Genomic DNA, 57,671 nt, shown 5'->3' with positions numbered 1-57,671 from the left:
TATCGCCGATGCACGCGAGATCTGTCTTGACGTTCTTGCCGATTTCCGCCGGATCAATATCGATATGGGCGATTCGTTTGGCCTGAGGCGCAAATCCGTCCAGTTTCATCGTAACCCGGTCATCGAAACGCGAGCCGATCGAAATAATGAGATCCGCATTCTGCACTGCCATATTCGCCGCATATACGCCATGATGTCCGAGCATGCCCAGCCACATCTCGTCATCGCTCGGAAACCCGCCGAGCCCGAGCAGGGTCGTCGCGACCGGAATCCGGGTAGTGTGGACGAATTTGATCAGCTCCTGGGAGGAGTTCGAATAGACAACGCCGCCGCCTGCGATAATAACCGGCTTGCGCGCTTCTGCAATCGCCTGAAGCAGCGCATCTATTTCTGCCGGATTCGGCTCGGGGGCTCCATGGTATCCGCGCAACTGAACCGTGTCCGCTGGACAATATGCCATCCGCTGGTTGGTCACGTCTTTTGGAATATCGATCAAGACAGGACCTTTGCGGCCCGTATTTGCAATGTAGAACGCTTCATGAATGATACGAGGAAGGTCGTATACATCGCGAACCATGTAGCTGTGCTTCGTAATCGGCATCGTGATACTAATAATGTCCGCTTCCTGAAAAGCATCCGTGCCCATGACAGTTGTAGATACGTTCCCCGTTATGACCACCAGCGGCACCGAATCCATATAGGCGGTTGCGATGCCGGTCACCAGATTTGTTGCTCCTGGACCGGATGTCGCGATGCATACCCCAACCTTCCCCGTCGACCTAGCGTAGCCGTCCGCTGCGTGGATTGCGCCTTGCTCGTGCCGGGTCAAGATATGCTTGAAGTCAGGCTGATGTACCATCGCGTCGTAAATATAGAGCACATTTCCTCCCGGATAGCCGAATACGCACTCTACGCCTTCCTGCAGCAAGCCTCGCAAAAGCACCTCCGAACCGGTGATATATTCCTCTGATGGCGTCGTTGTTTCATTCGTCATTCCTAATTGCTGTTCCATTGGGCAGCCTCCTTAGTTAAAATAAAATCCCCTCTCCTCCTAAGCAAGCTGACAGCAGTCAGCTCATACAGGGACGAAAGGGGATTTTTTCGCGGTACCACCCAAGTTTGCTGCCACCCTCACGAATGCAGCCTCATGAGGTAAGGCCGATGCCTTACCTGCGGCGCGTTAACGAGCACCATTTCGGTTAAGTCTACTTGCGGGCATGGAATGAGACCAGCCGCTTTCGGTTAACAGCTCCGAGACGACACCATACAAAGGGTTAAGGCAAAGGTTTCAGCGTTTCCTCTGCTCTCTGGGCATAAGCGCCCTTGTCGGCTTTCTCTTCATCGCCTGCTGGTATGAAATAAATAACCCCTTCCATCCCAAGGCTCGAAGCAGCTGCTTGAAGCCTTGGGACGAAAGGGGAATGTTCGCGGTACCACCCAGGTTTACTGCAATCTCGCAATTGCAGTCTCATGAGGTAAAGCCGATGCTTTACCTGCAGCATGTTAACGGATGCCAGGCCGGTTGATCCTACTTGCGGGCGTGAAATCACGCCTTCTACGTTCAGTCAACAGCTCCGAGACGACACTATACATGCATTACGACGGAGGTTTCAGCAATCCCTCTGCTCTCTGGACATAAACGCTATTGCATAGCCTTCTCTTCTTCGCTATATTTGGATTTTTCTGATAATAGCACAGACTCGACTTTTTTTCAAACCGAATTGATACTAAGCTGCTTTATGATTATGAGCTCTTGTACCCGTTAAGTTTAACCCATTCATGATTGCCCTCCTATACTAAACTCTTGGAGAAGATTCAAGCTGCTCTGAATGCTGGCTCTGATAATCAATTAACAGTTGCTGCATCTTATCCACCGTGCCATCTGGATGAGGAACATGAATGGAAACGGTCAAATTAGAATCGTTCAAGTAATGAAACGAAACAAGATCAAAATTCAAGATCCCGAGATTCGGACAATGCAGCGTCTTAGGAGCATCAATAGCATCGAGAACCTCGTGAGAATCCCAAAATTCTCGAAACTCCCTGCTAGCCTGTGAAAGCGCCTCGAACTGCTCGGACCACCAAGGATCGTCGACGTGACGTGCATACCCGGCATGGAAATTAGCAACGATTCGCCGAGCATGCAGTTCCCATTGATCTCCCTTTACATAGCGGAAACGGGGAGAAGTAAACGTCATCCAGACCAAATTCCGCTCCCTATCCGACATAACCGTTAGATTCCCATTTAATGCGCAGTAGGCTTCATTCCAGGCAATTATGTTCATGCGCGCATCCATGACATTCGCAGGGGAAAGGTTCTGGCTATCCAAAAAACGTTGAAGTTCCGGTGTTACCCTAGAGGGTTGCTCCGTACCGGCCAAGGGAAATTGCTTACGGGCAAGATGGTAGAGATGCCTGCGTTCCGATTCATCTAACCGAAGCACTTTCGCTATTCGATCAAGGACCTCAGCGGATACGTTGATATGACGCCCTTGTTCCAAATAGGTGTACCAATCCAATCCCACGTCTGCCAGCAGAGCTACCTCGCTGCGGCGAAGTCCGGGTGTTCGTCTGCGTCCGGAATCCGGCAAACCTGCTTGCTCTGGGGTTATTCGTTCACGGCGTGAACGCAAAAAACGGGACAATTCCTCATAACGGTCCAATCTGTTTGCCATGATCTCCATGCCTCCTACCCATTCATGAACGTAGGATTCCCAATCCTACGATAACTAGATCTCTTCCTAGCCGCTTCGGGTCCATTTAGACTAGTTTATGTCCTCCTTAGGAGGAATAGCAAGAATGGATAGACAGTGATGATCGGCCCCACCTGTTCAACTCCATTCAGACCCTATCATTGAGGTGATGAAAATGAAAGTAGCCGCCATAGTCGGAAGCATTCGCAAAGATTCATACAATCTGAAGTTAGCCCGTTATATTCAATGAAATGGATGAAGGAGCTCTCCCAATTGAAGCAGCTCCAAAGTCAAAAATAAACAGAAACCTTGGAGGGAATAAGATGTTTGAGCATATCGTGCTATTGAAATTCAAGCCCGATGTTTCTATTGAAGCAAAAGAAAGTGCAATAAAACGCGCGCATGACTTTAAAAGGAACATTCCGGGGATCGTGGAACTTAGCACCGGGATTAATGTTACGGAGGAAATAGAGCATATGCAGGGGTTTACGCTGGGGATCCGTGTCACTTTTGAGGATCAACAGGCTTGCCGGGATTATATTCAGCATCCCCTGCATCAAAGGTTATTGCAATCCATCGGCCCGTTTGTTGAAGGAATCGTCGTTATGGATTACCCGTTTGCTTAATGTCCCCCTTTAAAACACATTAGAAAGGAGAGATTGCTGAAATGGATAAGAAGCTTGCCGGCAAAGTTGCCTTGGACACTGGAGCATCCAGAGGAATCGGCAGAACCATTGCCGAGTATTTAGCGAATCATGGCGCTAAGGTGGTTATCAATTTTGCGAATCGTGCAGCGATGTTACGGAAGCGGATTACGACCAGCTATTTGCGATTAATGTCAAAGGGACCTATTTTTCATGCCAGCTTGCCGCTAAGCATTTAAACGTTAATGGCCGCATTATCAACTTTTCCACTTCTGTGGCGGGTCAGATGTTCCCTTCATACAGTCTTTATGCGGGCTCCAAAGGAGCCGTTGAACAATTCACGCGGCAATTGGGCAAGGAGCTTGGAAATAGAAAAATAGCGATTAATGCTGTAGCACCTGGCCCTATAAATACCGAGCTTTTCACGTTCGGGCTTCATATTGCTCTTTTTGCTCAAGAAACTGAACGAAAAATCCATGAATGGCGGTTTTGTTCTTACTGGCAGTATCCATGATTATGCTGACTCCCTCGACTTATTTGTTTATTATATCATAGATTGTTTCCTAAGAAACAAACAGGCATGCTCATATTAAGATTGGGGTTGACAGGATAAAGAGTGACTAAGTACAATAATATTGTTTCATATGAAACAATATTATATATAATTTTTATCATACCCTTTTTAACAAGCAATAAAAAAGATTCTAACGAAACAATAATAAATGAAGGAGGTGCATACCTGCCAATGGAAATCGTGAATCCGAAGACATTGACGGATAAGGTTACATCTGTAATTTCTCATGTCGTGGTAACTACTGCCTCCAAACTGGCCTTCATCTCAGGTCAGGTTTCTGTAGATGAAACAGGAGCATTGGTCGGTTCAGGGGACTATTACGCGCAAGCGATTCAAGTGTTCACCAATCTTAAGTATGCATTGGAAGCCGTGCAAGCAGATCCATTGTACATTGCAAAAATGAATATTTTTGTGGTAAACCACAACCCGGAATTGATTTCGATTATTTTTGACGGAGGATTTTATGTGTTTGGCCCTAACTGGCCGAAGACAGCAAGTACCTATATAGGCGTTCAAGCACTAGCCGATCCTGAATGGCTTATCGAAATAGACGCTATCGTGATCTTCCCATAATGTTTAAGAAAAGAGGTTAGTTATATGAATTATGAAGTCATCCTTATCGGTGGCGGACCTGTCGGCATGATGTTGGCTGGGGAATTGGCATTAGCCGGTGTAAAGGTCTGCGTCATTGAACGATTAAAAGAGACAACTCCATATTCACGTGCGCTTACCGTCCATCCACGAACCCTTGAAATATTAGATATGCGTGGAGTGAAATCACAATTAATCAGTCAAGGCCGCTTACTTTCGAGAGGACATTTTGCCGGATTAGAAACCCCCTTGGATTTCTCGGTGTTGGATTCTTCTTCCAATCACACCCTCTTTTTACCGCAAAGTGAGACGGAGAAGGTGCTGGAGGAATGGGCGCTTAGCCTTGGCGCAGAGGTCTGGAGAGAGGTTGAGGCTCTATCTGTGCACCAGGATGAGGATGGGGTTGACGTTAAGATCGCGGGACCTCATGGAGAAACAACGTTAAGATCAGCTTATGTGGTAGGTACGGATGGAGCTAGAAGTTTGGTTCGCAAACATGCAAATATATCATTTGAAGGTACAGATGCGACCTTCACGGCTATTCTGGGGGATGCCGTTCTATCTGAGTTGGCTCCTATGAGTGTCATATCCCGGATTACAGAAAAAGGATTGGTCAGCATCATGCCAATCAATGATCATATCTATCGAGTCTTGATGATCGATATGGAGAGACGTAACATCTCTAAGGATGAGAAGGTTACATTGGAAGAGTTTCGTTCATCGCTCATCCGTACGACCGGCAGCGACTTGGGATTGAACGATGTGATATGGATGTCCCGTTTCGGAAATGCGACGCGGCAAGCGGGACGCTATCGGAATGGTCGATTGTTTTTGGCCGGAGATTCGGCGCACATTCATTTTCCGGCTGGTGGACAGGGAATGAACGTCGGCTTACAAGAAGCGATGAACTTAGGCTGGAAGCTTGCAGGAGCAATCAAAGGCTGGGCTCCAGACTGGCTATTGGACAGTTATCATACCGAACGTTTCCCATGGAATACGGCCTTGCTCCGGAATACCGAGGTCCAAACCCTGCTTCTGGACGTGACTCCTCCCATCACGGAACTGCGAAGCATGTTGGCTGATCTGATTCAAATACCGGAGGCTAATTATCAAATCGCCGCACAAGTTTCCGCAATGGATGTACATTATGCACCCGACGCCGAAGCGCCTTCCCATCCTTTAAATGGGAAACGGTTCAAGGATCTCAGCTTAAAGCTGAAAGATGGGCAATTGATTAACGCCTATCCGCTCCTGCACAAAGGTACTTTTCTTCTGTTGCATTTCCATTCTAATGAACAGAATAGCGGCCAATGGGAAACGTATAGCCATCTTCAAGTTGTACATGCCTCTTTGGCTGAGGCTGACGCGGATTGGAACGACGTCCACACGGCGCTTATTCGGCCGGATGGACATATTGCCTGGGCGATTTCTCTATCCGATCCGAATCCAATGCAAAAAATAAATGAAGGAATCACTCGCTGGTGCGGAGACATTACAGATTAGTAATTCGTTTGAGGTGTGTATGATTGAACAAGCACCGTCCTTTATGTCAATGGAATCAAGTTCTTATCCTCAGGTTGGGATAAAACTTGATTCCTTAAATCCCTCTCCCAATTCTGCAGAACGCATCATCACAGCCTTGATCCAGGCGCTTTACCACTATTTGTGGTACGGTTTAACTTAACGCACCCGGTCCAGAAGCTATAATCAAGCAAACATGCACAGCAGGCCACCGAAGAAATCGGTGACCTGATCTGATATTATTTGTTCAACTTATATAGAAGCCTGGTTTTCAAACTTCCGCATTGCCGGTTACGCTCCATTTCGTTCCGCAACTGCAGATCGGCGACGCATGGATAATGAAATTATAGCCGGGATGAGTCCAATGGCAACGAAAGCTCCGCCAAGCAAACCAACGGATGCTAGCGAGATGCTTTCTACAACAATGCCTCCGATTACAGCCCCTACAGCCATGCCCAACTGCACAATAGAATTATTCAAACTCAGGATGATCCCCGAAGCCTGAGGGGCCATGCCGATTAAATAAACTTGTTGAACTGGCCCCGTCGACCAAGCGAAAAAGGACCATAACATTAGCAAAGGCAACACGATCATGGGCGAGTGGGAGAACGCCGTCAGTAATAATAATATTCCCGAGTGAAAGAGCAAGCCTCCAATCATCGTACGGGGGATACCCCATTTATCTGCACCGTAACCGCCAACTTGGGACCCTATGAGACTGGCCAGCCCAAACGCAAACAACCCGATGTTTACCATCCCTTCACTCATCCCCGTAATGTCCAGGAGAAACGGCGTTATATAGGTGTACAGCATCGTATAGCCTAGTATCCAGAAAAAACTGATGGAAAGCGCGACAGTGATTCGGGGGCTTTTTAATAAGGCAAGCTGTTCCCGAATAGGAACGGGAGCCTCTCCTTCCGATCTCGGAATCGCCAGCAAAAGGACCAGCATCGCGATCAAGCTCAGGGTTCCGACTCCTGTGAAGATGATTTTCCAATCATGTGAGCCCGCAATGATTCTCCCAAGCGGTACCCCTAAAATAAGTGCGAGATTAAAGCCCACTAGAACCGTGGCGATTGCGCTGCCCTGTTTTCCTGGATGAGATATTTTAGCGGCAACCGTCAGGGCGACGACCATAAATACCCCCGTGCTGATCGCCAAGATAATTCTTGCTCCAAGCAGCATGCCGTAGCCTGTAGTTGTGACCGTGATCAAGTTCCCTACGAAAAATAATCCCAAAGCCGACAGCATAAGCTTTCTTCGATCCATTTTTGCCGTGAGCGCAATTAGGATCGGGGTGCCGATGGCATAAGCAAGCGAGTAGACCGTAATCAACTGTCCGGCCGCCGCTACCGACACTCCAATATCACTTGCAAGCATATCCAAGATGCCGGCAATCACGAACTCTGAAGTTCCAACTAAAAAGCTGACAATGGCTAAAATATAAATTTTCCATGAATTTCTCATCTATTTCTCCTCTTTTCATTTCAACAGATCTAAATCTATAGAATTCATATTTAAAAAAAATGCTCAATTCGCCGACTTCACTTCTCGGCCCAATCAAGCCTCCTCGTTCCAAGCGTTCGTGGTCTGCTTTAAGCGTTATGGCCAGATGTCTGACGTGCCAGCTCCTTACGGACAATCGGCGCTACTTTGGTCCCTAGAAGCTCAATCGTCTGCAGTAAATCGCGATGCGGCAACGAACTGAAATCGTTGTACATCATGAAGCGAGTCAAGCCAAGATTCTTATGCAGCAGCACGATTTTTTCTGCGATGTATTCGGGATCACCGACGTATAGAGCGCCATGAAGGTTGCGGGCTGAATCGTACGAGTCACGTGTATAGGTAGACCAGCCTCGTTGCCGTCCAATGTGGTTCATTTGGCCAGCCATGACAGGGTAATACCGCTTAGCAGCCTCTTGTGCCGTATTCGAAATAAAGCCATGCGAATGTGTAGCAATTTGCAGCTTATTCGGATCGTGACCAGCTTTCACGGCGGCTTCTTTATAAAGCTCCACTAAGGGTGCGAATCTTTGCGGCTCCCCTCCCAGGATTGAGAAGGCAATAGGAAGTCCCAGCAAGCCGGCCCGAACAGCTGATTCCGGATTGCCGCCCGTACCGATCCAGACAGGCAAAGGCTCCTGCTGTGCACGAGGATAGACGCCCATGTTGTCAATCGCCGGGCGATGACCGCCACGCCAGGTCACTTTTTCGGAAGCGCGAATCTTCAACAGCAGTTCCAGTTTCTCTTCATACAATTCCTCGTAATGCTTCAGGTCATAGCCGAATAGCGGGAACGACTCGATGAACGAACCCCGTCCTGCCATGATTTCCGCTCGCCCGTTCGACAGACCGTCCAACGTAGCAAAGTCCTGATATACCCGCACAGGATCGTCCGAAGATAGCACCGTCACTGCGCTCGAGAGCCGGATCCGCTTCGTTGTAGCTGCAGCTGCGGCCAGAATGACAGCTGGCGACGAGCTTGTATATTCGATGCGATGATGCTCGCCGATGGCATAGACGTCAAGGCCGACCTGATCTGCCAATTGGATTTCTTCGATCGCCTGGCGCAGCCTCTGGGCATGCGAGACACCGCCATTTCCGGGATTTGCATGAAGGAAGGTGCTCATTCCAATCTCCATCGTATTCGTTTGACCGCTCATAGTTATTCTCTCCTTCTTAATATGGAATAGGGGGATTAGTAAAAAACTGTTGAATAATCATTCCAAATCGACTCGTTCGCTAAAATCCATTTAAGTATAAGCCTCAATCAATTCTATAGTTCTAAACTTATAGAATTGATTTCCGAAAAAATTACGCCAACAAAAAGGGCGCAAATTTTTCCGCTATTTCTCGATTGACGTTATAGTGAATAAACGATCCATTCTTGCGAGAATCAATCAAGCCAGAGTCCGTCAATTGCTTTAAATGATGCGATAGCGTCGAGCCTGCAACCGATTCAAGCCTTTCACCGACGGCGGTGAAGCATAAATCGCTCTCTTTCGCGAGCAGTAAAGCGATTTTCAACCGGGTTGGTTCCCCCAAAGCTTTATACACTTTAACCGCTTGCCCGATATCTTCTTGATTTTCTCCCACTGTATCCACCTCCCCGCATATCTTCTGCAGTTCTATAACTATCGAAATCAAGTTTAGCACCATGTCATTCAAATGTAAAGGGCAGATCTGAACCCTGCTCCTTCTACTTCGCTAATTTTATTCCTCGCCGGCGATGCCGGCAGCTCTTAAATGCCCGTAGGCAACGATTCTACTAAACTGAGATGAAACTTCATCTGCAGGAAGGGGTTTATCGTTTTTAATCCACCAAATTACAATCCCCATGAAAGACGAACCAAGGTATTCGATCAGCAATTCCTTGGATATCGCTAATGGGGAGTTTCCCTGAGCAGGTTTCCACCCCTCAATTAATTTATCTTTAATGATATTTTCCATTTTCGCTTGAAACTGATAGATTCTATTCTCATCTATTAACATGGAATGATAAAAGGTCAAATTTAGAGAAATATGCTCCAGTACAGTTTGCATGACTGTCTCGAGTAGAGAAATACTGAAAGGATTCATGCTGATGGGACAAAGAACGACCGCATCCTTTAGTTCGCTCAACAATTCATTCATACATGTATCTAATAAATCAGGCTTGTTTTGGTAGTGGAGATAAAATGTGTTTCGATTGATCATAGCCCGATCGGCAATATCCTGGATCGTTATGGATTCATATCCCTTTTCCTGAATAAGCTCATAAAACGCCTTTCGAATCGATTGTTTCGTGCGCAGTATTCTTAGGTCGGTTTTCTTGTTCATTGTTTTCGTTCCCCCTACATTTATTTAGGTCGTTAAGCGACAAAGTTTTATGAGTTGTCTGTTATCCATCATAACTAAAAATATTGAATATTGAGCGTTATATTAGCCTCTATTATAATGAGCAATAGATAAATAAACAACGTCATGTTCATTATTTATCTATTACCCAAAAAAATTCCAAGGAGGATATTCCAATGACATCCAATCATCAACATGAGCTTGTTCGCAAGGCAGTCGCCGTACTGGAAAGTTTTGAGAGCGGCAATCCCGAAGCGATTACGGCTTACGTTCATCCAGATCAATATATTCAGCATAACCAGGCCTTACTCGATGGTCGTGAAACCATGCTTGGTGCTCTAGATCATTTAAAGGAAATTGGTACAAAGGTAAGCATTAAGCGGGCTTTAGTTGACGGAAATTATGTGGCACTTCATTCTGTATATCATTTTCACGGCCCTAAAATCGTATTTGATATCTTCCGTTTTGAGAATGGACTAATCGTTGAGCACTGGGATAATTTGCAAGAGATGGTGGAGAAGACACCAAGCAATCATACAATGATTGACGGACCGGTTACGATTAAGGATATCGACAAGACGGATGCCAACAAGGCATTTGTCAGAAGCTATGTTGAGAACATCTTGCTCGGGAAGAACCCTGACCTGCTTGCCTCTTACTTTGATGGAGATCACTACATTCAGCATAGTCCGCATATTGCAGATGGCCTTTCAGGTCTTCACACTGCTTTGCAGGCTCTGAAGGAGAAAAATGTTGAGTTTCAATATACTCATGTCCATCAAGTTATCGGTCAAGGCGATTTTGTTCTTACAATGAGTGAAGGTCTGTTTGATGGTCAGCATACCGCTTTCTACGATTTGTTCCGCGTAGAGGATGAAAAGATCGCTGAGCATTGGGACGTAATCGAGGCCATCTTGCCGGCAGAAAAACGAAAAAATTCGAACAGTAGATTTTGAAGTTTGTGTAGCTGAATCTCAAGAAAGACATCGCCGAAATTTAAGTGCGGTGATGTCTTTCGATTCACGAATGTACTTGAGTGATCATTTTTGTAATCAAATGGAAACAGAAGCGTTGCTGCAGCAACGCTATTTTTGTTCATTGCCATGAAGTGACCGTGTGATGCAGCCATATTATATGGTGGTCCTTTCACAATGAACATCGCGGTTGATAGTCAACCATATGTTCGTTATAAAGAGACAAGGAGTAGTGGATCGTGAAAATGCTGACACAAAAAATGATGTGGCTGGGAATGGTGCTCGTCCTGATCGTGTTGACCATATTCGGGGTAGCGATGATGGGATCGGTGCTTGGATCGAAGCCAAAGGAGGTCCCGGTGGCCCTCGTTATCCTTGACCAGCCGGCGGAGCTGCCGACTGGAGGAACGTTTGCGGTAGGGGAAGTGATCCGGGAAAAGTTGCTGTCGAGCCCGGCAATGCCGTTCGTCTGGCATGTCGTGGATTCCGAGGAAAAGGCTCGGGAAGGACTGGATAAACGCGAATATTACGGAGCGATGGTGATTCCGGCGGATCTGAGCAGCGGTTTACTCTCGTTAGCAACTCACTCGCCGATTCACCCAAATGTAAAGATCATCTCCAACGAGGGTATGAACACCCAAGCTTCGATGGTCGTAGGACAGGCAATGGGACAAGCGATGAAAATGATCAACGGAGAACTGTTGCAGCAGCTGCTTGGGCAGATCGGACAGCAAACGGAGCAAATTCCGGTTGAAACGGCTAAAGCTTTAATGACACCGGTAAACGTTCAGGAGGAAGTCGTGCATCCACCGGGAGTGAATAATGCGGCGGGGAATGCGCCGGGTTTGTTGACCCAGATTATATGGATCGGCAGCATGGTGACCGGAGTCGTCTTGCTCCTGGCTGCCCAGAAGGCGGTCGCCGCGGGTTCAAGGAGATGGACAGTCAGCGCGCTGCAAGCTATCGGGGGGCTTGCGATCGTCGGCATAGCCTCGTGCTTCACTATATGGATGGCTTCGTCGTGGTACGGCATGGAACTGGCGAACGCGGGGGAGACGTGGTTGTTCTTATGGTTGGCTGGATCGGCGTTCTTCTTGTTGCAATCTTCCTTGCTGAATTGGATCGGATTCCGTGCAATGCCGCTGCTCGTACTGCTGATGTTCTTCTCCGTGCCGCTCCTGAACATGGCTCCGGAGTTCTTGTCGCAGACGACGCGAGATTGGATCTATTCGTGGACGCCACTGCGGTTCGCGGCAGGAGGGCTACGCGAAGTAATGTACTTCGGCGGACTGGACGCAGCTCACTCAAACGCCTTGATTTTGTGGGGCGTCGCCGTTGGATTTTTGGTCTTGCTGCTCTCTTCCGGATTTAGGTTCGGTCGAGCGACAGATGCCGCTCCTACTTCTGTTACAAGCGATTAAAATAAAGTAAGAACAATCAACGATGCGTTGTACTTCCTTTTTTACGCTCATGTAATAATTAATTGCGTTAAATGTGCGTTAAATGTAATCCCTTTTTATCTCTATGTTAAGAAATTGAATTTTAAACACCGTTAATCTTGATTCCAACGAGTTTTATTTTGTATATATCAGAATTAAAAAGGCGAGGCAGGCATTTCAGGGGATATTATACGGATGATGAGCGTTAGTTTCCTTGAAGTCATGCCACCCAATCCAATGGATTCGGCACTGGGTAGGGGGTAAAAGAAAGACCTTGAGGATTGCCGCCCCAAGGCCAAGTTTAACATCACTATTCAATTATAAACATTATATTTTTTAGCACTTACCCATCCATTAAGACCATATGAAGCTGAAATTACATAATAGTTATACTTTTCATTTTGTAAATGTTCAAGCAAATCTTCAATCTTTTCATAATGCATCGGCCATCCGTAATTCTTCTGTTTCTTTAACAATTCTTTATTATGTTTGAGAAATCGGCTTACTTCGTATTTGCTAATATCAAGAATAATACTTCCCTGTAGCTGTGTTTCAAACATATGCGCCAGGACATCAATGAACTCGATAGTAGTGGTAACTGAATCTCCATTACCACCTAAAGTGTGCAATGTAATTCTAGATTTTTGAAAATCAACTTCATAGGAAACAATTTCATTGTCATGAATATTTAGCATTTCCACTCAAATCCCCTATCATAAAAAGAGATGTATTATTTGCTTCTTTTTTGAGAACCACTTTATGGCTGTTGTCTCCATTTGAGTGTTCATAATCAATGTCTTCTATAGCTCGCCCGTTTTTGTCATAATATCTTCTCTGCATCAGAGTACCCTTCCCATCCTTCCACAGACACAATCAAAAGTATTGCATTGCATACAGGCATATTAAGGGAATACCATACGGGGGATGAGGGGTAGGTCTTTCACGATGTACCGCCGATTCATTCGGCACTGGTTGGTGGAAAAGGAAGACCTTGAGGATTACCGGCCCCCAAGGTCTTTGAATCATTCGTCAAATTTGTTGAGCCAATACATCGTACTTTCTGTACTAGACAAAGATTTAAGTAGATCTAATGTTTCTTTCTTTTTCAGATTAAGTGCATCTTGTAACTTTTCGGGAGCTATGTCTCGTATGTCTTCCAACATACAGCATTCTTCAAACAATTCAATTATTTCCTTGTTGGCATTATTTTGTTTTAGAAGTTGTGCTACATAAGGACGGTATAGATACGCATATGCATCTTCAAATGTTAATGCCCCTTCAAGCAAGGAATCAAGCATGCCAAGATTTAATATACATAAAAACTTTTGAATTTCGTCTGAATGCTTCAATTCAATTTGTAAATTCAATATACTACTCCTTTACTTGGGCATTTGACTTGATGAGTTGCTCCACCCATTTTTCACCTTGACATTAAACACTTGACCGGATTGGCTTTGGAAGTAGTGGATTGAGATTTTTTTACCGTTTGCGTTCACTCCATCCTTGGTAAATTTTGTTCCAAGTGCCAGATTCAATAGCTCGTTTTTCCTCAAGTAATTCTGTATTGTTAATCTTGTTTTTCACAGTTCCGTTTTTAGCCGCTAAAATCCTTGTGGGTAAAGCGGAGCAGCTTTAATTGATTTATAAACATTTTGCAATCCCTTGTTACCGGCACTGCCAGTAGGTAAGAATCACATGGCGAGCAACGCAGTATATTCTGCTTCTTTTTAAACCTGATACTCATTTAATAACTGCGCTCTTGCCCAAGACGAAATGCCTGCATTATTAGTGTAAGGGCTTGTTCCCGTTAACAAGTTGAATAAGTAATTATAACGGTTTTCTCCCATGATGGATACAAAGTCGTACCGATCCCGTATGAAATCCTTGATGAGGGTTAAGTTCTCTCGAGATGCAGCGACCGATTCATTCGGCACTGGGTGGTGAGGTAAAGAAAGACCTTGAAGGAATTGTTCCCCTAAGGTCAATAATAATGCTTTATTATTACACTTTTTCGACAAACACTCCCATTCTTTCAATATCGAGAACTATTGATTCGATGGGTTGGGCTGTATGAATTCCCATTAGATAATCGTATCCAATAAAAACTCTCATCACATTCTCACAATACACATCAGCTCCGATATCTTCCCTCAGCAACAGTCTCACCACAGGTCCAATTTCTTGAGCAGATAGTTTCGTGTTGTCAACAAGATTGTAATATGCATCTCTTATCTCGTTATTGTTATATAGCGGTTGATATTTCGTAACAACTTTTTCGAATTCTTCTTCATTCGAACCTTTTCTAATATTACTTACTGTAAGATGAGATACATTCAAATAATTCATAATTGTTCCTACGGTATTTACATAGTTATCTTCAACTGACTTGTAAAGTTCAACCGTAAGTAACTGGCCATCAAAGGTTTTTCCTATATCGCTTATCGCCGTCCAATCTTCTTTCGAATATCTGCCAGTACTTCCCCTAAAAATTGGGTTGTACTTTGAAATACGATACTTATTCATTTTAATCACCTATTCTTTTCAAGTTTCCATCATACGTGCCCATCCGTGTATCCTTCTTATTCAATGCCTCAGGTGATTTTGCCATTTTCCATACCCCCCCATTATGAGGACCACTACCATCACCACTGCCAATATCCTGACTGATATAGGTTTTAGTTTTCTTATTATAGTATATCCTTTCACCATTTTTAGCAGTGTAGTTCGTCGGTTCATAACCTAATTTCTTAGCCGCATCAGTAGATTGTTTTGTAGTCATCCGAACCCAAGCCTTAGTACTCTTGTTACCGGCACCGTTAGCAGGTAAAAATCCCATAGCAAGCAACGCAATATATTCCGCCTCTTTTGAAACCTGGTACTCATCTAATAACTATGACTGTTCTGCTCCCGTTGCATCATAGATGATGTAATCAAAGGTACGACCACCCGCCAAGGAAGCTGTGCTATCCAAATACTCGCTTTCCGTGCTGACATTGGTGAACGAGAAGCTTTCTCCCTTGGACAAGGTTACGCGCAGATAAGCAGGCTCTGTACTTGGCTCCACCGTAAAATCGTCCGTATAATCAAACACGATGGGCTGGGTACCGGCAACAGTGACGTTCGCATGGCCTTGTTTCGGTACCTGCGGACTGGAGCTTCGGTTAAAGGCGTCCGAAGATCGACTACCATCCGCTTTATACATGACGTAATCAAATATCCCGTTTACTTTACTGGCATTATTCATAATAGGATTAGACAGTGTCCCATGGTTACGGAATATATAGGACTCCCCGGGATTAAGGGTAACTTGACTGATAGCTTCATTAGGCCTTCCACCGCCTTGGAACACGGTATATATGGCACCAAAAGTCACCGGGTTATCCGACACTGCAGTTACAACTGCCTTGTTATTCGGATACACTTTGGGTTCAACGCTTGTCGCTAGTCCTCGCGAACGTTCAGTCCCATCTTCGTAATAAGTAACATAATCAAATAACCGACCAGACGAAGAGGAAGCGTCGCTGTCCAAATATTCGAGACTGCTACTAATATTCGTGAACTCGTAACTTTCCCCTCGGTATAAAGTCACCCTTTCAAATGCAGGCTCCGCACTGCCTTCCACCGCAAAATCGTCGGTATAGTCAAACACGATGGGTGTATTTCCGATGTTCGAGACAATCGCGTACCCCAATGAAGGAATGCTCGGGCTCCCTTTTTGATTAAATCCGCTTCTGTATATGGTATCGTCGGGTCTATAAATAACGTAATCAAATAAGCCGCCAACGTTACTTGCATCATTCCGAATGGGATTTGTAAGCGATCCATTATTATAAAAAACATACGTATCTCCCGGATAAACGGTTATCCGGCTAATAGCACTGCCTCCAGTGGGCCGTACATCAAACGTGCGGTACGGGACCCCGAATGTAACAGGGGTGGCCGTAACCATCGTAAGTACTGCGGTACGTCCTGCTGCAACACTAGGTTTATTTGAAGTATTCGTTCCTCTTGAGTACTCCGTTCCGTCCGGTAAATAAACAACATAATCGAAACGGTCACTGGACTTGCCGTCACTTTCCAGCGTGTCCGTCTTCGTGCTCACATTCGTAAACTGATAGCTTTGTCCTTGATTCATTATGATCCTCGTATACGCCGGTTCCGCACTATACTCCCCGTTAAACATATCGTATGGAAACCCTACGGTTACCGGGTTGGTCGTAGCCCCGGTAATAATGATTTCATTTCCTTGGCCTACCGCCGGCTTTGAGACACTGTTAAAGTCTGAATTGTCTAATGTGCCGTCGGGGGCGTATTCAGCATAATCGTAACGCTTCTCCTGGCTGCTGGAAGCATCGCTTTGCAGATTTAGGGACTGATTCCCTTCATTCGTAAAAATATAGCTTTCTCCCTGATGAAGCGTTATACGATGGAGTGGATAACAGTATAAAAAATCAATTGAACCAAGCAAGAGCAGGCTCTTTCCGTTTCAGTATCTGCCCGGCTCTTTCTCCACTAAAAGAAATTCAAACAAAATCGCGATACCGTGTATCACATGTTGAACGAACTCAATATATGCGCCATCATGAACAACAAATGCATCGCGAACCTTCTAGTCAATGTAGTCGAAAGGACCGTGAAACACACTTCATTCCCCCACACTGCCACTTCGAAATTTTTGTACTTCAAAGCAAATATGAGGATTCAGCCGAGAGCCCCCTTATCGATCATATACGGATAGATATGCCTCCTCCATATCCATTTTTATATTGCAACATGTATAAGTTTAGCTTTTAGCTTTTGGCTTATGGTCCGACCAGTGATCGCCATCCTATAAAACAAAGCCCGAACTACTCACTAATCGGAGTAACTCGGGAGAAAAAAATTTGATATTCGATTTATGATGGAATGGCTGCTGGTTCATCATTGAATACTGATAGTTCCCATAGGGAATATCCGTAGATATTAGCCCTTTTCAAACAATTTATTTTTACATACCGAGCTTTTTCCGTCAGTTGCTTCAACTCAAATATCCCCGGCTGACCATCATTCACTTTTTCAATCAACTTCCAATTCTCCAAATCTTTCGATAGCATAATTTCGTATTCCTTGGCATAGGCTCCTTCCCAATGAAGCCGAATTCGTGTAATATCCTTCGTACTGCCCAAATCAACATACGCCCACTGCTGATCGCTGTATTCACTGCTCCAACGGGTATCCGAATTGTTATCGACTATCCGCCGTCCAATCAAATCCTCATTTTCTGCGGATGAAACAAAAACCGGTTTGAAATTGGATAATATGCCATAACGGCTTAAACTCTCAGTTACCATATTCAGCTTTGCCTCTTGGCTATAATTCCCGAACCGATTTTTAGCCCGAACACCAATCGTGTATGCAGTGGACTCTTGCAGATTACCTACAATATAATCTTTGGAGATGCAGCAATCCAACAGAACGTCATTTAACCTGATTTCATATTCAATGGCTTCCCGCTCAGATTGAGAATCCTCCCAGGAGATCCATGCGCTCGAATCGGTTGTTTGCAAAATCTTCAATTTCTCGGGCATGGCTAGCGATTTCACTTCAATATTTTTTCGTTCGCCCGTTTTAATCTCATGCTGAATAAGTTGCAAGAAGCTTCTGTCAATTTGCTTGATTTGCTCGAATTTCTCAGATATTTCGTCGGCCTTTAATCTTGACGGCTTCATATTTAATTTCAAAAAATTATTTTTCATGCTTTCCGCTGCTTTTGCCGCTTGTTGCGCCGCATACACAGCTCCTTCGGAATAACCATTAGCCTCCATAAAGATAGAGGTAAGCAACCGGGATAGTGAAATCACACCGAATACATGCATCGATTGCTGGATGAACTTGTTGACCCCCTTTAGCTCCAACTCATGAATCAGGCGATCATACATAGAAAAATCATCATTACTGTTTAGGATACGCTGCTGAAACTCCCTATTGATTTCATGTTTCGTTTCTTTTGAAATATCAAATGTGGTCATCTGATAAGTAGTGACTATCCTTTTATCTTCCGGTACATCGTTGAACGCTTGCTCCAGAACTTCAGTCTCATATTCCCGTTGGAATGGATAATCCATAATGGTGAACTTGTTGTCTGAGTATTCCATCAAGGTTAAAGAATGAATTCCTTGAGGATCGGCTTGATTCACTTCCATATGCGAGATATAACGATTTCTTGTCCAAATATAAACTTCTCTACCGTCATTCATTATTTCTAGAATATCCGATTTAGCCGACAGAAAGTCTGAATACGAACGAACCTCTTCCTTAATGCCAAGCAAAGGATGATTGATATGGATATCCCAGGGGTATCCCCAACCATTTTTTCCGTTCACCATAATTTGTTCGTATACATTAGCCGATTCTTCATAAACCTGGCTAAACAATAGATACAGCGGAAATCTGCGATCCAACCCTCTTAAAATTTGCGACTTCCTGCAACTCATATAATTATAAAACAGTACATTCGAAAAAATATCCATATGACTCTTGCCCTCCTCAGTGACGATCATTTATATCCATCCTGCATTTACTTAAATGAAAGGTTTAAGAATTTACTGCAAACATTTCTACTGGATCAAGCCCCGTTTTATCCTGAGCGGTATACAATTCATAGTAAACATTGCATTTCTCTAGCAACTCTTCATGTGTCCCGAAACTGGCGATTCGACCTTTATCCAATACATAAATAAGGTCTGCATTCTGAATTGTGGACAACCGGTGGGCAATTACAATCGTCGTTTTACCATTACGATATTCGTCGATTCCTTGCTGGACCACTCTTTCAGTCTCCATATCCAGAGAGGATGTGGCCTCATCAAAAATAAGAATTTCCGGATTATCCAACAGTGCGCGGGCAATCGCAAGCCGTTGACGTTGACCTCCCGACAGGGTTACGCCACGTTCGCCGATTATCGTCTCATAACCGTCTGACAATTGTTCGATTACCGTGTCTATCCTTGCCATTTCACACATCTTCCTGACTTGTTCTTCACTGACATGCTCTCGTCCCAAGGTTATATTATTGCGAATGGTATCAGGCAGTAAATAAGGATCTTGGAATACAATAGAAACACGCGAGGACCATTCCTCCCTCTTAACGGCATCGAGTAGTTGATGATTTACATAGATCGCGCCGTGCGTAGGTTCAAAGAAACGAATCAATAACTGGCTAATCGTAGACTTGCCGCCGCCGCTAGGGCCAACAAAAGCAATTTTCTTGTTCATCGGCAAATCAAGAGTGAGCTGGGATAAGACATTATTTGACGCCTCGCTATAAGCAAACGTTACGTTTTCGAAATGAACGTTGTCGATAGGACCCGATAAACTTTTTGTACCTTCCTTTATTTTCGGTTCATCATGTATGCGCTTGATCCGATCCAGATAAGCCATATTAATCGATGTTGTTGCCAGAAAATTGGAAAACAAATTAATTTCATCAATTAAGAGATCCGAAAATTGATACAGTACAACAAACATTCCGACTGTAATATCGCCTTGCATAAGCAGGTATCCTCCATAGCTAAAGACGGCTAGTTTCACTCCCCACTTCAGAGGACTGGTAAAGCCAACCTTTCGGTTGTACAACCTCTCTTCTTTCATTGCTTTACTAAAAAAGCGCTCGTATAATTGCTGATATTGATTTCGCTCCCAGGATAAGCGATTAAAAGCAATCACTTCTCTCGTGGAGGAAATTCCCTCCTCCATCATGACCGTCAAATTGGTCCTATTTTCTTGAACCTCCCCTGAGGCCACGCGGAGCTTGGGCAGGTAATAACGACCGACTAAAACATAGGCTGCGCTAATGACAAATACAAAAACCAGAAGAAGCGGATTCATGATGCCAATGACAACGCTTAGTATCACAATGGTCGTAAGAAGTTGAAAACCGGTAAACAGCTCGACGCCCAGAAGCGTGGACGCTTTCTTGATATCGGATGTAAAGAGCTGTACATATTGGGCGGTTCGTTCACCTTGAATTTTAGACATCGGGAGTCGCTGAAGGGCCGACATTAACGACTCATTCAGCGATTCAAAAATTTTCGACTCATTTTTTTTGGACATGTATGGAGCTATGGTAAATAATAACGAATATCCAAGCACCGCTGCTCCGAACAGCAGCAATAGAGGCACGAGCTTGTCATATTCGCCTAGAATGAAAATATCGTCAATAATATACTTCTGAAAACCGGTAATGAGAACACCCAAAGCGCTTTGAATGCCTACCAGCCCCAGCGCCAGCAGCAATAACCATTTATGTTTTTTGAGCAGTTCCAATATCCATGCATTGCTTTTCATCTATAAGCCCCCATTCCTATGCAAGCACCTTACCATTAGCCAACTCATACAATGCCCCTCGTTGGTCAATCAGTTCATCATAAGTGCCGGATTCCACAACTTCCCCTGCCTCCAACACAATAATGCGATCTGCGTTGCGGATTGTCGTCAGGCGATGTGCGACCACGATAGTCGTTCGACCTTGCATTAAATGGTCGAGGGCTAGCTGTACTTCCTTCTCACTAATGTTATCCAGAGCCGAAGTCGCCTCATCAAGCAAAATCACCGACGGTTTTTTAATAAACATTCTGGAGATAGATAGCCGTTGACGCTGCCCTCCGGAAAGCTTTACTCCTCTTTCGCCAACAAGCGTATCCAGCCCCTCTGGCAGCTTGAAAATAAAATCATACGCATGCGCTGCCTTAGCCGCGTCAATAATTTCTTCTTCCGTCGCATCCGGATTTCCGAACCTGATGTTTTCCCTAATCGATTTTCCAAACAAATAGGTATCCTGAAACACATATCCCATGCTATCACGAAGCTGGCTGAAGGACAGGCGTGCGATCGGAACCCCATCCAGCTCAATGCTTCCCTGGTTAGGGTCATAAAAGCGGGGTATGAGCTTGAGTAAGGTCGACTTGCCGCTGCCGCTTGCCCCTACAATAGCTATCTTTTCACCAGCACGGATGTGTAAATTTAATCCATTTATAATAAGCTGGTCCTTGTAACTGAAGTGAACATCCTTAAATACAATATCTCCTTTGATCTCAGGTAGCTTAACACCATCTCGATCCTCTACGACCTCGGGCGTTTGATTCAGAAATCGATATAAAATTTCTCCTTGAAACATTAACTGCCTCTGCTCGGTAGCAAGGGAAATAATTTTTGTCATAACGAAAATAGTATAAAAATAGATCAGTAAAAATACGACAAATTCACCCACGGTAAGCTCATTATGACGCGTCAAATAGGCGCCGTATGCAATAATGCCTATGGCCCCTGCGTTGTTGCTGAATCTTCGAACGCTCCCTCTTAAATAAGAAAACATATTCATCTTTAAATAGGACTGCAAATAGCGGGTTATCTTCTCCATATGGCGTGTCAAGTTCCACTTCTGTCGTCCGTAAGCTCTGAATTCAGATAGGGCCGATACACTGTCATAGACTTGTTTATTTAAATCGGTACGATGCTCGGCAGCCTGCTTGCCATGAATGATCGCCTTTTTTGCAAAATAAGGACCTATCAAGTAATAAAGTACAAAGATCGGAATTAAAAGCAAGGTAAGCTTAGCATTCGTAGTTATCATGACTAGTAAAGATATGATGGAAAATATCGAAAACTGAATGATCGTCGGAAGATACGTCTTATAAATCTCCTGTATCGATGCAACCTCATTATTGAGCAGCGAAAGCGTATGGCCTGTTGGTCGACTTTCGAAAAAAGGAATGCCCAGCTCTCTTGTTTTCTGGAAAGCCGTGAATTGCAGATCGCGCGCCGTATGCTCCGAAAGCTTTCTACGAAAAACATTGCTTCCTAGCGTTGCAAAAATAAGAAGCAGTGCCAGTGCCCCTAGACCGATACACCAATTAATAAAAGTTCGGTAATCCCGATTGGGATAAATCACATCGATAAAATGCTGAATGATTTTTGCGAAAGCCAGCTCGCAGGATGCAATAATGATTCCACACGCAACTAGTGAAACGGCAAGCCCAATATAAGGCTTTACAAATGATAAGATCCAAAAGTAGACCTTCAAAGTGGAGGTCCTTTCCGGAGATATCGACCCAGTCTTGTTCTGCATAATGCTCTTTATCCCCCATTGCCATTTTATCTCTACATATTGATTCAAGAACGGAGCAGCATTTCATCCACTTTCAAGCCTATCTGCTGCAAACCCAACTCCGCTTCGTATAATTCCAGAAACTTTTCTTCAAGCTGATCCAGCATATCTGGATTAATTTTCAACCCTCTTTCTTTCTTCAATGTGTAAAACATGATGAGATAGCTCCCCGTTTCCCAAAGATCGGAGTGTTGCTTGAAGATGTGAATGAGTTCAGCTTCATCCGACGGACTAATCAGACCGCTTGAACGCAACAATGCCGGTAACTGTATTCTTGCCGAGTGATAAAAGAAGGGACGTCTTACCGATTTCTTCAATGTTATTAAACCTGCCTGATTAACCTCCGACAACATGTCCTTTAAATGGTTGGCCGTATGTTTTAAGGCCTCTACCCCATAAAGCCGTTCCTCTGTGCCTGTAAGTGCTCTCAATTCATTGGATATAGCATAATTCGGAATATCTGAACCGGCGTACAGACCTGGTATCCGATAATCGGGCGGAATCAGACTTTGATTATCCAGCTTGGCAGTTTGTTTCGGACGGCATCGCCAAATTTGCGCCTTAGCCTGCGAATCCAACACTAATGCATGATCAAAATCGCTGAACGCTAAGCGATATACATCAATCTTGCCGATTTCAATACAGTCCTCCAGCAACATATATGTTTGCTCCGTATCGGAAAAGTCATATATAAATGCAGGATGAATCCGATGAATTTGGTTGGAATCATAACCTGTCGGATAGTAATAACGATCCAAATTAACGAAAAGATAATCTCCTTCTTCCAAACCTTCCCGAATGGCTTCATGTGCTTCTTGTTGATTGGAAACCGTCACAACCGTCGTATCTATAAACGCCTCAAACGGAAACATAAACTCCATATTAAACATATGCTTATCAAACAAACGGACGTCGTGATGCTTGTTATAAAAATAACCTGAGATCAGATATGGAAGTTGACGAAATACGGGGTTTGCCTCTACCAGCATGGCAATAAGATTATTGGTTCTGCAATCCAACCAAACATCTGTGAATGGTTGGATCGGCAAAGATGTGTTATTCATACGTCACCGTCCTTAAATACTTGTACTATTTTGATTCCACTTTTGCTTTTTGCCGATAAATTCGGTTGATCTGGCCATCCATGATCTCCAGCCCATTTAATTGGTACCCGAACGAGCAGCCACCGTCAATGCCAATTTTTCCGGGTCCGTACCAAACCTCAGGCGATCCATGCAAGTCCACCGTCTTCGTATGGCCAAATATGACTGTTTTTCCCCTATCCTTGTCGACCGTATAGAATTCCTCCCGAATATAAAGAAAATCACACGGTGATTGCATCTTCCACTCATCGTATGACGGGTTTAAACCGGCATGCACATAGATGAAATGCTCGTCCTCGTAATACATAGGCAAATCCTTCAAAAAACGAATATGCTCGGAGTAAGTGGTCCGAATACGCGAACTGCAATTCACAAGTTCTTCTTCACTGCCCGCAACAACCTCCCCGCAATAGCTGGCAAATGTCTGGACTCCGCCCTTATCCCAAAACTTCGCAATTTCCTCCGAAGTTGCCAGACCTGCCACAACATTCACAAAACGGTGATCATGATTGCCCTGCAATGCAATGGCATGCTCTTGCTGAACCAAGTGTTGGACCAAGGATACTGCCTCCTTGCTTCGCAACCCCCGATCCACATAATCGCCCAAGAGGATCAACTGATCTTTGGAGGAATCAAATTCAGCTTCTTTCAGCAATGCAATTAACTCCTGATCACAGCCATGAATATCGCTAATGACGAGGGTACGTGACTTTTTCAAGAGAAGCTCTCCCTCACTCTAAAATATGACTTTCTCCCATTACAAACAGGCATGCAACGCTCTATCTCCCGTTTTATTAATGTTCAAATAAGTTAAACTTCCAGCCTCCATACTGACATCGAGTTGTTCAATATGCTCAGACGGCAACATAAGCCACCAACCGATACAAGGAGGTATAAGAAGTGAATCCATAACAACAATTACTGCTTCGGGCTTTCTTTTCTGCAGTTCCTCCATCATCCTTCTGATCTGAGCAAATCGTTCAATTCCGGGAAGCTGTCCGGGTTCGCCTTCGCCGCCCCTCCGAAGCGCCTCGTGATACTCAAGCTTCGTTTGAAAGTTTTCGGCGAAAACAGTGGATGCTTGCACGGATATTGGATCATCGCCACTAAGCAGCAGTGGCGCCAATTGCCCGAGATACGATTGAATGATGGTTGCGCTCTCCGCCAATTTTCTTCGCTTAAGCTCCTGTAGTTCCATTGACTCCTGTTCATTCTCTTGTTCGATATGTACTAAAAAGAGATGCTTCATCCACTTCTTCTCCTAATTGAGTTTTAAGCGTTCATTTGCTCAAGATGTCTGCTGTCATTCAAATATTTTATCGTTCTTTTGCCCGATGCATCATCCGCCAGTACATGCGTGCAGGAGCATGGTTCGACAGTGAAGGATGGCTTAATCATTTTCGTAAGAAGCTTTCTCTGAATATTAAACCACCAATACAGCACCGATACGCAGGAATTGCCATGGGCTACGATAATTGATGTCTCGTTCTTCCGATTGACGTTGTTGTCCATAAACCGATTTACGCGATGCTGCATCATCTGTTGGCTCTCCGCTTCGGGAAATTGAATCCAATCAAATATAGGAAGCGTAAGAGGCTTCTTGATTTTCGCAGCCTCTTCTTTATTCATTTCTCCTGCTACACCTAAGGACAATCCTCTTAAATCCGAGTCTATTCGTGGCTCGACATCCAGATATTGTCCGATAATGAATGCTGTTTCGCGAGCTCTGGCAAGATCGCTTGTATACATGTTTACTTTCTTCCGTGAAAGCAGATCCCTCAGTTTCCTTCCCGTAAGATCGGCCTGACTCAGTCCCTTGCTTGTCAGAGGCGTATCCGCCCAACCTCCACCGGTACCATTGACTAAATGCTCTGCCTCGCCATGACGGATGAGAATTAATTCTCTCATCGTTTCCCTCCTAAACTTTCCATTAATTCCGCCGCAAATTGATCCATGATGTTGGAAACAGAATTGACCATATGGATGTTGCGACACGACTCGCCGCAATAAAGCGCCATGTTGTCTATCTCTCCTTGAGTATGCTCCGTTGGCGCGGCTGCGCTGAATCTCGCAACAGGATAAAGCTTTTCATCCACTACTGTTTTCGCAATAAAATGAGTAGGCTGACTTTTCCCCATCTTGACCGTTTGATTCAGAATGACTCGGTGCTGCCTCCCCGGCCAACCGATCTCATAAAGATTAGTTATTATCGTATCCTCAGGCATGGCCTGACAAATCATATCCTTATAGCGCGGATGCGCGGATGATTCGAGCGCTGAGGCAAACAGAGTTCCGCACAGGCAGCCGCTCGCCCCCATCTGCCGATAAACAGCGTAGTCTCTGCCTGTTGCAATTCCGCCTGCTACAATTAATCCCGCATCGAACCCTCGGGCAGCTACCGCCTCAAATAATTGTTCTGTCCGCTGACTGCCCAGATGATGCCCTCCGGCTTGAATACCCTGAAGAACGAGAAAATCCGCCCCCATTTCCACTGCCGTTTGTGCCTCTGCTTCCGTTCCGATCTGAATAATCACAGGGATGTTTTCCATCTTAAGGAGATTCACAACAGCAAAGGGCGGCAGCCCATAGAATACAACTGCAATTCGACGCTCGTCGCTAGCTACTATTGCTTCAATTTGTTGTTTCAAACGCGCTTCACCGGAAACCTCCGGAATGACGTTAATCCCGAAAAAACCAGAAGTTAACTCTCTGGTTTTTTCGATATTTTTAAGCATATCTTCCGGGAGGCTCTTGTACACTGCAAGAACGCCAAGGCCGCCGTGATTCGAGACGGCAGCAGCCAATTCCGGACCTGCAACGCCACCCATTCCAGCCTGAATCAAAGGCAACTTCATCTGAAAAGCTGTCAACAGCTTTACCTCACTCATAACTTAAGCTTCTCTAAAATTACATCGATATTTTGATCATAAGCTTCCAACAAAGCATGAAGCCATCTTTCGATACCAAAGGCAACGCAGCCAGAAAATACGCTATTCCCTGAGGAGTCTTTAATATTGCAGCGTTCTCCGAAGAAGTTGCGATGATAATTGACGGAAGCAATGGAAACGCTCCCCCCATACACGAACTCTTCTTTCACCGGATCAAGACGTTGAAGCAATGCTTTGCTGCCGTCCTTGTCATAGAACGGATCTGTTGCCACCTGGATTTCAATTTGAAGTCCCAGTTGCTTGGCCAAACTTAAAATTTTGGTTTTGTGCTGCTTCAAATGGGTCTGAACGTCCTTCGTGCTACCAATGCAGACAATCTCCCGCATCTGGAAGCTCCATAGCCGTTTGAGTTCATTATATTCGTTCTCATTCCGGTAGCATCTGGCGATTGTGGTCACGTATTTGGTTTGTGGCAATACCTGGCCCTGCATATTCAAATAAATGTTGTAGCACGCTGCAGAAGGCAGCATATAGTGGCTGTCCAAATGATACTCGGACTGTATGGCATCTACTGAAGTATCGTTAGTAAAACAATCACAGGATTCAGGAGACAATTGCGATACTGTAAGACCGAGATGAGGAAAATTTTTAAAATAATCCAGTCTGGCAAGTTCTTGTACCTTCATCAAAGGAGGATAGACATTATACTCCGCGTTCACTTCTCGCGCCAGCTTTAGAAAGATGCTATCCAGCTGCTCAACTATTTTTATTGCGCCCTCGCCAAACGTAGCCAAGCCTTGATCAATCGAATATAACGCCTTGTCCGCTGTATCAATTCCGTTGTTCAACTGCTGTTCATCTCCTTTAATTTAAATCCAAGTTTCCAAAACAAATTTATTTACAACAAAATAGGTTCATTTCACAAATTCCAAAAACCAATATCAACATCTTCCTGCAACTTCAAGAAAACTATAGTGACGCGCTTTCTACATTTGCATGAAAATAGGTTTCTTCTATCTTCGCCAAGGTCCTCACTCTATCGAGAGTAAAGTCAGATGTATAGATTTCGGTTCCAGTCAGTTGCTCCAAAAAGAGCAAAAACTCGACAAACTGCAATGAGTCTATAATTCTATTGTCAATCAAATCGGTATGCCAACCAATTTCAAGTGCATCTATATCGCTTCCGTTATATTTATCCCAGATCCATGTTTTAACCTGTTCGATTTTCGCTTGAGCTCCCAACTTTATATTACAACTCCTTCTGTAAAAATCCCGTTTCTCAAAAAGAAGGATGACGTACGCTTCAATATTTTCTCGTTCTCTATCGCCCGTTCAGGCATTTCAAGCAAACGGTTACGGAAAGCGTATGGATCGTCAATGCCTGCATCCTTATAAACAATAGGATTATATAAGGAATGAATACTCGCCTTCATATAACGTTTGATGTAATCCTCCAGTTCTTTCAACTTGTCCCCATCGTATTTCTCCCTCAAATTCTCATGAAGCACCTTGACAATTTCTCTGCCGAATGAAATATGCCGTGATTCATCCATATGATGAACCTTATTAATCTTTTGAATAATAGGATCCAGTGTACGATCGTTGCCCATGCAAATATTAAAATAGTCAACGATTTCCTCAAAAATAAGGATCCGGGCAAATACAAGAAAATCCTCAAAATCGGAATGTCCACTATTTTCGATTTTAACTTTCTTATCAATATAGATTTTCCCGCCGTATTTCAGACAGAATTTCGAAAAAAACCACATATGTTCGTTTTCCTCACCGACAAAATGGTGGAAAAATTCTGACGGAAGCTCAAAGCCCTCGGTATGAATCCGTTTAATAACCTCTATTAATAACTCTCGAATACCGTGAACGTTTAAGCTGTAGAAGTTAATACTCTCCCATTTGCTGAGCACCATAATCTGTTCTTTTGACAGTCTTTCCATATAAGGCGTGTTATAAATGGACAACAGCTTTTCGCTCATCCACATTTGATTAGTATCCAACATTTCTGTCCACTCGAACTCTTTGTAAGGATTATAATGTTCCTCTGCGGCTATATCGACTAACTTTTGAAGCACTTGAACGTAATTATCATACAGTTTGCTTGATACCAACATATTCAAAACCCCTTTTTTTATATTATCCAGTCAATTCTGATTTATCTGAGAGGACAGTTTTCCCATAATGCGTTCTGTGATTTTTTGAATAGTAGAAAAATGCTCAAATAACATTTCATTATCTTCATATGAAATATCAAAATGTTCTTCAAACTCGATGATTAATGACACCATTGCCAATGAGCCTAAACCGAGATCAGCCAACGAGGCCGAGGCTTCAATGTCATGCTCTGCCCTAATTTCCCGCTTAACCTTGTCCATTATGATCCGGACCGTTTCATCATATGATATATTCACTTGGGATTATCCTTACCTTCAATTTGATCTATTTGTTAAGCAAAAATACGACAATTCTGTTCCCAATGGAACATTTTCCTACATCCTTATAAAAGGCCTCTATTATCTAGTAAATATGGACCGGTTAAACAAGCCTTTTTATCATTTAATTTTTACATGAAATATCACGAAATGAATGCGCTATCATTCCAGTTTAGTGCTCTGGTGGTGCTCACTAATGTATGTATGTTTATATTGGGTTGACTTCATATCTTGGGCTTGGTGTGGACATGCATATGTAGGAAAGAGCATGCAGTAACTTTATTCCAAACAAGAATAGGTTCCAGTTGTTGTTTATTGCATGTGCTTCATATCAGGGGCAATCCTGAACCTTGGGAGGGAATTTTCCGCTTTGATGTAAGTTAAGCTAATAAAAATGAAAATGCATTTATTTATATCTTATTTTATAAATAAACATCCCCTTTCTCTCTTGGAATTCAATAGGAGTTAGAATTTCATGCCTTCATTATGAATACAACATTTAATAGTTCCAAGATAAGAAAATTTAATCCATATAATTACCATTTATACAATATAATACCTTGGAACTAGATCCTAGTTTAACGTAAAATTAACTATTTTGTATATAATAATATTTTATCCCTACTCTGTAAAAATTTTACCTTGCCAAAATGAATGTAAGCTCACACAACAAATCCCCAACATCTCGAATAAGGAGGAAACTCCTAGCTTTTGTCTTGTCACACCACCATACATGGAGGCCGCACACGGGGGTACCAAATGTTACCGAAGTTCAAAACAATGAGAAAAAAAGCCGGAAGGGCGTTGTTGGTTTTTGAGACATTTCCCAGCTCTTCCCCCCATACCAGCTACAAATACAATCGGAAACTCCAAACCTTTACTCTTGTGGATCGACATGATTCGAACTACATCTTCCTGCTCACCTATGGAGGTTGCAGTCCCAAGATCGTTACCCGCTTCTTTCAACGTTCAATAAAGCGTAAGAACCTAAAGAGTCCCCGGAAAGAAGTTGCTTCATACTGCCGAGCACGATCATACAGTGCTTTTAGATTCGCTTGACGCTGAACACCACCAGGAAGCCCACCAACGAAATCATAGTAATTCGTTTCTCGGTAAATCCGCCAAATGAGATCAGATAATGAGCCCTCCCTTGCATCCGTTCTCCACCTTTCCAGCTGTTCCAGAAAGGAAGATAACTTCAATGCAAGTTCATCTCCGTCAACCGTGATAGCCGTCTTAGAAGGATCTACATCTGCTGCAGCAACTTCCAAAATAGACAATTGTAAATCTTCTGGCACCCGATCGGAAGGTAACTCTTCACCAACATACTTAACTACAGCCTCGAAAAATTCCCCACTGCGGTAGACAGTGCGAACCTTAGCCAAATCATCAGCCGTGGATTGTCGACAACCTTAAGGAGGCAGAGCATCGTCTCAATCTCTGTAGCTGTAAAATAACCTGTGTTCAGCTCTGCGTATGCTGGAATGCCTTGAAGTTTTAATTCCTCAATAAATAAAGGAGCAGATGCTTGGGGCGATCTCATCAAAACCACGTAATCACGATAAGTCACTGGTCGAAGGGATCCAAGTTTCTTATCGAATACTCGGAATTGTTCCCCACCTGTAAGTCCTATTAGTTTTTTGATTTCTTGTGCCACCACTTTAGCTTCCATTCGGGCTGGTTCAAGATCCTCAACTCCATCCTTCAGGAATTCATTGGTATCAAGATCTTCGATTTGATCATAGATAGAAATGTCACTACCTGACGCTCCTTTATCTCGATCAATGAGCAAGAGCTCCGCCTTGTAGTCGTAGTCCGTGTCCAACGTTACCCCAGGATAATTTGCACCATAAACAAGCTCTGCATCTTTATCATAAGAAATCTCACCAACTTGTTCACTCTTAATCTGCCGAAAAATGTAATTGGCAGCATCGATAACATCTCTACGGCTTCTAAAGTTTTGAGCAAGGTCTATCCTTAGACCATCACTACCCCCATCCTTCCGAAACCTGTTGAATTTTTCTAAAAATAGTCCTGGTTCAGCAAGACGGAATCGATAGTGGGGTAAGGACCCCGCGCCTTATCACATTCCTGTGACTGGTTTCGGAGAACTCCCCCCCGAACCGTACGTACTTGTCTCCAAGTATACGGCTCTCCACTTGTCATTTTGACTAAGATACCTATTCACCATGATGGATTTTGTTGTGACATTCCTGACAAACAATGAGTGTCTTCCTGTTCTTACCGATCATCACTTTTTCCCATTTTTCTTTGCCGCGGAAGTTCCTCGCATACGTTTCCACGATCTCAGACATACAGTAGCGAGTTTGATGTTGTCAAAAAATGTGAACCCTAAAGTAGTAAAGGAAATTCTCGGGCACTCTGACATTAGAGTAACCCTTGATACCTATTCCCACGTTTTACCCTCTGTTCATAAAGAGACCGCTACGCAATACGGTGAGATGCTGTTCGGCTAATATTTAAAAAAGTCCTCTTTCCTTAAGATGCCGAATAAAGAGAACGCATCAAAACGTACAGTTGAACTCTGCATTTTTATCTTAATCTTGCTCAAAATCACTAAAATAAATCCTCAGTGTGACCAAACGTGTGACCACGCACCATAATCTTCAACATCAATGCATAGCAAAAAACCGCCAAACACTCGGAAATCCTTGTGTTTGGCGGTTTCTTAAGTTATGGAGCCTAGGGGGATCGAACCCCTGACCTCATCGCTGCCAGCGATGCGCTCTCCCAGCTGAGCTAAGGCCCCGTAAGCGACTTCTATATCATATAAAAAATCAGCAGGCATGTCAACAGGTTTTTCACATTTTTTGATGACGTGCTGTATCCCTTTTACTTCTCTATATAATGTCACTTATCGATGATGAGGATGGGCTCCTTGAGAGCACCGGAAGAGCACCTGGATCACGCAGAACCCTGGCGCTCTTACAGCTCCTGACCGTCCGTATCCTTGGACAGCAGGCTTTTCAGTTCCTTCATAAACATATTGATATCCTTGAACTGCCGATACACGGACGCAAACCGGACGTACGCTACCTCATCGACCGGATACAGCCGTTCCATCAGAAGCTCCCCGATCTGGCGGCTCTCTACCTCTGCTGCTGCAGTATTGCGCAGTGCCTTCTCGACATCTGATACGATCATATCCAGCTGATCCACGGATACCGGACGCTTCTCGCATGCCCGGATCAAACCGCGGAGTACCTTCTCCCGGCTGAATTCTTCTCGGCTTCCATCCTTCTTCACAACAATCAGCGGCGTTTCCTCCACCATCTCAAAGGTTGTGAATCTCTTGCTGCACTGCTCGCATTCCCTGCGTCGGCGGATGGATTTATTCTCGTTGGCAGGCCTGGAATCCAGCACTTTCGTTCCGGCATAACTGCAATATGGACACTTCATAAAGTCATCTTCACTTCCTTTGTTTTCAGCGTAATTTAGCCTTAATGGCCCTAATGAAAAATTTACCAGCAAAACTTTTTTCTTTTATGTTATGAAAATGCGAAACCCGAGACATAATACTTTTACCAACCCAAGGAGGTGAACTTAACATGGCACAAAGCAACAACAACTCCAACAACCTGGTTGTTCCTCGCGCAAACGCTGCTCTTGAGCAATTGAAGTACGAGGTAGCTCAAGAACTTGGTATCTCCATTCCACAAGACGGATACCAAGGTAACATGACTTCCTACGAGAACGGTTCGATCGGGGGATACATCACAAAGCGTCTTGTAACCCTGGCCGAGCAACAATTGGCTGGTCAATTCTCCGGTCAATAATTGATTCTTCCTTAAAAAAGGAGTGTTGGACGGCTCGATGTAAGAGCCTGTCCAGCGCTCTTTTTTCGTTAAAAGCCGTCCTTATACACATCCGTATATTGATTATAATAATAAATCACGCGCTGTACATAGTGGCGGGTTTCCCCGATGGGAATACTCTTCACATTCTCATAGGTTCCATCCCACATGCCCTTGTTGATCCAATTCTTGACGTTCCCGGGGCCTGCATTATAGGCGGCGATGGCGGCAATCGGGTTGCCGTCCATTTCCTTGTGCAGGTTCTGAATATACCAGGTGCCCAGCTGGATATTCGCATCCACTTCATTCTTTACATTCAGCAGGTTTACCGATGGCAGCTTGGCCATTTCCATCGCCCAATTCGCCGTATCCGGCATCAGCTGCATAATGCCCAGGGCGCCTTTCTTGGACTCCTTACCCGGCTTGAAGTTCGTCTCGACACGAATGATGGATGCCACCAGGAACGGATCGACCTCATAGTAAGCGGCATGCTTCCGAATTTCATCCTTATAATGAATCGGATACAGCAAGGTCATCCAGTTCGAGCTCAGATACAGAAGCGCTACAAAAGAGACAAACAGCAGAAGCAGCACTCTTTTTTTACGGAGCCACTTCATAGACTAACCAACCTGCCCCACAGGTTGTCCACCTGCTGCTGTGTTTCGGCCAATGTTCCGCTGTTATCGATGAGGATATCCGCCAGACGCTTCTTCTCCTCGATATCCATCTGACTGTTTAAACGCGCTTCTGCCGCTTCCCTGTTAAGATCATCGCGTACCATCAGACGCTCAAGCTGCAGCTCTCGCGGTACATAAACAACAGCGATCTGGTCAAGATAAGAATAATGCTCCTTGGCCTCAAGCAGCAGCGGAATATCCGCTACGACCAGCCGGTCGGGATACTGCCGCTCATACGCTTCCGTCCGTTCCCGGATTTCCTGCCGTATCGCCGGATGCGTGATCTCATTCAATACCGTTCTCTGCTCGGGATGATGGAAAATCACTTCCCCGAGTTTTTTTCGATTCAACGTACCGTCCTCAAACAGGATCTCTTGTCCAAAATGTTCGGTCACTTTACCCAGCACCGGATGACCCGGGAGCATGACTTCCCGGGCGATGAGATCCGCATCGACGAGAAGTGCTCCCTTCATGGTCAACATGGAGGACACGGTGCTCTTGCCAGTTGCAATTCCTCCGGTTAAACCGATATTCATGACTTCACCTCATAACAGCTTCATTATACCCATGACGATTAACAAAAAAGCAGGCAAATAAGAGATAAAACGCATCCCGCCCTTGGATGCAAAGCGTAATCCAACCCTCATGCCCAGCACCAGAAATATCCCGCTAAACAAAGAAACAACAGCCGCGGTACCTAACGGTGAGAAGCCCAGCATGGCAGCGCCAAGCCCTGCGCCGAACGCATCGAGCGATAACGCGATCCCGAGCCACATCGCCTCCCACGGGGAGATGCTACCGGAGTCGTCCAGATCCGCCTTCGAGGGACTGCGGAGAATTTGAATGACAACCCCGGCCTTCGGAATCTCAAGAGAGAATACCGCCCGCTGAAGATGCACTTGACCTGCCGTGTTAACCTCACGTCTTGATTTCACTTGATGGTCAGATGTCTTCGTTTCCATAAGAGACTTCGAAACATCCTTACTGGAAACCGGCTGCACATCTGACTCGTTTTTGCTGCGAACTTGCTGATATAGAGACCATAAGCCCAGCAGAATCAAAATGGCGGCTCCGATCACGGACGCAAAGGATGGGGATAAGAACCGCTGTAACAGCGCGCCCGCCTGCATGGAGGCGCCAAGCACCAAGCCGGAACATAGCGAGATGATTAATACAGACAGCAGCGGTATCCTTGTTTTGCGCAGACCGTATGTAACCCCCGCACCGAATCCGTCCAGGCTTAATGCCATGGCCAGCAGCGCAGACGAGAAAATATGACTGAGCACCCTTTTCCCTCCTCGTAAGCTCCACATCAAGCGGCTCATTCATGAAGAAGAGCAGCTCCATGCGCTCCACATATGTTCCACATTATATGTGTAGGGATAGGAATGGGTGCACGCCTATTGGATTACTTCTTAACCGGCTGACACTTCGGGCAGAAGTGGGTCCCCCGTCCGCCAACCACGATCTTATGAATCGGTCCACCGCATGTATGACACGGCTTGTCCTTCCGTCCGTAAATCTGATGACTATGCTGGAACATCCCCATTTCACCCTGTCCATTGACATAGGATTTAATGGAGGAACCACCCGCTTCTACGGCTTCGGACAGTGTATCCACAATGGCATGATACAATCGCTTGAGCTCGGCATCCTTCAGGCTGTTGGCGTTACGCTCCGGATGAATCTTGGCTCGAAACAATGCCTCATCGACATATATATTGCCGATGCCGACCACATATGCCTGATTCAGCAGCACCGCTTTAATCTTCGTTTTTTTGCTGCCGATGACTTCCTTGAAGGTTCCGAACGTAAACGTGTCATCCAGCGGCTCATACCCCAGCTTGGCAAGAGGAGCATGCTGAAACTCTTCGCCCGTTGCAAAGAGATGCATCGTTCCGAATTGGCGTACGTCCTTATAACGCAGCTCCGTCCCGTCCGAGAAATGGAATATAACATGGGTGTGCTTCTCCACCGGCTCCTCGGCAGAGTACAGCCCGTAACGCCCTTCCATTCGAAGATGCGAGACGAGCACCAGTCCGTCCAGCAATATCCTTAAAAATTTCCCGCGGCGCTCTACACCTTCCACGGTATGATCCTTCAACATAAACGCAAATGCCTCAATATCATCGGGACGCTGAATAATCCGCGGCAGATGTACGGATACATGATCTATATGCTTACCTTTAATCAATTGGTTAAGTGTTCGTTTCACCGTTTCTACTTCCGGCAATTCCGGCATAATGTCTTCACCTCATCTCCCATTATACCGGAAGTTAGGACAGAGCGGGACCATGGTTTTGTGGAAAGGTATGGTGCATAATGCGCCCCTCTTCACGCCATGATCCCTATAAACGATTCTCTATCGGCTAACATATTGTATAACTTTACTTCGCTTCGTACCAGTTCTCGCCATAGCTGACTTCCGATTTCAGCGGTACCGACAGCTTCAGTGCCTGACTCATCACTTCCGGTACCAATTCCTTCATGATCTCCAGCTCATCCTCCGGTACCTCGAACACCAATTCATCGTGCACCTGAAGCAGCATGCGGCTCTTCAATTGACGATCATGCAGCGCCTTGTCCATATGGACCATGGCCAGCTTGATAATGTCCGCCGCGGTTCCCTGAATCGGCGTATTCATTGCTGTCCGCTCGGCAAAAGACCGCAGGTTGAAGTTGCTAGCGTTAATCTCCGGCAGGTAGCGTCTGCGTTCAAGCAATGTCTTCACATAGCCGTCTTGCTTCGCCTGCTTGACGATCACGTCCATATAACGCCGGACGCCCTGGAACACCTCGAAATACTGGTCAATGAAGGCAGCGGCTTCCTTCCGGGTAATATTCAGGTTCTGGGACAAGCCATAGTCGCTGATTCCATACACAATGCCGAAGTTAACCGCCTTGGCGGATCGGCGCATATTGGAGTCCACCTCATCCACGCCGACTCCGAACACGTCCATCGCGGTCTTCGTGTGGATATCCATATCGTGGACGAAGGCTTCCTTCAGACGTTCATCATCTGAGATATGCGCAAGCACGCGCAGCTCGATCTGGGAGTAGTCCGCCGCCAAAATGCTCCAGCCCGGCTCGGACGGAACGAAGACCTTGCGCAGCTTGCGGCCCTCCTCCAGACGGATCGGAATGTTCTGCAAATTCGGATATTGGCTGCTCAGACGACCCGTCGCGGCAATCGTCTGACGATAGTACGTGTGCACTTTGCCAGTTTGTGACGAAATCTCCTTCAGCAGACCTTCCACATAAGTGGATTGCAGCTTGGCCAAGGTACGATACTTCAGAATCAAGCGGACAATATCGTGATAAGGCGCCAGCTTCTCGAGCACCTCGGCATCGGTGGAATAACCGGTTTTGGTCTTCTTGATGACCGGAAGCTCCAGCTTCACAAACAGAATCTCGCCCAGCTGTTTAGGCGAATTAAGATTGAATTCCGTTCCGGCGATCTCATATATCTCATGAACCAGCTTCTCGATCTGTCCTTCAAACTCGCGACCCAGCTCCTTCAAATCCTCCGCATTCACAGCAATTCCCTGCTTCTCCATATCGGCCAGAATGCGGGACAGCGGCATCTCCAGCTCGTGGAACAGCGGCAGCATTTCATTGGCAGCCAGCTCCTTCTCCTGAACGGGAACCAGTTCGGATACAGCCAGGCATTTTCTGGCCATGTGCTCGCTGAGCTTCTCCATATCGGGAACCTTGTACTTTGCCCCTTTACCGAACACATCCTCATCGGCTTGAAGATACGCAAGCCCGTATTTGGAGGCCAGACCGCTAAGACTTTGATTCGATTCGGTTGGGTCCAGCAGGTAGGCAGCCAGATGAACGTCAAATGCCGCACCGGCAAAAGCGATGCCCTGCCAGTGGAGGGCCAGATCAATGCGGTGCAGATCATATCCGCGTTTAGGGATCCCGCTATCGGCAAGCCAAGCACGAACAGGCCCGGCCTCTTCCGACTTCAGAACCTCAAACGGAATGAAGTACTGCCGTTCCTCCGTAGCGAGTGCGAGCCCGATCACCTCGGCATGATGGGGATTGTCCCCATGCGTCTCTACGTGGAGTAGGGTGACCTGGGCCAGGTTATCCGCAACCTCCTTAAGCCCCTTCGTGTCTACAAGGGTCACTTCAATCTTCGCTTCGGGCTTCGACTCAGCCGCATCCCCGCCCACTCCGCTTGTGCTCAGGTTTAACCGTTCAATGAGCGATTTAAACTCCAGCTTCGCCAGTGCGGGTCCTGCCGTCTCTTCATTCAAGCCTGTAAACGCCATGTCATCCAGCGACTGCTCCAGCGGAACTTCGCGGAAGATCGTAGCCAGCTTCTTGCTGAGTATGGCGGAATCTGCATGCTCTTCGATTTTCTCTTTCATCTTGCCTTTCAGCTCGTCGGTTCGTGACACCACGGCTTCAACGGATCCAAATTCATGAAGCAGCTTCAGAGCCGTCTTCTCACCCACTCCTGGAACGCCGGGGATGTTATCGGAAGCATCGCCCATCAGTCCCTTGAGGTCGATAATCTGATCAGGCGTCAGGTCATATCGCTCCTTAATCTGTTCCGGTCCGTAATACTCGATGTCGGTAACGCCCTTGCGGACCATGGCGATCGTGGTATGCTCCGAAGCCAGCTGCAGCATATCCTTATCCCCGGATACAACCATCACCTTCCGACCAGCTTCGTCAGCCTGACGGGTAATGGTCCCGATAATGTCATCGGCCTCATAACCGCCGATTTCAAATTGGGAGACGCCAAGGCCTTTCAACAGCTCTTTCAGCAGCGGGAATTGTCCGGAGAGCTCGGGAGGCGTTTTCTGGCGGCCACCCTTGTAATCCTGAAAATCCGCATGCCGGAACGTTTCCTTGCCTGCATCGAATGCGACCATCATATGGGTCGGTTTGTGTTCCTCAATCAAGCGAAGCAGCATCGTCGTAAAGCCGTAAACCGCATTCGTCTGCTGTCCGCTGGCATTGGTCAGCGGCGGCATCGCGAAGAATGCCCGGTAAATGATATTATTTCCATCAATTAAAATCAGCTTGTCCATAGAACACCTCGCACCAATATTACTTCCTTTCCACATGATAACATAGGTTACCGCCAATTCCGAACAATCCGTTCGATTAACGGTGAATTCGTGATTTACGCAAAATAACCCCACAAAGTGGAGCCTGTGCTTAGATGCTTATTCCAAATACTTTGCGGGGGCCCCAAAACATATAAATGCGATTAAAGAATAGTCTCGCTTCGCTGGAGTTTTCTAAATGCTCGCAAAAAAAACGCCAGCTTTCGCCAGCGTTTGACTTATCATTATGCTATTGATTGAGGTCGGGACGATGACCCGTTACGAGGTACACCGTGCTCTCGCCAATGTTGGTTGCATGGTCGGCGATCCGTTCGATGTAACGTCCCACCATGATCAGCAGCATCGCCTGATTGGCCGAATCCGGATCGGAGGTCAGATGCGCATACAGGTCCTGCAAAATCACGCTGTACAAATGATCGACCTGATCATCGTCCTGGGCCATTTTATAAGCCAGATCCGTATTTTCCGTCAGATAGGATTCGATGGATTCCGAAACCATCGCGCGCACCAAATCCGACATCCGCGGAAGATCCACCAGTGGCTTGATCAGCTTCTGGCCTTGCAGACGGATCGTCACTTTAGCGACATCCCGCGCCAAGTCACCCATACGCTCCAAATCGCTTGCAATCCGGAAAGCAACTAAAATCCGGCGCAAATCTTTTGCCACAGGCTGCTGGGTCACGATTAGGCGGGAACCGATGTCCATGATTTGCTCTTCCATGTTGTTTAACTGCACATCGTTCTTGATAACCGCCTGCGCTTTATCCGCATCCAAGGTCTGCAGGGACTCCACGCTGTTTGCCAGTGCCTCCTCCATATGCTTGCCCATATCCTGCAGCAAACTTCTCAGCTCATCAAGCTGCTGATCAAACTCAATTCTCCGGATCATGTGTGATGCTCCTCCTATCTACTTTTAAGAAAGATCATTGTCGTGATAATGGCTTAACCGAAACGGCCCGAGATATAATCCTCGGTACGTGCGTCCGACGGCGTCGAGAACAGCGTATCGGTGTTTGCGGATTCAACCACTTCGCCATTCAGGAAAAATACCGTCTGCCCGGATACGCGTGCTGCCTGATGCATGTTGTGCGTAACCATGACGATGGTGTATTTGCTCTTCAGCTCCTGCACCAGCTCTTCGATTTTCAGGGTCGAGATCGGATCCAGCGCGGAAGTTGCTTCGTCCATCAGCAGGATATCCGGTTGTACGGCAAGTGCCCGGGCAATGCATAGACGCTGCTGTTGGCCGCCGGACAAGCTCAGCGCGGACCGCTTGAGATAATCCTTGACTTCATCCCACAGCACGGCTTGTTTCAAGCTCTGTTCCACGATTTGGTCCAGCTCCGCTTTATTGCGGATACCGTGGAGTCGCGGCCCGTAGGCGATGTTGTCATAAATGGATTTAGGAAACGGATTCGGCTGCTGGAATACCATCCCTACCTGCTTGCGCAAGGCTTCAACGTGGACTTCCTCGCTGTAGATTTCGGTTCCTCCGATTTGCACGCTGCCTTCAATCCGAGTGGAAGGAATCATGTCATTCATGCGATTCAGCGTGCGCAACAGCGTAGACTTACCGCAGCCCGACGGTCCGATGAACGCCGTCACCGTTTTCTCCGGAATATCCAGATCCACGTTTTTAAGCGCATGGTACGTGTCGTAGTAAAGGTTTAATTTCTTAATCTGTATGATGGATTCCATATCTTATTCATGTCTCCTTTTTCACGATTAGATCTGCTTTATGCGTCTCTTAGATGTTCTTCGAATACTTGTTCCGGATCCACACGGCTGCAATGTTCATGATGAACAGCATGATGAGCAACAGAATAATACCCGAAGCCGCCAGCTCATGGAAAGCCTCACTTGGTCTTGATACCCAGTTAAAGATCTGGATCGGCATGACAGTAAACGAATCGAGCAGATTTTCCGGCAAGAAGGCCACGTACGTTAAAGCACCAATCATGATCAGCGGTGCGGTTTCGCCGATCGCACGAGACAAGGCCAGGATAACCCCGGTCATAATTCCAGGAATCGCTGATGGCAGCACGGCGCTGGATACCGTTTGCCATTTCGTTGCGCCCAGCGCATAAGAAGCATCGCGCCGGTTCTTAGGCACGGCGCGAAGCGCCTCCTGAGCGGCAACGATAATAATTGGCAGCACCAGCAGCGTCATCGTTAATACCCCGGACAACAGGCTGCGGCCAAGATTCATGCCGCGCACGAAAATCGCCAGTCCCAGGATACCATATATAATAGAAGGAACCCCTGCAAGCGTACTGATATTCAGCTGGATCAGCCGAACCCAGCGGCTGCGGCCCGCATACTCTTCAAGAAAGATTGCCGCGCCCACGCCTAATACAAAAGACAGCGGGGCCATGAGCAGGAGCAAATAAATCGTGCCGACAATCGGCGATTTCAGGCCTGCTTTATCCGCGATACGTGACGGAAAGTTCGTGAACAGATCGGGTGAAAGTCTGTGAACGCCATCCATCACGATCGTAACAATCAAAGCCATCAAGGCTAGAATACCGATACTGGTACAAGCCAGGAATATCATATGCAGCGTTTGGTCACCCAGACGTCTCCGGTTGATTCCTTTGCTATCCCCCAGATTCAATTGTTTCATCTAGTATTCCTCCCTGAAGCGGCGAGCGACCCACTGCGCCAATATATTAAGCAAGAAGGTGATGACAAACAAGGTCAGACCTACCGCAAAAATCGTGCCGTATTCAATCGTTCCTCGCGGAACGTCTCCCATGCTTACCTGAACAATATAAGAAGTCATCGTCTGAATGCTTTCCAGCGGATTCAGTGTCAGCTGCGGCGTAGCACCTGCAGCCACCGTAACGATCATCGTCTCGCCAATCGCGCGAGAGAATGCCAATACGAAGGACGATACAACCCCCGATAAAGCGGCAGGCAGTACAATTTTCAGTGCAACCTCAAATCGGGTAGCACCCAGCGCGTATGCCCCGTGACGAAGGCTCTTAGGCACCGCACGCATCGCGTCTTCACTTAAAGACGAAATCATCGGCAGGACCATGATGCCGACCACGAGACCCGCACTAAGCGCATTGAATATCCCCATGTCGGGAAAAATCTTTTGAAGGAATGGTGTTACCGTTTCAAGCGCAAAATATCCGTAAACAATCGTTGGTACACCAGCCAACACTTCAAGCACTGGCTTTACAACCCCCCGAACCCGGGCAGGAGCGTATTCATTGAGATAAATAGCGCATGCCAAGCCGATAGGCACTGCGAAAATGATCGCAATGCCTGTAATCAGCAATGTGCCGCCCAGCAAGGGCAGCACGCCGAATTCTTTTGGAGGGAGAATTGGACTCCATGTCGTTCCAGTCAAGAAGGACCATACCGGCACTTCTTTGAAGAAGATCACGGATTCCTGTAGAAGCGTATATACAATACCGATGGTGGTAAACACCGAAAGCATGGCACACAAGCCGAGCAGGATTGGAACAATTTTGTCTGAGAGGCGTGTTTTGCTTCGACGGAATGTCATGCTTTTAGTGTTTGCCGCCACGGGTGAAGTTTTGTTCATTCTCCTCTTCCCTTTCTATGGGTTGCCCGAAGGATTCCCTTCGGGCATGAAGTCTTTAATTATTTTGCCAACTTGTCTTTTTCTTCTTGATACTGTTCATCTTGAAGCGGTACGAAACCAACTTCGCCAGCAAGACTAGCGGCATTATCAAGGTAGAAGTTCATGAACGCATTCACTTCCGGGCGCTCAAGCTCCTTATCGTTTACATAGAGCAGCAGCGGACGGGACAATGGAGCATAACTGTTATCCTTGATCGTTTCCATGCTTGGAGCTACTGTAGCCGTGCCGTTATCGATCGGAACCAGCTTCAATTTGTCTTGGTTCTCTTCATAGAAGGAGAATCCGAAGTATCCGATGGAGTTCTTGTCGCCAGCAACCCCTTGTACGACTGCGTTTGTATCGGCACTGAACGTGATTTGGCTATCGTTTCTGCTTGCTTGCGCTTCACCGTTAATCGCTTCTGTGAAGTAGTCGAATGTTCCGTGGTCTGTACCAGGAGAGTAAATTTTGATTTCCTCTGCCGGCCATCCTTCGCGAACGTCAGCCCATGTTTTTACAGTGCTGTTCGGCTCGTAAATTTTCTTCAGCTCATCTACCGTTAATTTATCTACGAATTCATTGCTCGGGTTAACAACAACGGATAGTCCGTCATAAGCTACCAGAACCTCATGATAGGTAATACCCTTGGATTTTGCTTCTTCAGCTTCACTGTCTTTAATTGGACGGGATGCATTGGAAATTGGAATCTCTCCATTATTGAAGCGTTTGAAACCGCCACCTGTTCCGCCTGTTCCAATCGGAATGCGGACATCCGGGTTTGCTGCGCCGAACTCTTCAGCAATGGCTTCAGTTAACGGATGCAATGTACTGGAACCGTCAATTTCAATCGTTCCTGACAAAGCTGTTGTGGTGCTTCCTTCATTTTGCTGTGCTGAACCGTTGTCTGTATTTTCTCCTGAAGCACCGCCGGAAGTTGTTCCTCCGCCGCATGCCGCCAAAAGCGTGCTCAGCATCAATACCAGTACGAGAATACCTGCTGGTTTACGACCCCTTCTTTTAAACAAACGAATCCACTCCTTCAAAATGGTTGTTGTCTCTACTTCCTACTTACAATATTGATAATAATCCCGGAATGTAATAGCAGTTTCTGAGAAATGTAAACGCAGTGTAAAATATTTTAATCATAGTAGAGTTATAGATTCGACCTTTCTTCCACGATCGAAGCTTCACCGGTGTTCATTCCCGCAAGCTCATCCTTGACCTGCTCCACTCGCTTCACGGTTTCCTCGGCCAGTTGATAAACCTGATTACCGGACTTCTGAACCTCTTGAACGGCGTTGTCCATTTCATTAAACATTTGGGCACCTTCCGTTACATACCCCTCGCAGGATTGGATTTCCTTCAGCGACGATACAGCCCCCTTGGCTGTATCTGCTGCCAGCCGCTGGATTTGCTCGAGCAGCTGCGATATATCCCCTGACAGCTTGCGCGTTTGTTTTGCTAGCGATTGTACCTCTGCCGCAACCACTTGAAATCCACGCCCATGCTCTCCGGCATGTGCTGCTTCAATTGAGGCATTCATGGCCAGCAGACTGCTTTGGTTCGCAAGCTCGGTAATCATGCCGGTGATGGAAAATATGCGGCCGGCATCGGCTGCGAGTTCGGAGGCCTGGCCTTCACGCTTCGTCATATCCTCTACAAGACCAAGGTACGAGGTTCGGACAAGATCCAGTTTCTCCTTCCCCGTTTGTGACCACTCCCTCATCCGTATACATTCCGAGTTTGTTCTCGCTGCTGCCGTTCGGACCTCGGTTAAAGAAGATTGAATGTTCCGGGTATGCCGGTAGCTTTCCTGCAGGATCAGTTCACGCTTCTCTTCCGCTTCCGCTTGGAGCATACTGGACAGACTCATCAGATCCCGGACGGTGAGCACGCCTAGCAGTCGTCCTTCATCCGTGATCAGGACACAATCGTAAAATTTGGAATCCGGGCGCTGCAGGGACAATTCCAGCAGCGTTCCGACCTTCTCGAATATATCGACACGCGTCGGTTGATGGTCCGCAAACTGGTAGGCGGGCTTGGAATAATACAGATCCACGGCAAACCTGCCCATCATTCGCTGATAAAACACATCCCGCATAATCAGTCCTGCTGGTGTATCTGCCTCATCGCAATAAATAACACACGGGATACGCTGATCCTTCGCAAACACATTCAGCACATCGAGGCAGGATTCAGATTTTGTTATAACAGGGACCCTTCTTATGTATTGCCGATATAATGCGCCTGCTTCAGGCTCGCTTGCTGCTTGTCCATCAAGTACCGGCTCTACCTCCATCTTCATTCTCTCTGTCTGATTTGGTTTGGTTTGAAGCAGTGTCATGCGCCTTCACCCCTTCTTCATCTGGTCCTTTAGACGCATCTTACCGGACAAGTATTATGGGAATATACTCGAATGATTAAGGGAGTGTAAACTGCGGAAGGATTATTACGCAGAAATGAGACATTAGACATGTCAGGATCTGACCAAAGACCCAAAAAAAAGACTCCTCATCATTTCAAACGGAATGATGGGAGCCTTTTTTCGGATTCACTACAAGTTTATAACCAACCCCGCGAATGGAGTCAATGTGTACAGATTCAGGATCGAGCTCAAGCTTCTTGCGCAGGGAACTCACATGAACGTCCACGGTTCGCTGACCGCCGATATAATCGAAGCCCCAGACCACGTTCATCAGATCATCCCTCGTTAACACAACGCCCGGTTTTTTGGCCAGGTAGAGCAGCACCTCAAATTCTTTCGGCCGGAGATTAATGCTCTGACCGCCAAGCCGGACCTCGTATTTCTCAGGATAGATTTCCAATTCTCCAAGCGAAATGACGTTTCCCTGGTGGTCTGTCGTCTTTGCTTCATCGGCATGACCGGAAACCCGGCGCATGACGGCTGATACACGGGCCAGCAGCTCAGATACGCCAAATGGCTTGGTAATATAGTCATCCGCCCCCATCTTCAAACCTTGAACAACTTCCTCTTCGGCGTTCTTCGCGGTCAGAATAATGATCGGCGTGGTAATTCCGTTACTTCGGAGCTTCTCTAAAATCTGAAAGCCGTTCATGCCAGGCAGCATGACATCCAGCAGGATCAGATCATATTCATGATTCGACGCTTTCTCGTAACCTGCGGTACCGTGTTCCTCTACCTCGACTTGAAAACCTTCCTGCGTCAGATTGTAGGACAACAGCCGCGATAGTGTCGGCTCATCTTCAATAACAAGCATGCGTTGCGTCAATGTTACCCCCGCCCTTATCTTGATAATTGGACTGCTTATGCAAGTATATCAACAGAATGTTAACGGAGTGTTAACTTCCTGTATCGTGCGTTTCCTGCAGGATCGGAAGCTCAATGATGAAGGAGCTGCCGATTCCCAGCTCGCTCTCCACCTTGATGGTACCGTGATGAAGATCCACCAGATGCTTCACGATCGACAGTCCAAGCCCCGTTCCGCCTGATCCGCGTGAACGTGCTTTATCCACCCGATAGAAACGTTCAAATATACGGGGAAGATCTTTCTTCGGAATGCCAATCCCGGAATCCTTAACAACGAACTCCACAATATCCTCGGCGTTCCTGTTACTATGCTTTTCACGAGCGGTTAATTTTACTCGTCCGCCTTCTTGCGTGTAATTGATCGCATTCGAGAGCAGATTCATAAAAATCTGGCGGAGCTTGTCTTCGTCCCCCTCCATAAACAGCTCTTCCGGAATGTCAAGCTCCAGGCTGATCCGCTTCTTCTCCGCCACCGTGCGCATCATTTCGGATATTGTATCAAAGAACGCCGACAAATGAATCGGCGAGTAATCCATCTGAATCCGCTTGGATTCGATCTTGGACAGCTCCAGAATGTCACCGATCAGCCGGTTTAGCCGTTCGGATTCGTCATAGATAATCTGGAGGAAGGAGCGCGATGTCTTCTCATCGGTCACCCCGCCGCCAAGCAGCGTTTCAGCAAACCCTTTCACCGCAGCGAGCGGAGTCTTCAGCTCATGAGATACGTTGGCCACGAATTCGCTCCGCATGCGTTCAAGTCTGCGGATATCACTTACATCCTGCAGCAGGAACAGCATCCCGCGATAGGACTCCTGCTCTTCCTCCTGCAACATCGCAACCCCATCCAGACGGATGATCGATTCCACCGGATAATAAATGTTGCGCTCCTCATGGAAGTCCTCCTTGCTCTCAAGGCCTTCCTCCATCAGTTTGGTCAATTCATAATGCTGCTTAAGCTCACGGTACGATTTGCCTGTTATCACTTCGGCATTAATGCCGAGCATTCTCTCGGCAGCACGGTTCACAAGAATGATCTGGCCTGCCCCGCTCACCATGACAATACCGCCTGTCATATTGTTTAGAACGCTTTGCAGCAAATCTTCATTGTCCCGTATCGTCCGCAGCTGGGTTTGCAGGCTGTCGGCCATTCCGTTAATGGCGTGCGCCAATTGACCGATCTCGTCTTTACGGTGAATCTTTACCCTCGCATCATATTCAAGACGCGATATCCGTCTGGCTACGCGCGTGATTTTCTCAAGCGGCGAGGTCAAGCCCTTGGCGACACGATAACTCACCAAGGCAGCTATCAGGAATAGCACCAGCAGGCCGATCCCCATCACGGTCCAGCCTTGCTTGACTCCCTGGTCCACTTCCTTGAGACTGACGGACAATCGGACGAATCCGTCGAAATTCTCTCCGGCCTTGACCGGAAGTGCGACGTACAGCATGTCCTGCTCAAGCGTATCGCTCCGACGAATGGTACTCCCGCGCCCCGCTTTTACCGCTTGAAGCATCTCTTCACGATAAGCGTGGTTATCCATGGTTAACGGATCACTCTCCGAATCCCCGATAACCTTACCATCCTTCAATATAAAGGTCACTCTCGCATCAGACAGTTCTTCAAGCTGCAAGGATCTTTCGGTATAATACGAAAGAGCATCCGCGCTGTCCGTATCCGGAAACTCCATCATGGTCTGCAGAAGCCGAATCTCCCGGACCATATTGTCCTCCAGCAGCTGAATGTGGGACTGCTTGAATACCGTCACCATAGCCAGACCTGCCGCGAGCATAGACAACCCAATTAAAGTAAGCATAATCAGAGTCAAACGATTGCGATACTGCCTCATGGTCTCTCCTCTTTCTGCCGCGTGATCATTTTGGATAACTTACCGCCCGTGTGCGTCTTCGGTGGAATAACGCATGAATGATGGTTGCCGCCGGCTGCTGGAACATAATGCCCAGCACCACCGGGATGGAAGCCTGGGGTGAGAAATACGTTGTAGCCAACACCATCCCGAGTGATATATTACGCATTCCGGACGCGTATGTAAATGTAATTTGCATTTCCTGTGTCGGTCCGAGCATCGCATAGGAGCCAAAATAGCCAAGCAAATAGCAGATCACAATCAGCGTAACGACAACCGGGATCACTACCAGCATCTCCTCCTTCATGCCTGCTGCATGGGGAGCGATGGCTGCCGCGTTCAGCATCACCACGAGCATAAAAAACAGCTTCGATATGGGCTGAGCTACAGGAGCCGACCAGTCCTTGACCCGTCCTTTGGAACCTTCATACAGCATCACCCCGATCAGAGTGGGTAATACCACCATGGTCAGCAAATCGAGAATCAGTTCAGACGCATTCCATGTAACCAGTGCATCCCCGATAAACATCTCCATCAGAGCCGGTACGACTAAGGGACTGAGTATAGTATCCAGCACAACTACCGCCAGGATGAACGGAACGCTGCCGCCGGAGCTTCCAACCCACATCACCGAGGATATCCCCAGCGGAATGATCGCGAACAGCAGCAAGCCAATCGTATAATCCGAATGCGCACCAAACACGGCCGAGCCCAGTCCATAAGCAAGCACCGGAGCGGCCGCATGGGCTAGAAAGAGCGTTAATATAACAGCAAAGGGGCGCTTCAGAACCCCTTGCAGATGACGGATCCCACAGCCAAGTGCCATCACCAGTGTAATATAACCGAATAGATAAGGAATCCAGTGAACAAAGTCCACCAAAACATCCGAGAGCAGCCAGCCTAGCACCAGCGAGCCTGGAATCAAGAGAAAGGTGTACTTTTCAAACCAAGATGCAAAGGCTAGTCCAAAACTTCTCACCTGTTTCCTCCTATGACTGAATTGACGTATTTAACTTTCATCATAAACCGGAGTGTCCGAAAACCGCAACGAAAATTCGAAATAAGGGCTCCATTCCCGTATTCAACAAAAAAGCATCGACCGGCACATGGTGGCCAATCGATGCTTCTTCAGATGCTCCGGATTAGGAGAACACCGGCTCTTTAAACATGGCCAGCTTCTCTGCCGAATCCTTGCTCACGTCGGCATGCAGGCTGTTTCCGTGCGAATCCATCGTGACGATCGCGGCAAAGCCGTCAACCTCCAAATGCCACATCGCTTCCGGAATGCCAAACTCCATGAAATCCACGCCGTTTACTTTTTTGATGCATCTCGCATAATACTGGGCGGCCCCGCCAATCGCATTCAGATATACGCCGCCATGCTCCTGCAGGGCTCGAAGCGTCTTGGGACCCATGCCGCCCTTTCCGATGACCGCGCGAATGCCGAATTTTTTCAAAATATCGCCCTGGTAAGGTTCTTCTCGAATGCTCGTTGTCGGACCTGCCGCCTTGACATGCCATCCCTCTTCATCCTGCATCATAACCGGACCGCAGTGGTAAATGACGGACCCGTTCAGGTCGATAGGAGCATCGTGATCCATCAGATATTTATGAAGCGCATCCCGTCCGGTATGCATCTCGCCTCGGATCACCACCACATCCCCAACGCGCAGGGAACGAATTTGCTCCTCGCTGATTGGCGTCTGCAGCACCACTTCGCGGCCCTTGGAATCACTTGGACCGGAGTCTTCGGCTTGGGAAACAGCCGTTTCGGAATTGGCGTTCATCTGCACCTGACTGCCTGCTTCATACAGCCATTCCGTGATGTCTCCCGTTTCCGGCTCAACCATTACGCCCTGACGGCGGAACGCCCAGCAGTTATAAGCAACCGATACAAAAAAGCTTGCCGGCAGACGGTTCATCGCACCGATTTTGCAGCCGAGCAGCGTGACTTCTCCGCCAAAGCCCATCGTCCCGATCCCGAGCTTATTTGCATTTTCCAATATGTAATCTTCGAGCTTCGCCAAATCTTCATTCGGGTTCACATCTTCGACATGACGGAACAGCTGATGTTTCGCAAGCTCATAACCTGTCGTCCGGTCGCCGCCGATGCCTACTCCGATAAATCCAGCGCTGCAGCCTTGGCCTTGAGCTTGGTACACGGCATGCATGATGCATTTGCGGATCCCGTCCAAATCACGGCCCGCTTTCCCGAGCCCTTCAAGCTCTGCAGGAAGACTATACTGAATGTTTTTGTTCTCGCAGCCGCCCCCTTTCAGGATGAGACGGACGTCCACCTTATCCTGCTCCCACTGCTCGAAATGGATGACAGGCGTGCCAGGGCCGAGATTATCCCCGCTGTTAGCGCCAGTCAACGAATCCACCGAGTTTGGACGCAGCTTGCCATCCTTCGTGGCGCGAATCACCGCAGAGTAAATCGCCTTCTTCATCTCGATTTGGTTCGCACCCACCGGAGTATGTACGATGAATGTTGGCATGCCGGTATCCTGGCAAATCGGCGATACTTCCTGCTCGGCCATCTCAATATTTTGAGCGATCGTTGCCAGTGCCAGCCCCGCTCGCGTTGCCGCATCCTCAGACGCTCGGCCGCGGTTGACTGCTCTTCGCACATCCCCGGGCAAATTCGTGGAGGTTTCTACAATCAGTCGATACATACTTTCTTCAAATAATTTCATAGCGTTGGTAAACTCCTCTCTTTCATAACCCAGACATGATAGCAAAATAAGAATCATTATAAACTGCCAATATTGTTATCATATCATATCATTTCGCACATGAAAGGGTTTACTTCAAAAAATGAAAGAGTAGAGAAAATGTGTTGATACTCCCCCTTTTATCGACCATACCCCCTCTATAAATCTCGCATATATTGGTTAAGAAAAGGAGGTGATTGCTATGATGAAAGCCTCAATCTCTCAGGTGGTCTTTCCAAGGCTTGCCCTGTTTAGAGACGAGTTCTACAATGGACGCCGGTTTATCGTGCGCGGCAATGTAGGCATCCGTAATCTCGAGCGTACCTTCGGCGACATTGAAAGCTTGAGATTCTTCTCGACCAGCTCCAATGCCACCCTGGTCCTGTTCTCGGAGCCGAATTTCCGAGGCGCATTCAGAGTATTCCGCGGAAACACCAACATCGCTGATCTTGGCGATATCATCGGCGGCGATGAAGAACCTGAATCCATCATCAGCACCAATCGCCGTTTGACGCTCGCCCAGATCAGAGCGATCCGGGATGCCGGCGTGCTGCCTTCCGGTTTTAGAAGCATCTGATTCTGCGCAACCTGCCCCCATATTGAAACAGCGGACATTCGGGCTGAAGTCCCGGATGTCCGCTGTTTTTTTCGTGCAAGGATGACCCTGTTGTTCCCTCAAAGGGCTTTACCCATTAATTACTTCGCCGCCATTCACGTGAATGACTTGACCACTCACATAGGAAGAGTCCGTTGAGGCCAGATATACATAGGCTGGGGCCAGCTCTTCCGGTTGACCCGGACGTTTCATCGGCTGGGTCGCCCCAAACTCGGCCACCTGATCCGGCGGGAATGTTGAAGGAATCAGCGGCGTCCAGATCGGTCCCGGGGCAACGGCATTTACCCGGATCCCTTGACCGACCACATTCATCGATAACGAGCGTGTAAAGGCAACGATGGCCCCCTTCGTCGATGCATAATCCAGCAGCTGCGGGCTTCCCCGGTAAGCCGTGATGGAGGTCGTATTAATAATGGAGCTGCCCTTGGACAGATGCGGCATCGCCGCCTGCGTCAGGTAGAACATGCCGAATATATTCGTACGGAAGGTCCGCTCCAATTGTTCTTTGGTAATATCCTCTATCTTCTTCTGCGGATGCTGTTCGGCTGCGTTGTTAACGAGAATATCGAGTTTACCGAGCTTCTCCACGGTTTCGGTAACCGCATCGCGGCAAAAAGCATCATCGCCGACGTCACCGGCGATCAACAGACATTTTCGGCCTTCCTGCTCCACCTGTCGTTTGGTCTCTTCCGCATCCTTATGCTCATTCAGGTACACAATGGATACGTCCGCGCCTTCCTTGGCATAGTAGACCGCAACCGCACGGCCGATCCCGCTGTCGCCTCCGGTAATCAGCGCTACCTTTCCTTCTAGCTTACCGGCTGCTTTGTATTCGTTACTCTCAAACTCCGGCTTCGGGTGCATCTCCGATTCGGTTCCGGGTCTGTGATCCTGATGCTGGGGCGGCAAGGTTTGTTTCGGTTGATCTTGTGGCATATGAACATTTCTCCTTTCAGGTCAGTATCTCAAACTACCTCTCATAGGATGCGTTCGACGCGGCTTCTTATTCTCATAAAAAGCCTTCGCTATTGTTTTTACCCAGATTGTACGAGATCAAACGAAAGTAAAGCTCTTTTCGCCCAACAAAAAAGTCCCCAAAGCAGGGCCTTGCTCCGAAGTCCCTTCAGATCCTTGGCGGGACCCCGGTCATTTAACAATTCGATAATGTCAAAAAAAAGCCGCCCGATAAACGGAACGACTTCTCTTTCGTATGTAGCTATTCTTAGATGATATGGTTGAATACCATGAAGAAGATCATAACCAAGAGCAGCAAGGCAAGAAGTGCGCTAAGCGTACCCAGCTTGCTTGTTTCTTCCTTCACTTCACGCTTCTCGCGGATCCCTGCAAGCGCATTCTTCAATGGCTTGCTCATGATGCCTCCAATAGCAAACATCGCCAGCAGCAATACCGTTACAATGATCATCCAAGGAACCGAATACTCGCCTTGGGACATCATGTATCCGCCAGTCAACAACTGAATAACCAAGCCGTACTGAGCAAAACGGTTCGCTACTCGAATCGTATTAACGGCTCCTTCTTGAGCGCCGAGGGACAGCTTCTGAATACCGCCAACAACAAACGGCAGAATCAAGTAAAATCCTAGCGCCGCCGTACCGACCATATGCAGAAAAAATGTCACGTTCCACATAAACAATTCCTCCAAAGTCGTTAGTGTGATTTTTATTACATTAAGTTCATCGTCTCTTATTATACTGGAGAGATCATCCAAAGAAAAGCAATCCCGCCCCGAATCACGGGACGGGATTGCATTATTAGACGATTTTGTGAATCCTGATTCAATTACAGGGTCACGACCGAGGTTACATTACGTACGGATTCCGCAGACTTATCGAGCGCCGCTTTCTCTTCGGCCGTCAGCTCCAGCTCGAAAATTCGCTCAATGCCGTCTCCGCCAAGAATGGCCGGTACGCCCATGAACAGATTGTCATAACCGTACTCGCCCTCCAGAAGAGCAATAACCGGAATGATCCGTTTTTTGTCCTTCAGAATCGCTTCCGTCATTTGTACGAGGGAAGCAGCCGGCGCATAGTATGCGCTGCCGTTACCCAGCAGGTTCACGATTTCGCCGCCGCCAACCCGGGTACGCTGCACAATCGCTTCAATGCGCTCAGCCGGAATCAGCGTGTCGATCGGAATGCCCCCCACGCTGGAGTAGCGAACGAGCGGAACCATGTCGTCGCCATGGCCGCCAAGTACGAATCCGCGGACATCCTCAACGGATACGTTCAGCTCTTGCGCGATGAAGGTGCAATAGCGGGCCGTATCCAGTACGCCGGATTGGCCGATGACGCGGTTCTTGGGAAATCCGAGTGTGTTGTATGCCACATAGGTCATGGCATCCACCGGGTTGCTCAGAATGATGACCGTGGCGTTCGGTGCGTGACTCTTCACATTCTCGCATACGGATTTCACGATCCCTGCATTGGTATTCACGAGGTCATCGCGGCTCATGCCCGGCTTGCGGGCTACACCTGCTGTAATGATTACGATATCGGAATTAGCTGCATCCCCATAGTTGGATGTACCGACTATGTTGCTGTCAAATCCTTGAACGGGACTTGCTTCGAGCATATCCAGCGCTTTACCTTTTGTTGGGTTCTCGAGCTGCGGGATATCCAGCAGCACCACATCACCCAATTCTTTTTGAGCAAGCATCAGGGCGGTAGTCGCACCTGTGAAGCCAGCACCTACTACCGTAATCTTTTTACGAGTAATTGCCACGATGAATCTCCTCCTTACAGGTTTTTAATGATTTCGTCTGCGAACTCGGAGCATTTCACTTCCGTAGCGCCTTCCATCAGGCGGGCGAAGTCATACGTTACGGTTTTGTTGTTGATGGACGTTTCCATGCCTTTGTAGATCAGGTCAGCCGCTTCCTGCCATCCGAGATGCTCAAGCAGCATAACGCCGGAGAGGATAACGGAACCAGGGTTTACTACGTCTTTGTCTGCATATTTCGGAGCCGTACCATGAGTCGCTTCGAAAATTGCATGTCCTGTTACATAGTTGATGTTAGCACCCGGAGCGATACCGATACCGCCAACTTGTGCAGCCAGCGCGTCAGACAGGTAGTCCCCGTTCAGGTTCAACGTCGCAATGACATCAAAGTCGGTTGGACGAGTCAGAACTTGCTGCAGCGCGATGTCGGCAATCGCATCTTTAACGATGATTTTGCCAGCTTCTTCAGCCGCTTTTTGAGCCGCATTAGCTGCATCTACGCCGTCTTTCTCCTTGATGATATCGTATTGTGCCCAAGTGAACACTTTATCGCCGAATTCAGCTTCAGCCACTTCGTAACCCCAGTTTTTGAAGGCACCTTCTGTAAATTTCATGATGTTGCCTTTGTGAACCAGTGTCACGGATTTGCGGCCATGCTTGATCGCATACTCAACCGCTGCACGTACAAGACGCTTGGAACCTTCGGAGGATACAGGCTTAATCCCGATACCGGACGTTTCAGGGAAGCGGATTTTATTGGCGCCCATTTCGTCTTGAAGGAACTTGATCATTTTCTTAACTTCTTCGGAGCCTTCTTTGTACTCAATACCTGCGTAGATGTCTTCCGTGTTCTCACGGAAAATAACCATGTCAACCAGCTCAGGGCGTTTTACCGGAGACGGTACGCCGTTGAAGTAACGAACAGGGCGCAGGCAAGTGTACAGGTCCAGCTCTTGGCGAAGGGCAACGTTCAGGGAACGGATACCGCCGCCGATTGGCGTTGTAAGTGGTCCTTTGATAGCAACGATGTACTCGCGAATCGCTTCAAGCGTATCGTTCGGGAGCCATTCACCGTATGTATTGTATGCCTTCTCACCGGCAAATACTTCATACCAGGCAATTTTCTTGGAACCGTTATATGCTTTTTCTACTGCTGCATCCAGGACGCGCTTGGAAGCTTTCCAGATGTCACGGCCTGTGCCGTCGCCTTCAATAAAAGGAATGACAGGGTTGTTAGGCACCTGCAGGGTTCCGTTATCAATCGTGATTTTCTCGCCTTCAGTTGGTAATGCGAATTTTTCCAATTTCATGAGTATGAGTTCCTCCTTCGAATATGGTTCTTGTCTCTAGCCATTTCCAAAATACTCGCGTGATAGGCACAGAGAAACCCGCCACCCGCGATTCACCCACGTTTAAGCGGTTCTCTAGCCTATTGTACATGATTGCCAGCCACTTAGCGAAGTTCTATCGGCACATATTTTTGGTCGGTCATCCCTGTATACTCTGCGCGCGGGCGGATGATACGGTTGCCTTCATACTGCTCAAGAATATGCGCGGTCCATCCGGATACACGGCTGATGGCAAAAATCGGCGTAAACAGTTCATGCTCGATGCCGAGCTGCGTATAAACCGATGCGGAATAGAAATCAACGTTCGGCTTCAGTCCTTTTTGGTTGGTAACCGTTTCGTCGATCAGCACCGACATGTCGTACAACGTGGTGTCGCCTTTCATTTCACCAAGCTCGCGCGACATTTTTTGGAGATGCTTCGCGCGCGGATCGCCGTTTTTGTATACGCGGTGTCCAAAGCCCATTATTTTTTCACGGTTGTCCAGCTTCTCCTGAATGTAAGCCTGGGCCCGATCGATCGAACCGACTTCGTTCAGCATCTTCATGACGGCTTCATTCGCGCCGCCGTGCAGAGGACCTTTAAGCGCGCCAATAGCGGAAGTAACGCCGGAATATATGTCGGACAGCGTGGCTACGGTTACACGAGCAGCAAACGTGGATGCGTTAAGCTCGTGATCCGCGTGCAATACCAGTGCCTGGTCCAGAGCCTTGATTGAAGTCTGATCAGGATCTTCGCCTCTGAGCATATACAGGAAATTCTCCGCGATGGAGACGCCGGCTTTCGGAGCCACCGGCTCTTTGCCCTGACGAACACGGGCGATGGCAGCAATGATCGTTGGAAGCTGAGCTTGAAGTTTAACCGCTTTCTTCTCATTCGATTCACGGCTCATATCGTCGCCTTCGGCGTCATACAGAGCAAGCGCGGATACAGCCGAGCGAAGCGCAGCCATCGTATTGGTATCCTTCGGATACAATTTGATCTGCTGGATAAGCTCATCCGGAATGGCAGCATAGTCGCTCAAATCTTGTTGAAGGGACTTAAGCTCTTCGGCATTCGGAAGCTTTCCGAACCAGAGCAGATAGGCTACCTCTTCAAAACTTGCATGTTCTGCGAGATCGTCAATATCATATCCACGGTAAGTCAGAACGCCATCGACGATCGAACTAATCGCGGAGGTGGTAGCTACAATGCCTTCCAAACCCTTGGTAGCTGTCATGCAACATCTCTCCTTTATGATCGGGATAAACTGAACTATTTTGACATTCATGAAAACATTTTCATGAAGTCGGATAAAAAAGAAAAACGCGAAAAAAATTGCTATGGTCCTAGTCACAAACCTTCTCATATCATACTGGATTTTGTCTGATATGTGAACATGAGCAGCGACATTCGCCGCATCAAATTGTTTTATCGACACCATAAACATTTTTTTGAAATCACTTACAATTCCATTATACCTGTGATAATTCTCATTGTCGAATCATGAAGACAAGCGTTTTCCAACTCTTTATCCTTATATTGAATCTCCTTGCATACGTATAGGAATGAGCGTTTCTGCTCGTCCCTGAAGTGCTGCAAAGGAGTGTGATGGTTTGGAACGATTGATGCTCAAGCGTTTTGGCCGGGGAGTGTGGGTGCTGTCCTCCATCTTCGTGATTGCCTATTTGATATATGTACTGCTGCCGCTGCTTTACCCCTTCCTTCTGGCCTGGATCATCGCTTATGCCATGAATCCTTGCGTCCGCCTGCTTCAGCGGAGTTTGAAGCTGCCGCGGTGGCTCGCTGTCATGTTGTCCCTGCTGCTGTATTTCGGAGCGGCCCTGCTGATTCTCACGGCAGCTGTCACGAGACTGGTCAAGGAGCTGATCATCCTGTCCCAGTCCTTCAATCTTCATATTGATGCCTGGATGGAATGGCTGACCGCCTGGACCCAGAATGATAGCTTCCAGAATATTATCAATGAGATTAGCCGGTTCTATCAGAACAACCCGAATTATCACGATACCATCAATCAGAACATTACCCGCACGACGCAAACGATTGGCACGGCCGTGACCGACCTCGTTACCGGTATTTTTAACGGAATTCTGCAAATTATTTATTACCTGCCCAACTTGGGCACGATTCTCATTGTTGTTTTACTGTCCACGTTCTTTCTCAGCAACAGCTGGGAGCGCCATAATCGCGCACTTATCCGCATCCTGCCCGACGTCATTCGTAAACCCATGATCTATATTTTCACGGATCTAAAAAAAGCGTTGTTCGGATTCGCGAGGGCACAGCTGATTCTCATCTCCATCACGGCCCTGATCGTCATGATCACGCTTTATGCGCTCGGGGTCGATTCCGCCTTCTCCATCGGTCTTCTGATCGGCTTGGTGGATCTTCTCCCCTACTTGGGCGTCGGCATCGTCCTGATCCCCTGGTCGCTGTATGCCTTTATGTCGGGCGACCTGACGCTTGGCATCGGACTAACCGTCCTGTACAGCATCATCCTGATCGTCAGACAGATTATGGAGCCCAAGGTGCTCGCCAGCAGTGTGGGACTGGACCCGCTCGCCGCCCTGCTGGGCATGTTCGTCGGGCTCAAGCTGTTCGGCATTCTGGGACTGATTATAGGTCCAGTGTCGCTTGTCATCCTGGATGCCTTTCACCGGGCCCACGTATTCAAGGACCTAAGGAATTATATTATCGGAGGCAGATTCAGATAGCAGTCGGACGAACAAGTTTGACTCGTCATAGAGGTATAGTGATGGGATTATCATAGGATTGATAAGGTACTTCATGATCATTACCGATTTCTGTTATTTCCTCGTGCTCCATAAATAAATAGACCGGCCCATGATGGGCCGGTCTTATGGGTGATTCTGCTTGTATTATCTGCGAAAGATCGTAATCTTGCCGTTTTTCATATTTTTCTTCATCCATTTCAACAGCAATATCCGATACAGCGGGCGAGTCAGCGGAAATATCAGCGTAAATCCGATCATGTCAGTTACAAAGCCCGGCAGAATAAGTAGCACTCCACCCGCAAATATACATAGGCCATCGGCCATGGAAGCACCCGGAACC

At 47.0% G+C, this 57,671-nt stretch carries 59 protein-coding genes, 1 tRNA gene and 1 pseudogene (2 of these 61 only partly in view); 10 read left to right on the top strand and 51 right to left on the bottom strand.

The features are described from left to right. A protein-coding gene (gene ilvB, locus AK95_RS01470) for a biosynthetic-type acetolactate synthase large subunit (protein ID WP_071218119.1) crosses the window boundary here: on the bottom strand, positions 1-1,012 show its 5' portion. Its footprint begins 719 nt before the window's first position; 1,012 of the gene's 1,731 nt are visible here — the first part of the coding sequence; the start codon lies at positions 1,010-1,012; its stop codon lies off the left edge, out of view. A gap of 784 nt (positions 1,013-1,796) precedes the next feature. Continuing rightward, positions 1,797-2,675, bottom strand: coding sequence for a helix-turn-helix transcriptional regulator (locus AK95_RS01460; RefSeq protein WP_071218117.1), 879 nt, complete (start codon positions 2,673-2,675; stop codon positions 1,797-1,799). Positions 2,676-3,016: 341 nt separating this feature from the next. Here AK95_RS01460 and AK95_RS01455 point away from each other — a divergent pair, with 341 nt between their 5' ends. From AK95_RS01455 to AK95_RS01440, 4 genes and pseudogenes are all read left to right on the top strand, one after another. Then, on the top strand, positions 3,017-3,319 hold the full coding sequence (locus AK95_RS01455; protein ID WP_071218116.1) for a Dabb family protein: 303 nt from the start codon (positions 3,017-3,019) through the stop codon (positions 3,317-3,319). 41 nt (positions 3,320-3,360) lie between these two features. After that, positions 3,361-3,770, top strand: a pseudogene (locus AK95_RS33780) (SDR family NAD(P)-dependent oxidoreductase); the annotation flags it as partial. 312 nt (positions 3,771-4,082) lie between these two features. Next, positions 4,083-4,484 (top strand): RidA family protein, encoded by a 402-nt coding sequence (locus AK95_RS01445; protein WP_071218114.1) that lies wholly within the window; start codon positions 4,083-4,085, stop codon positions 4,482-4,484. Positions 4,485-4,508: 24 nt separating this feature from the next. Continuing rightward, positions 4,509-6,005, top strand: coding sequence for a monooxygenase (locus AK95_RS01440; protein ID WP_071218113.1), 1,497 nt, complete (start codon positions 4,509-4,511; stop codon positions 6,003-6,005). Positions 6,006-6,314: 309 nt separating this feature from the next. Here AK95_RS01440 and AK95_RS01435 read toward each other — a convergent pair whose 3' ends face one another. The 4 genes from AK95_RS01435 to AK95_RS01420 form a co-directional block, all read right to left on the bottom strand. Further along, positions 6,315-7,490, bottom strand: coding sequence for an MFS transporter (locus tag AK95_RS01435; RefSeq protein WP_071218112.1), 1,176 nt, complete (start codon positions 7,488-7,490; stop codon positions 6,315-6,317). A gap of 128 nt (positions 7,491-7,618) precedes the next feature. Then, positions 7,619-8,686: an Atu2307/SP_0267 family LLM class monooxygenase gene (locus AK95_RS01430; RefSeq protein WP_071218111.1), complete on the bottom strand. Its 1,068-nt coding sequence runs from the start codon at positions 8,684-8,686 to the stop codon at positions 7,619-7,621. Between the two features lie 151 nt (positions 8,687-8,837). Beyond that, positions 8,838-9,119 carry an ArsR/SmtB family transcription factor gene (locus tag AK95_RS01425; protein ID WP_071218110.1) on the bottom strand — a complete coding sequence of 94 codons (282 nt, stop codon included), beginning with the start codon at positions 9,117-9,119 and terminating at the stop codon, positions 8,838-8,840. Positions 9,120-9,236: 117 nt separating this feature from the next. Then, positions 9,237-9,842 carry a TetR/AcrR family transcriptional regulator gene (locus AK95_RS01420; RefSeq protein ID WP_071218109.1) on the bottom strand — a complete coding sequence of 202 codons (606 nt, stop codon included), beginning with the start codon at positions 9,840-9,842 and terminating at the stop codon, positions 9,237-9,239. A gap of 194 nt (positions 9,843-10,036) precedes the next feature. Between AK95_RS01420 and AK95_RS01415 the strand changes: the two genes are divergently transcribed. Both AK95_RS01415 and AK95_RS01410 read left to right on the top strand, forming a co-directional pair. Next, complete coding sequence (locus tag AK95_RS01415) at positions 10,037-10,816, top strand: nuclear transport factor 2 family protein (protein ID WP_071218108.1); 780 nt, start codon at positions 10,037-10,039, stop codon at positions 10,814-10,816. A gap of 257 nt (positions 10,817-11,073) precedes the next feature. Then, positions 11,074-12,255: a YhgE/Pip domain-containing protein gene (locus tag AK95_RS01410; protein ID WP_071218107.1), complete on the top strand. Its 1,182-nt coding sequence runs from the start codon at positions 11,074-11,076 to the stop codon at positions 12,253-12,255. 332 nt (positions 12,256-12,587) lie between these two features. On the opposite strand, the gene AK95_RS01405 is transcribed toward AK95_RS01410, so the two are convergent. From AK95_RS01405 to AK95_RS35215, 22 genes are all read right to left on the bottom strand, one after another. Further along, positions 12,588-12,968, bottom strand: a complete 381-nt coding sequence (locus AK95_RS01405) for a hypothetical protein (RefSeq protein ID WP_071218106.1) — start codon at positions 12,966-12,968, stop codon at positions 12,588-12,590. Continuing rightward, positions 12,952-13,113, bottom strand: a complete 162-nt coding sequence (locus tag AK95_RS34000) for a hypothetical protein (protein ID WP_162487509.1) — start codon at positions 13,111-13,113, stop codon at positions 12,952-12,954. The genes AK95_RS01405 and AK95_RS34000 overlap by 17 nt, the downstream gene beginning before the upstream one ends. A gap of 182 nt (positions 13,114-13,295) precedes the next feature. Further along, entirely contained in the window at positions 13,296-13,640 is a 345-nt protein-coding gene (locus tag AK95_RS01400; RefSeq protein WP_071218105.1) for a DUF3969 family protein, read from the bottom strand. A 634-nt stretch (positions 13,641-14,274) separates the two neighbouring features. After that, a complete protein-coding gene (locus AK95_RS01395) occupies positions 14,275-14,796 on the bottom strand; it encodes a hypothetical protein (RefSeq protein WP_071218104.1) in 522 nt (173 codons plus the stop codon). Between the two features lies 1 nt (position 14,797). After that, the gene (locus AK95_RS01390) at positions 14,798-15,109 is read right to left on the bottom strand and encodes a toxin C-terminal domain-containing protein (RefSeq protein WP_083397501.1); all 312 of its coding nucleotides are present in this window, start codon (positions 15,107-15,109) and stop codon (positions 14,798-14,800) included. Positions 15,110-15,163: 54 nt separating this feature from the next. Continuing rightward, entirely contained in the window at positions 15,164-16,741 is a 1,578-nt protein-coding gene (locus AK95_RS01385) for a hypothetical protein (RefSeq protein WP_071218102.1), read from the bottom strand. 427 nt (positions 16,742-17,168) lie between these two features. Continuing rightward, positions 17,169-18,782, bottom strand: coding sequence for a discoidin domain-containing protein (locus tag AK95_RS01380; RefSeq protein ID WP_071218101.1), 1,614 nt, complete (start codon positions 18,780-18,782; stop codon positions 17,169-17,171). 64 nt (positions 18,783-18,846) lie between these two features. Then, positions 18,847-20,598 carry an ABC transporter ATP-binding protein gene (locus tag AK95_RS01375; RefSeq protein ID WP_071218100.1) on the bottom strand — a complete coding sequence of 584 codons (1,752 nt, stop codon included), beginning with the start codon at positions 20,596-20,598 and terminating at the stop codon, positions 18,847-18,849. 16 nt (positions 20,599-20,614) lie between these two features. Then, a complete protein-coding gene (locus AK95_RS01370) occupies positions 20,615-22,378 on the bottom strand; it encodes an ABC transporter ATP-binding protein (RefSeq protein ID WP_071218099.1) in 1,764 nt (587 codons plus the stop codon). Positions 22,379-22,422: 44 nt separating this feature from the next. Next, positions 22,423-23,481, bottom strand: a complete 1,059-nt coding sequence (locus AK95_RS01365; RefSeq protein WP_071218098.1) for a hypothetical protein — start codon at positions 23,479-23,481, stop codon at positions 22,423-22,425. Between the two features lie 25 nt (positions 23,482-23,506). Beyond that, positions 23,507-24,238 (bottom strand): metallophosphoesterase family protein, encoded by a 732-nt coding sequence (locus tag AK95_RS01360; RefSeq protein ID WP_071218097.1) that lies wholly within the window; start codon positions 24,236-24,238, stop codon positions 23,507-23,509. A 39-nt stretch (positions 24,239-24,277) separates the two neighbouring features. Beyond that, entirely contained in the window at positions 24,278-24,769 is a 492-nt protein-coding gene (locus AK95_RS01355) for a hypothetical protein (protein WP_071218096.1), read from the bottom strand. A 23-nt stretch (positions 24,770-24,792) separates the two neighbouring features. Further along, a complete protein-coding gene (locus tag AK95_RS01350; protein ID WP_071218095.1) occupies positions 24,793-25,428 on the bottom strand; it encodes a histidine phosphatase family protein in 636 nt (211 codons plus the stop codon). After that, a complete protein-coding gene (locus AK95_RS01345; protein ID WP_071218094.1) occupies positions 25,425-26,408 on the bottom strand; it encodes an NAD(P)H-dependent flavin oxidoreductase in 984 nt (327 codons plus the stop codon). Before AK95_RS01345 ends, AK95_RS01350 begins: the two co-directional genes overlap by 4 nt. Beyond that, the gene (locus tag AK95_RS01340) at positions 26,405-27,256 is read right to left on the bottom strand and encodes an aminoacyl--tRNA ligase-related protein (protein WP_083397496.1); all 852 of its coding nucleotides are present in this window, start codon (positions 27,254-27,256) and stop codon (positions 26,405-26,407) included. The genes AK95_RS01345 and AK95_RS01340 overlap by 4 nt, the downstream gene beginning before the upstream one ends. 121 nt (positions 27,257-27,377) lie before the next feature. Next, positions 27,378-27,650, bottom strand: a complete 273-nt coding sequence (locus AK95_RS01335) for a phosphopantetheine-binding protein (protein ID WP_083397495.1) — start codon at positions 27,648-27,650, stop codon at positions 27,378-27,380. Between the two features lie 2 nt (positions 27,651-27,652). Then, positions 27,653-28,534, bottom strand: a complete 882-nt coding sequence (locus tag AK95_RS01330; protein WP_071218093.1) for a diiron oxygenase — start codon at positions 28,532-28,534, stop codon at positions 27,653-27,655. Positions 28,535-28,564: 30 nt separating this feature from the next. Next, positions 28,565-28,831, bottom strand: coding sequence for an acyl carrier protein (locus AK95_RS01325; RefSeq protein ID WP_071218092.1), 267 nt, complete (start codon positions 28,829-28,831; stop codon positions 28,565-28,567). Positions 28,832-29,614: 783 nt separating this feature from the next. Then, positions 29,615-29,749: a hypothetical protein gene (locus AK95_RS35275; protein ID WP_481855802.1), complete on the bottom strand. Its 135-nt coding sequence runs from the start codon at positions 29,747-29,749 to the stop codon at positions 29,615-29,617. A 65-nt stretch (positions 29,750-29,814) separates the two neighbouring features. After that, positions 29,815-30,132 carry a hypothetical protein gene (locus AK95_RS35270; RefSeq protein WP_071218091.1) on the bottom strand — a complete coding sequence of 106 codons (318 nt, stop codon included), beginning with the start codon at positions 30,130-30,132 and terminating at the stop codon, positions 29,815-29,817. A 53-nt stretch (positions 30,133-30,185) separates the two neighbouring features. Further along, on the bottom strand, positions 30,186-30,770 hold the full coding sequence (locus AK95_RS35265; RefSeq protein WP_481855804.1) for a hypothetical protein: 585 nt from the start codon (positions 30,768-30,770) through the stop codon (positions 30,186-30,188). A 262-nt stretch (positions 30,771-31,032) separates the two neighbouring features. After that, positions 31,033-31,104 (bottom strand): HNH endonuclease, encoded by a 72-nt coding sequence (locus AK95_RS35215; RefSeq protein ID WP_343225147.1) that lies wholly within the window; start codon positions 31,102-31,104, stop codon positions 31,033-31,035. 39 nt (positions 31,105-31,143) lie between these two features. On the opposite strand from AK95_RS35215, the gene AK95_RS01310 reads away from it, so the two are divergent. Then, positions 31,144-31,329 carry a tyrosine-type recombinase/integrase gene (locus tag AK95_RS01310; protein WP_481855803.1) on the top strand — a complete coding sequence of 62 codons (186 nt, stop codon included), beginning with the start codon at positions 31,144-31,146 and terminating at the stop codon, positions 31,327-31,329. 220 nt (positions 31,330-31,549) lie between these two features. Here AK95_RS01310 and AK95_RS01305 read toward each other — a convergent pair. Then, positions 31,550-31,622, bottom strand: a tRNA-Ala gene (locus AK95_RS01305). Between the two features lie 176 nt (positions 31,623-31,798). Continuing rightward, entirely contained in the window at positions 31,799-32,272 is a 474-nt protein-coding gene (nrdR, locus tag AK95_RS01300; protein ID WP_071218088.1) for a transcriptional regulator NrdR, read from the bottom strand. A gap of 149 nt (positions 32,273-32,421) precedes the next feature. Here nrdR and AK95_RS01295 point away from each other — a divergent pair, with 149 nt between their 5' ends. After that, entirely contained in the window at positions 32,422-32,649 is a 228-nt protein-coding gene (locus AK95_RS01295) for an alpha/beta-type small acid-soluble spore protein (RefSeq protein ID WP_053492022.1), read from the top strand. A gap of 68 nt (positions 32,650-32,717) precedes the next feature. On the opposite strand, the gene AK95_RS01290 is transcribed toward AK95_RS01295, so the two are convergent. The 15 genes from AK95_RS01290 to AK95_RS01220 all read right to left on the bottom strand — a co-directional run bounded on the left by AK95_RS01290 (position 32,718) and on the right by AK95_RS01220 (position 49,876). Beyond that, positions 32,718-33,284, bottom strand: coding sequence for a lytic transglycosylase domain-containing protein (locus tag AK95_RS01290; RefSeq protein WP_071218087.1), 567 nt, complete (start codon positions 33,282-33,284; stop codon positions 32,718-32,720). Further along, on the bottom strand, positions 33,281-33,880 hold the full coding sequence (gene coaE / locus AK95_RS01285; protein WP_071218086.1) for a dephospho-CoA kinase: 600 nt from the start codon (positions 33,878-33,880) through the stop codon (positions 33,281-33,283). The genes AK95_RS01290 and coaE overlap by 4 nt, the downstream gene beginning before the upstream one ends. A 9-nt stretch (positions 33,881-33,889) precedes the next feature. Next, positions 33,890-34,630, bottom strand: coding sequence for an MntP/YtaF family protein (locus AK95_RS01280; RefSeq protein ID WP_071218085.1), 741 nt, complete (start codon positions 34,628-34,630; stop codon positions 33,890-33,892). 122 nt (positions 34,631-34,752) lie between these two features. Then, a complete protein-coding gene (gene mutM, locus AK95_RS01275; RefSeq protein ID WP_071218084.1) occupies positions 34,753-35,586 on the bottom strand; it encodes a DNA-formamidopyrimidine glycosylase in 834 nt (277 codons plus the stop codon). Between the two features lie 145 nt (positions 35,587-35,731). Beyond that, positions 35,732-38,392: a DNA polymerase I gene (gene polA / locus AK95_RS01270; protein ID WP_071218083.1), complete on the bottom strand. Its 2,661-nt coding sequence runs from the start codon at positions 38,390-38,392 to the stop codon at positions 35,732-35,734. A 268-nt stretch (positions 38,393-38,660) separates the two neighbouring features. Next, complete coding sequence (gene phoU, locus AK95_RS01265; protein WP_071218082.1) at positions 38,661-39,320, bottom strand: phosphate signaling complex protein PhoU; 660 nt, start codon at positions 39,318-39,320, stop codon at positions 38,661-38,663. Positions 39,321-39,373: 53 nt separating this feature from the next. Next, complete coding sequence (gene pstB / locus AK95_RS01260; RefSeq protein WP_009594645.1) at positions 39,374-40,129, bottom strand: phosphate ABC transporter ATP-binding protein PstB; 756 nt, start codon at positions 40,127-40,129, stop codon at positions 39,374-39,376. 49 nt (positions 40,130-40,178) lie between these two features. Next, positions 40,179-41,054: a phosphate ABC transporter permease PstA gene (pstA, locus tag AK95_RS01255; RefSeq protein ID WP_071218081.1), complete on the bottom strand. Its 876-nt coding sequence runs from the start codon at positions 41,052-41,054 to the stop codon at positions 40,179-40,181. Further along, complete coding sequence (pstC, locus tag AK95_RS01250) at positions 41,055-41,987, bottom strand: phosphate ABC transporter permease subunit PstC (RefSeq protein ID WP_071218080.1); 933 nt, start codon at positions 41,985-41,987, stop codon at positions 41,055-41,057. A gap of 59 nt (positions 41,988-42,046) precedes the next feature. Next, positions 42,047-43,051 carry a PstS family phosphate ABC transporter substrate-binding protein gene (locus tag AK95_RS01245; protein WP_071218079.1) on the bottom strand — a complete coding sequence of 335 codons (1,005 nt, stop codon included), beginning with the start codon at positions 43,049-43,051 and terminating at the stop codon, positions 42,047-42,049. A gap of 128 nt (positions 43,052-43,179) precedes the next feature. Continuing rightward, on the bottom strand, positions 43,180-44,370 hold the full coding sequence (locus tag AK95_RS01240) for a methyl-accepting chemotaxis protein (protein WP_071218078.1): 1,191 nt from the start codon (positions 44,368-44,370) through the stop codon (positions 43,180-43,182). Between the two features lie 175 nt (positions 44,371-44,545). Continuing rightward, complete coding sequence (locus AK95_RS01235) at positions 44,546-45,277, bottom strand: response regulator transcription factor (protein ID WP_071218077.1); 732 nt, start codon at positions 45,275-45,277, stop codon at positions 44,546-44,548. A gap of 70 nt (positions 45,278-45,347) precedes the next feature. Next, positions 45,348-47,162 (bottom strand): two-component system histidine kinase PnpS, encoded by a 1,815-nt coding sequence (pnpS, locus tag AK95_RS01230; RefSeq protein WP_071218076.1) that lies wholly within the window; start codon positions 47,160-47,162, stop codon positions 45,348-45,350. A 25-nt stretch (positions 47,163-47,187) separates the two neighbouring features. After that, positions 47,188-48,159 carry a bile acid:sodium symporter family protein gene (locus AK95_RS01225; protein WP_071218075.1) on the bottom strand — a complete coding sequence of 324 codons (972 nt, stop codon included), beginning with the start codon at positions 48,157-48,159 and terminating at the stop codon, positions 47,188-47,190. Between the two features lie 163 nt (positions 48,160-48,322). Next, on the bottom strand, positions 48,323-49,876 hold the full coding sequence (locus AK95_RS01220) for a fumarate hydratase (RefSeq protein WP_071218074.1): 1,554 nt from the start codon (positions 49,874-49,876) through the stop codon (positions 48,323-48,325). 220 nt (positions 49,877-50,096) lie between these two features. Between AK95_RS01220 and AK95_RS01215 the strand changes: the two genes are divergently transcribed. Then, positions 50,097-50,471, top strand: coding sequence for a hypothetical protein (locus AK95_RS01215; RefSeq protein WP_071218073.1), 375 nt, complete (start codon positions 50,097-50,099; stop codon positions 50,469-50,471). A gap of 108 nt (positions 50,472-50,579) precedes the next feature. Here the strand turns inward: AK95_RS01215 and AK95_RS01210 are convergent, their stop codons facing one another. From AK95_RS01210 to citZ, 5 genes are all read right to left on the bottom strand, one after another. Then, complete coding sequence (locus tag AK95_RS01210) at positions 50,580-51,446, bottom strand: SDR family oxidoreductase (RefSeq protein ID WP_071218072.1); 867 nt, start codon at positions 51,444-51,446, stop codon at positions 50,580-50,582. Positions 51,447-51,732: 286 nt separating this feature from the next. Beyond that, the gene (locus AK95_RS01205; RefSeq protein ID WP_009595065.1) at positions 51,733-52,158 is read right to left on the bottom strand and encodes a hypothetical protein; all 426 of its coding nucleotides are present in this window, start codon (positions 52,156-52,158) and stop codon (positions 51,733-51,735) included. A gap of 152 nt (positions 52,159-52,310) precedes the next feature. Next, positions 52,311-53,252, bottom strand: coding sequence for a malate dehydrogenase (mdh, locus tag AK95_RS01200; RefSeq protein WP_071218071.1), 942 nt, complete (start codon positions 53,250-53,252; stop codon positions 52,311-52,313). 14 nt (positions 53,253-53,266) lie between these two features. Next, positions 53,267-54,559 (bottom strand): NADP-dependent isocitrate dehydrogenase, encoded by a 1,293-nt coding sequence (icd, locus tag AK95_RS01195; RefSeq protein ID WP_071218070.1) that lies wholly within the window; start codon positions 54,557-54,559, stop codon positions 53,267-53,269. Between the two features lie 143 nt (positions 54,560-54,702). Beyond that, entirely contained in the window at positions 54,703-55,815 is a 1,113-nt protein-coding gene (gene citZ / locus AK95_RS01190; RefSeq protein ID WP_071218069.1) for a citrate synthase, read from the bottom strand. Between the two features lie 376 nt (positions 55,816-56,191). Between citZ and ytvI the strand changes: the two genes are divergently transcribed. Next, positions 56,192-57,310, top strand: coding sequence for a sporulation integral membrane protein YtvI (gene ytvI / locus AK95_RS01185; protein WP_071218068.1), 1,119 nt, complete (start codon positions 56,192-56,194; stop codon positions 57,308-57,310). Between the two features lie 165 nt (positions 57,311-57,475). Here the strand turns inward: ytvI and AK95_RS01180 are convergent, their stop codons facing one another. Then, positions 57,476-57,671 carry the 3' end of an FxsA family protein gene (locus tag AK95_RS01180; protein WP_071218067.1) on the bottom strand. 197 nt of this gene lie beyond the right edge of the window, so the window shows 196 of its 393 coding nt (coding positions 198-393); its start codon lies beyond the right edge, outside the window; its stop codon occupies positions 57,476-57,478.

The sequence above is a fragment of the Paenibacillus sp. LC231 genome, from assembly GCF_001860525.1.
Taxonomy (GTDB): Bacteria; Bacillota; Bacilli; order Paenibacillales; family Paenibacillaceae; genus Paenibacillus_AQ.
Note: the sequence above shows the minus strand (reverse complement) of the source record. Positions and strands in the feature narration are given on the sequence as shown.

Excerpts from the sequence above, each read along its gene's own strand:
- nrdR (WP_071218088.1), bottom strand. The coding sequence starts at position 32,272 with ATGAAGTGTCCATATTGCAGTTATGCCGGAACGAAAGTGCTGGATTCC.
- AK95_RS01395 (WP_071218104.1), bottom strand. The coding sequence starts at position 14,796 with ATGAATAAGTATCGTATTTCAAAGTACAACCCAATTTTTAGGGGAAGT.
- mutM (WP_071218084.1), bottom strand. The coding sequence starts at position 35,586 with ATGCCGGAATTGCCGGAAGTAGAAACGGTGAAACGAACACTTAACCAA.
- AK95_RS01330 (WP_071218093.1), bottom strand. The coding sequence starts at position 28,534 with ATGTTGGTATCAAGCAAACTGTATGATAATTACGTTCAAGTGCTTCAA.
- phoU (WP_071218082.1), bottom strand. The coding sequence starts at position 39,320 with ATGATCCGGAGAATTGAGTTTGATCAGCAGCTTGATGAGCTGAGAAGT.
- AK95_RS01375 (WP_071218100.1), bottom strand. The coding sequence starts at position 20,598 with ATGAAAAGCAATGCATGGATATTGGAACTGCTCAAAAAACATAAATGG.
- AK95_RS01240 (WP_071218078.1), bottom strand. The coding sequence starts at position 44,370 with ATGACACTGCTTCAAACCAAACCAAATCAGACAGAGAGAATGAAGATG.
- AK95_RS01420 (WP_071218109.1), bottom strand. The coding sequence starts at position 9,842 with ATGAACAAGAAAACCGACCTAAGAATACTGCGCACGAAACAATCGATT.
- AK95_RS01440 (WP_071218113.1), top strand. The coding sequence starts at position 4,509 with ATGAATTATGAAGTCATCCTTATCGGTGGCGGACCTGTCGGCATGATG.
- AK95_RS35275 (WP_481855802.1), bottom strand. The coding sequence starts at position 29,749 with ATGTCGATCCACAAGAGTAAAGGTTTGGAGTTTCCGATTGTATTTGTA.
- AK95_RS01390 (WP_083397501.1), bottom strand. The coding sequence starts at position 15,109 with ATGGGATTTTTACCTGCTAACGGTGCCGGTAACAAGAGTACTAAGGCT.
- AK95_RS01405 (WP_071218106.1), bottom strand. The coding sequence starts at position 12,968 with ATGCTAAATATTCATGACAATGAAATTGTTTCCTATGAAGTTGATTTT.
- polA (WP_071218083.1), bottom strand. The coding sequence starts at position 38,392 with ATGGACAAGCTGATTTTAATTGATGGAAATAATATCATTTACCGGGCA.
- AK95_RS01460 (WP_071218117.1), bottom strand. The coding sequence starts at position 2,675 with ATGGCAAACAGATTGGACCGTTATGAGGAATTGTCCCGTTTTTTGCGT.
- AK95_RS01350 (WP_071218095.1), bottom strand. The coding sequence starts at position 25,428 with ATGAGAGAATTAATTCTCATCCGTCATGGCGAGGCAGAGCATTTAGTC.
- AK95_RS01430 (WP_071218111.1), bottom strand. The coding sequence starts at position 8,686 with ATGAGCGGTCAAACGAATACGATGGAGATTGGAATGAGCACCTTCCTT.
- icd (WP_071218070.1), bottom strand. The coding sequence starts at position 54,559 with ATGAAATTGGAAAAATTCGCATTACCAACTGAAGGCGAGAAAATCACG.
- AK95_RS01205 (WP_009595065.1), bottom strand. The coding sequence starts at position 52,158 with ATGTGGAACGTGACATTTTTTCTGCATATGGTCGGTACGGCGGCGCTA.
- pnpS (WP_071218076.1), bottom strand. The coding sequence starts at position 47,162 with ATGAGGCAGTATCGCAATCGTTTGACTCTGATTATGCTTACTTTAATT.
- AK95_RS01445 (WP_071218114.1), top strand. The coding sequence starts at position 4,083 with ATGGAAATCGTGAATCCGAAGACATTGACGGATAAGGTTACATCTGTA.
- AK95_RS01415 (WP_071218108.1), top strand. The coding sequence starts at position 10,037 with ATGACATCCAATCATCAACATGAGCTTGTTCGCAAGGCAGTCGCCGTA.
- citZ (WP_071218069.1), bottom strand. The coding sequence starts at position 55,815 with ATGACAGCTACCAAGGGTTTGGAAGGCATTGTAGCTACCACCTCCGCG.
- AK95_RS01290 (WP_071218087.1), bottom strand. The coding sequence starts at position 33,284 with ATGAAGTGGCTCCGTAAAAAAAGAGTGCTGCTTCTGCTGTTTGTCTCT.
- AK95_RS01220 (WP_071218074.1), bottom strand. The coding sequence starts at position 49,876 with ATGAAATTATTTGAAGAAAGTATGTATCGACTGATTGTAGAAACCTCC.
- pstC (WP_071218080.1), bottom strand. The coding sequence starts at position 41,987 with ATGAACAAAACTTCACCCGTGGCGGCAAACACTAAAAGCATGACATTC.
- pstB (WP_009594645.1), bottom strand. The coding sequence starts at position 40,129 with ATGGAATCCATCATACAGATTAAGAAATTAAACCTTTACTACGACACG.
- AK95_RS01210 (WP_071218072.1), bottom strand. The coding sequence starts at position 51,446 with ATGCCACAAGATCAACCGAAACAAACCTTGCCGCCCCAGCATCAGGAT.
- AK95_RS01435 (WP_071218112.1), bottom strand. The coding sequence starts at position 7,490 with ATGAGAAATTCATGGAAAATTTATATTTTAGCCATTGTCAGCTTTTTA.
- coaE (WP_071218086.1), bottom strand. The coding sequence starts at position 33,880 with ATGAATATCGGTTTAACCGGAGGAATTGCAACTGGCAAGAGCACCGTG.
- pstA (WP_071218081.1), bottom strand. The coding sequence starts at position 41,054 with ATGAAACAATTGAATCTGGGGGATAGCAAAGGAATCAACCGGAGACGT.
- AK95_RS01380 (WP_071218101.1), bottom strand. The coding sequence starts at position 18,782 with ATGGATATTTTTTCGAATGTACTGTTTTATAATTATATGAGTTGCAGG.
- AK95_RS01295 (WP_053492022.1), top strand. The coding sequence starts at position 32,422 with ATGGCACAAAGCAACAACAACTCCAACAACCTGGTTGTTCCTCGCGCA.
- AK95_RS01355 (WP_071218096.1), bottom strand. The coding sequence starts at position 24,769 with ATGAAGCATCTCTTTTTAGTACATATCGAACAAGAGAATGAACAGGAG.
- AK95_RS01455 (WP_071218116.1), top strand. The coding sequence starts at position 3,017 with ATGTTTGAGCATATCGTGCTATTGAAATTCAAGCCCGATGTTTCTATT.
- AK95_RS01215 (WP_071218073.1), top strand. The coding sequence starts at position 50,097 with ATGATGAAAGCCTCAATCTCTCAGGTGGTCTTTCCAAGGCTTGCCCTG.
- AK95_RS01370 (WP_071218099.1), bottom strand. The coding sequence starts at position 22,378 with ATGCAGAACAAGACTGGGTCGATATCTCCGGAAAGGACCTCCACTTTG.
- AK95_RS01365 (WP_071218098.1), bottom strand. The coding sequence starts at position 23,481 with ATGAATAACACATCTTTGCCGATCCAACCATTCACAGATGTTTGGTTG.
- AK95_RS01345 (WP_071218094.1), bottom strand. The coding sequence starts at position 26,408 with ATGAGTGAGGTAAAGCTGTTGACAGCTTTTCAGATGAAGTTGCCTTTG.
- AK95_RS34000 (WP_162487509.1), bottom strand. The coding sequence starts at position 13,113 with ATGCAGAGAAGATATTATGACAAAAACGGGCGAGCTATAGAAGACATT.